The following is a 54,726-nucleotide window of genomic DNA, read 5'->3' on the forward strand; positions in this document are numbered from 1 at the left end:
CTGGACGACCGGGAGCTCGCCGTGATGGGCATGCTGCTGCTGGTCACCGGTCATGACACCACCACCTATGAGATCTGCAACATCGTCTACACCCTGCTCACCCACCCCGTCCACCTGGCCCAACTGCGCTCCCGGCCCGAGCTGTTGCCGCAGGCCATCGAGGAGCTGCTGCGCTACATCCCGTTCCGGCAGGGTGTGGGCATCCCCCGAGTCGCCCTGGAGGACGTCCAGTTCGACGGTGTCACCATCAAGGCGGGGGATGTGGTCCATGTCTCCTATCTGTGCGCCAACCGTGACGACGACGCCTATGAACGCCCGAACGAGCTGGACTTCGAGCGCCAGGAACCCGCGCCGCACATGACCTTCGGGCATGGCTCACACCACTGTCTGGGCGCCCATCTGGCCCGGATGGAGCTGCAGATCGCCATCGGCACCCTGCTCAGCCGGTTCCCCGAACTGCGCCTGGCCGTACCGGCGGAGGAGGTGGAGTGGAACACCGTCTCGATCTGGCGCTACCCGCTCACCCTGCCGGTCGCCTGGTGAAGGAGGCGTCGTCATGGCAACGCTCTGCAGACCGGCGATCGCCGTCCCCGAGCACATCATCACCAGGGAGCAGACCCTGGAGCTCGCCCGGACCCTGCATGCCGACCATCCCCAACTGGAGCTGGCCCTCCGGCTGATCGGCAACACCGGTGTGCAGAAGCGGCATCTGCTGCAGCCGATCGAGGACACCCTCAAGCACCCCGGCTTCACCGCGCGCAACGACATGTACGAGGTGGAGGCCAAGCGCCGGGTGCCCGATGTGGTCAGCCGGGCGCTGGCGCAGGCCGAGCTGACCCCGCGCGAGATCGACATGATCGTCTATGTCTCGTGCACCGGCTTTATGATGCCCTCGATGACCGCCTGGCTGATCAACACCATGGGATTCCGCAGTGAGACCAGGCAGTTGCCCATCGCCCAGCTCGGCTGTGCGGCGGGCGGGGCCGCCATCAACCGGGCCCATGACTTCTGCAGCGCCTACCCCGAGGCCAATGTGCTCATCGTGGCCTGTGAGTTCTGCTCCCTGCTCTACCAGCCGACCGACCTGGGCGTGGGCAACCTGCTGTCCAACGGCCTGTTCGGGGACGCGCTGGCCTCGGCCGTGGTGCGGGGCCAGGGCGGCAGCGGGGTGCGGCTGGAGCGCAACGGCTCCCATCTGGTGCCGGACACCGAGGACTGGATCTCCTATGGCGTCCGGGACACCGGCTTCCACTTCATCCTGGACAAGCGGGTGCCGGGCACCATGGCGATGCTCGCCCCGGCCATGCGCGAGATGGCCGAGCCCCATGACTGGGACGTCTCCGGGCTGGACTTCTACATCGTGCATGCCGGCGGCCCGCGGATCCTGGACGACCTCTGCCACTACCTCGACCTGGAGCCGGAGACCTTCCGCTACAGCCGTGCCACGCTCACCGAGCGCGGCAATATCGCCAGCGCGGTGATCTTCGATGCCCTGGAGCGGCTCTGGCAGGACGGCGGGGCCGGCCATGCCGCCCGCGGGGTGATCGCCGGCTTCGGCCCCGGCATCACCGCCGAGATCGCCCTGGGCACCTGGGTGGAGCAGGGCCGGGCCGACGGCGCCACCAGGGCGCGCCGGCAGGCCAGGGCCAAGGCGGGGCACAACGGCGGTGAGAAGCGGGCCGCCACCGCGGTCTGAGCCCCGGAGGGGAGCGCAGGTCACCTCGGTGACCTGCGCCAACTCGGGTCACCTTCCTGGTCGGCCGACGTCCCGCCGAGCCAGCAGATACCCGCGCCGGGTTTCGGCCTCCGGTGGATAGTGCGTCCGCTCCAGGCGCGCCTCGATGAGCGCCGTGAGGAGCGCCCGGTCCAGCGGCTTGTGGGTCAGCTCGCCGCTGATGCGCTCCCGGTACTCCTCGGCGACGGTGTCATAGCTCCGGCGGACCCGGTCGTGATCCATCGCTTCGGTCATGGCCTGGCCTCGGCCGCGAGTTCGGTCACCAGCCGGGTCGTGAGCGGCACAGGGATGCCGTGCCGCTCCGCCGCGCGCAGCAGGGCTCCGCCGATGGCGTCGAGTTCCAGCGGGCGGCCTGCCTCCGCGTCGCGCTGCATGGACGACTTGCTGTCGGCGAGGAAGGCGTCGTAGCGCTTCAGCACCTCATCGACCGCCGACCGTCCGCCGCAGGCCCGGCTGACCGCGACGGTCTCCTGGACCAGGGCCGTCAGTTCGTCCCGCCGCTCGGACCGGATACCGCCGATGGGCAGCCGATGGCGGGTGGTGAGCAGGGCGAAGGGAGCGAGGAAGGCCAGCTTCCCCCAGAGGACCGCGTTCTCGTCCGCCATGACCTGGGTGGTCACTCCGGCACCCGTGAGCAGCGGGACGAACGGGGCGAGCCGCTCCCGCTGCCCGGCCAGGTCGATCTCGGTAAACGGGCTGCCGTGCTCGATGACGCCCGGCGCGGTGCGGGTGGACTCGACACGGATCACGGCCGGTACCACGCGCTCCTGCCCATAGCGTGCTCGCAGGACGTCGGGGTGCTCGACGCCGTTGAGCAGCGGCAGCAGCACACCGCTCGCGAGCGACTGCGGCGGGATGCGGTCGAGCGCGGCGTCGAGGGCGGTGCTCTTGACCGCCACCAGGCACAGGTCGACGGGCTCACGCAGCACGGTTGCCGCCTCGACGGCTGCGGTGAAGTCGCCGAACTGCCTGCTGTGGACGCGGATTCCGTGCTGACGCAGCGGCCCGGCGGTCTCGTCCCGGGCGATGCAGATCACGCGGTGTCCGGCACGGGAGAGCAGCGCGGTGAGCAGGCCGCCGACTCCTCCGGGGCCGAGCACGGCGACGGTCGAACGGGGCGGGATCGGGAGCGAATCGACGGCGAGCGGTCCGGAGTTGGACATGGCTGGGTTCCTCTCGGCTTGTAGGTCGGCACCCGGAATGGGTTGCCGCCCTGGGCACGGCGTGATCATCTACTCAGGCCATGACCGGGTCAATCCTTGCGAGGGCGTCGATCTCGACGCGGAAGGACGGGCGGACGAGCCCGGCGACCTGCACCAGGGAACAGGCCGGTAGGCAGGCCGGGTTCAGATGCTCGTCGCGGATCCGGCGGAAGGCGTCCAGGTCGGCCAGATCGGTCAGGTAAACGGTCAGCTTGACCACGTCGTGCAGCCGGGCACCCACTGCCTGAAGCGCGATGGCCAGGTTGGTGAAGACCTGTTGGATCTGGGCGGCGGCATCCGATTCGCCCACGACCCGGCCCTCGGTGTCCAGGGGAACCTGGCCGGAGACCGCGACCATCGGTCCGGTGAACGCCACCGCGTGGCTGTAACCGTTGACGGGCGGGCTGCCATGGGGCCGGACGAAGTGCTGCATGTGATCTCCTTCTTCTTGGTTGCGGGCGCGTTTACGCGTGGTCGAGGTTGTCGCGGAGCGGCAGCGGTGCGCATGCTGATTCGGGCGCGTGCGCCTCGCTGTCCTTGGCCCGGGCGGCCGCCCGGCGGTCGAGCCAGGCCGGGACGACGGCGGTCAGCATCGCGGTGCCGGTCAGGGCGAAGGCCCAGGGATAACCGGTCCCCGCCGCGAGCCAGCCGAACGCGACCGCGCCGGCGCCCATGCCCGCGTCATAGGCGAAATTCCACAGCGCGCTGACGGTGCCGTAGCCGGCGGCGGGGACACGCGCGTACATCAGCGTCAGGGTGGCGTTCTGGGCCACGCCGAAGCCGATCCCGAACACGCCGACCGCGACGACGACCACCACCGGGGTGCTGGTCAGCACCATCAGCAGCGTGCCGGCGGCCGACAGCAGCAGGCCGGGCAGCACCAGAGCGTCCGGGCCGTGCCGGTCACCACGCCGGCCGGCGAGCCAGCGGGCCACCGTGGCCGTCGCGGGCTGGACGAACAGCGCCGCGGTGACCAGGCCCGTGGCCGAGGCGGGAACGGCCAGCGGCAGGAAGGTGACGACGATCCCGGCGGCGACGGCGGTGGCCGCGAACACCACGGCTGGGCGCCGGAGTCCGGCCGTCCGCAGCCCTTCGGCGATACCGACCGGCCGCCCCGACGCGCGGATCCGGTCGGGCAGGCCGGGCACCGAGAGGATCGCGGCGAGCGCGGCCACAGCCCCGGCCGTGAAGACCACCCCATAACCCCCGTGCGCGGCCAGCCACACACCCAGCGGCAGCGCCACCAGCGAGGGCACCCCGCCGACGATACCGACCAACGCCAGCCCTTCGCCGCGCCGTTCGGCCGGAATGAGCGACGCCGTCAGCGCGCCGCCCGCGACCACGGTGAACGCAAAGCCCAGTCCGCGCAGCAGGCAGACCGCGACGATCCACCACAGGTTCCGGGACAGCGACAGTGCCAGCGCCGGCGCGCCCAGCAGACCCAGACCAGCGGCCAGCACGACGCGGTAGCCGTAGCGGTTGACCAGGGCCGGCGTCGCAAGCTCGCCCGCCGCCGTCGCCAGCATCAGCGTGCCCGTGGCCAGCCCGGCACTCCCGCCACCCCCGTTGCCCGCCGTCGCATAGTCGGGGACGACCGACAGCAGTAGGTAGAAGCTGGTCGAAGCACCCAGCATGGATATGAAGCGCAGCAGCAACGACCGCGTCACCAGCGGCGAGCGTGTCGCGGGCGTGGGGGAAGCCGAGTTGAGCGATTCGGTCATGGGCAGGACGCTAAGCGCCCGACCGGATCGCCAGTAAGCTCCAGTTCCATGCCGCCGGAGTGGTCCAGTTCCCCGCCCGATCTGCTGCTGCCCGTCGACCGGACCAGCGGTCGGCCGCTGCGCGCGCAACTGGAGCATGGGCTGCGGGACGCGATACGCACCGGCCGCCTGCACATCGGTGAACGGCTGCCGTCCTCCCGGGAACTCTCCCGCACGCTTGGCCTCTCGCGCGGTCTGGTGCAGGAGTGCTACGCCCAACTCCTGGCCGAGGGCTACCTGGTGACCCGCCCCGGCTCCGCCACCCGGGTGGCGGCGGGCACCGCGGCATCGCCCGGTGCCGCCCGGCCAAGCACCAAGGCCCCGCGCCTGGTGGCCGACTTCCGGTGGGGCGTACCGGACTTGGGCGCCTTTCCGGTCCAGGACTGGCTCTGGGCCACCCGTGAGGCAGCACGTGCCATGTCGACGGCGGAGTTCGACTACGGCGACCCGCGTGGCAGCGCGGTCCTGCGCGAGGTGCTGGCCGGTTACCTGCGCCGGGTGCGAGCCGCCGCGGCCGACCCGGAACACATCGTCGTCTGCAACGGCTACGCCCAGGGCCTCGGTCTCGCCCTCCGTGTCCTCGTGGACGGCGGCGTGCGGAGCGTGGCCTTCGAGGACCCCGGCTCACCCGCCACCGTCCGTGCGGCCGCCACCGAGGCGGGCCTGCGGGCGGTTCCCGTACCCGTCGACGAACAGGGCATCGATGTAAGGGCGTTGGCCCTGACCGACGCCCGCGCCGTCGTGGTCACCCCCGCCCACCAGTGGCCGACCGGCGTCGCCCTCGCCCCGGAGCGCCGGCTGGCCTTGACCGAGTGGGCCAGAGACCGCGACGCGGTCATCATCGAGGACGACTACGATGCCGAATTCCGGTACGACCGCGAACCCGTCGGCGCCCTCCAGGGACTGGCGCCCGACCGGGTCATCTCCCTCGGTACCGTCAGCAAGTCCCTGGTCCCCGCCCTGCGCATCGGCTGGATGGTCTGCCCGCCCGAGCTGGCCGGATCGCTCGCCGACCAGAAGCACCGCAGCGACCGCGGCACACCCACCCTCGACCAACTCGCCCTGGCCAGGCTGATCGAATCCGGACGCTTCGACCGCCACCTGCGCCGCATGCGCGCCATCTACGCGGCCCGCCGCACCGCCCTGCTCACCGCGCTCGCCGAGCACGCCCCCGGCCTGCCGGTCACCGGCCTCGCCGCCGGCTTCCACGCCATCGCCCACCTGCCCGCCGGCGCCGACGAACACCACATCGTCACCGCCGCCCGCGAACGGTCCGTCGGCCTCTATGGCATCAGCAGCTGCCGTGCCTCGCGCGCCACCGCGCCCGCGCAACTCATCCTCGGCTTCGGCGATGTCGGCGAACGGGCCATCACCCGTGGAATCGCAGCGGTCGGCAACCTGCTCACCAGGCCGGCGTCCTTGTGATGTTCTGGCTGCGGGCCGTTTGTGGCTGGTCGCGCCCACGCGGCGGAGCCGCATGAGCGCAGCCGTCCCGCGCCCCTTACGGGCGCTGGACGTCGAACTCGGCCGGGTCGATGCCCACCGCGAAGCACGCCTCGCGCACCACGGCCCGCTCGTCCTTGTCGAAGTCCCCGTCGGCGCCGCCGATGACAATGCCTATCTGGATGACCGCCCGCGCCTCGGTGGGCTTCTTGTGCACCTTGCCGATGGTCTGCAGCAGGCTGACCTTGCCGAAGGCGTAATCCACGGTCAGCTTGTGGCAGTAGCCGGTGAAGCGGGCGTGCAGATCGTCCGCCGGGAAGTTCTGCAGCACCTCATTGGTGGCGATCAGCGAGGCCACCCGCTGCCGCTCGGCCGCGTCCACCGAACCGTCCGCGGCCGCCACCAGGGCGCACATCGCCATGCTCGCATCGCGGAACGCCCCGCTCTTGAGGTCGTTCTTCTTCGCGATCAGCTGGCCCTGCATCGTCGTGGCCGATTCCTTGAGCCGGTCCCAGAGCGCCATGTGCCTGTCTTCTCCTTGAGAAACCTGGAAGAGTCGTGCACAGGGTGAACCGACCGGACCGTAAAGAAGTTCCCAAGGGAGCGTCAGTAAATGGTCTGCCGGCCGCTCAGCCGGTCTCCACCGGGTTCAGGGCCCATGGCCGCACCCGGCCCTCCATCATGGCGCCCAGCCCCAGCACCGAGCAGTGCTCCGGGTTGTCCGCGATGCGCACCACCATCCCGGTGGCGGTCTCGATCAGCGTGTCCAGCCCCGGCATCAGCGCACTGCCGCCGGCCAGCGTCACGCCCCGTACCCCCAGGTCGGCCACCAGGTCCGGCGGACAGTCACGCAGCACCCGGCCCATGGCGTCCAGCACCGCGGTCAGCGGGGTGCGGATGGCGTCCCGGACATGGGCGGTGCTCACCAGCACGGTGCGGGACAGCCCGGTGGCGATGTCCCGGCCGCGCACCTCGGTCTCCGCGCCGGCGCCCGAGCGGTCCGCCCGCAGCGCCATATGCAGCGGATAGAGCCCCTGGGTGGGCAGCATCAGCTCATGCTCGCTGCGCAGGTGCTGGATCACCGCGTAGTCCACCGCGTCCCCGCCCACCTGCACCTTCTCCGCGGCCACGATGGAGCCCAGGGAGAGCACGGCCACCTGGGTGGAGGCCGCGCCGCACACCACGATCATGGTCGCCTCGGGCTGCTCCACCGGCAGGTCACAGCCCACCGCGGCCGCCACCAGGGTGTCCACCAGCTCCACCCGGCGGGCGCCCAGCCCGGTCAGGGTCTCCACCGAGGCGCGCTGGGCGATCGGCTCGGCGTCATGCGGTACGCACACCGCGGCCCGCAGCAGCGGCCGGCGCCGCCAGGCGCGGCGGATCTTGTCGCTGATCAGGAAGCGGAGCATCCGCTGGGCCATGTCGATGTCCACCACCGTGCCGCCGGAGATCGGCCGCGCCACCCGGATGTGCGCGGGCGTGCGCCCGGCCATGGCGGCGGCCGGATGGCCGACCGCGATCAGCGAGCCGGTCCTGGTGTTGACCGCCGCGATGCTCGGCTCATCCACGATCAGCCCGGTGTCCCGCAGGTAGATACGGGTCCGGGACGCCCCGAGGTCGAAGGCGACGGTGCAGCGGCTCAGCTGTTGGAGGCTGAGGGACATCGAAGATCCTTCCCTGGGGCCGGCGGATGGCAGGGTGAGGCTGCCGTCCGGCGGCCCTTGCCGCCATCGTGCGCGGACCGGGACGCCACCGCGCGCCGGGCTGCGCCGCCCGGGGGAGCGTGGACGGGGACCGGCACCCCCGTAGCCGGTCTCCGTCCACGCCCAGGAGTCTGCCAGGAGGGTCTGACAACGCCCGCCGCCCAGGGCGTGCGGCGTCCACTACGGTGTATAGGCGTCCGGGTATAGCTGTCCGGAGCGGAAGCGGGGAAGCGAATCCGCGGCCAGGGCGGCCGGTATTCCCGGAAAACGGTCTTGGGGCCGCCCCGGGTGACATTCCGGCCCGTTTTCGAGAATGCCGGGTGACGGCACCCGAGGCCCGTTCCGTCACCCGGTTCCATGCCGTGCATCGCGCCGCAGGGACAACGCCGTTGTAGCGGTGGGAACACCGAACGTGCACGTGCATCCGGTCATGCAGGAGCACATGAAGCAGCGTTATGATCCGGGGAAACGAAGGAAGTTGGCATCCCTGGATACGTGATCGGGGATGCGCCCTGCGACGATCCGGGAGAGTCCAGTGTCCCAGGTGTACAACGGCATGGTCGCATCGGGCATCCCGGATGCCGTCTGGCGCAAGAGCCGCCACTCCAACTCCCAGGGCGCTTGCGTGGAGTTCGCGAAGTTGCCGGGTGGCGGGGTTGCCGTACGCAACTCCCGCCACCCGGATGGCCCCGCTCTCATCTACACCCCCGCGGAGATCGAGGCCATGTTGTCGGGGATCAAAGACGGCGAATTCGACTATCTGATAGCCGAATAGCCGTGATCCCCCAGCTGTTCCGTTCCGCCACTATTCGCGTGGCAGCCGGAACAGCGCCCAGACGACTTTGCCATGCAGTGCTCCCGCCAGTGGATGCCAGCCCCAGGCGTCGCTGAAGGATTCCACCAGCATCAGCCCCCGGCCGCGCTCGTCGTCGGCGCCCGCCGCCCCCGTGGCCGGGCTGTCCTCGCTGGGGTCGCGTACCGCGCACACCAGCCGGGAGGACCAGCGCATCAGATGCAGACGTATCGGCGACTCATGCCCCTCGTCGAGGGGGCCGGACGGCAGCGCGTAGCGCATGGAGTTGGTCACCAACTCCGAGACCACCAGCGACACATCGTCGAAGAGATGCTGAACTCCCCACTGTTGCAAGGTGGTTCTGGTGAACGAACGCGCCGTTCGCACCGCTTCGAACCGGGGTGGCAGGGCGCAGAAGGCGGAGTCGGACACCGCGGATGCGTCGCTCCCGGGCAGCCCTCGCCAGACCGGGGAGAGCACAGTCGATCCTTCGGTACCCATCCGAGGCACTCCTGCAATCGTGGACGTGACAGTGCACGTGTGCGAGCCCCATGGTTCCCAATGCCTACGCCGGATGCAAGGGCAGATGCACGTGCACGAGAGGGATTTGGGGGCGCACAGGGGGGTTGGCGGCAATTCTTCCTACGTCCTGTGCGGTAGTGCTCCCCCGGCGCTACCGTCCATGGCCGGTATCGGTAACCGCATGTGCACTCAACGACGCGGAAAGATGGCAGACTTCGGCGCCAGAGGCTGCGGGGGTCGCCTCCGGAAGGGTCGGCACGGTCTACACCGGGAACAGGACCGGAAGGAAGGGTCGCAGAGATGACCACGAGCGAGTCGAGCGGTTCCGTGGTTCGCCGCATACTTCTTGGCTCACAGCTCAGGAGGCTGCGCGAGTCGCGGGGCATCACACGGGAAGCGGCCGGCTACTCGATCCGTGCGTCCGAATCGAAGATCAGCCGCATGGAACTGGGGCGGGTGAGCTTCAAGACGCGTGATGTGGAGGATCTGCTGACCCTCTACGGAATCACCGTCGAGTCCGAGCGCGAGGCGCTGCTGGGTCTGGCCCGGGAGGCCAACATCGCGGGCTGGTGGCACAGTTATGGCGACGTCCTGCCCAGCTGGTTCCAGACCTATGTCGGCCTGGAGGGCGCCGCCTCCCATATCGGCATCTATGAGGTGCAGTTCGTCCATGGGCTGCTGCAGACCGAGAACTACGCCCATGCGGTGGTGGTGCGCGGCCAGCCCGGGGCGGAGCGGGCGGAGATCGAGCGCCGGGTCTCGCTGCGCATGGAGCGGCAGAAGCTGCTGTTCTCCGAGCGGGCGCCGGCCTTCCACGCGGTGCTGGACGAGGCCGCGCTGCACCGCCCCTATGGCGGACCGGCCGTGATGCGCGGCCAGTTGCAGCACCTGGTCGACCTGTCCGAACAGCCCAATGTGACGCTCCAGGTGATGCCCTTCGAGCATGGCGGCCACTCGGGCGAGAGCGGCGCCTTCACGGTGCTGCGCTTCCCGGAGTCGGACCTGCCCGATGTGGTCTATGTGGAGCAGCTCACCGGGGCCCTCTATCTGGACAAGGCCGAGGAAGTCGCGCAGTACGAACGGGCGATGGACCGGCTGCGCACCGACAGCCTCAGCCCCCGGCGCACCCGGGATCTCATCAACTGCTTGCTTCAACAAGCCTGATACATAAGTACGATGACGCCCAATCAGGAAGTCTGGAACCGTGCGGACCGATGAGGCCCCGCACTCTCCGACAGGGATGGTGCATGTCGTACTCCTCCTACTTCAGCGATCTGGCCTGCCAGTACATCGACGGTGAGTGGCGTGCCGGGACCGGCTCTTGGGACATCGTCGACTTCAACCCCTATGACGGGGAGAAGCTCACCTCCATCACCGTGGCCGGCGCCGACGAGGTCGACCAGGCCTACCGCGCCGCCGAGCGGGCCCAGCGGGTGTGGGGAGGCACCAACCCGTACACCCGGCGGCTGGTCTTCGAGCGGGCGATACGCGTCATCGAGGAGCGGGAGAAGGAGCTGGCCGAGGCCATCATCGCCGAGTGCGGCGGCACCGCCGTCAAGGCCGCCTTCGAACTCCACCTGTCCCGCGAGTTCCTGCGCGAGGCCATCCACCTGGCGCTGCGCGCCGAGGGGCGAATCCTGCCCTCGCCGGACGACACCAAGGAGAACCGGCTCTACCGGGTGCCGGTGGGTGTGGTCGGGGTGGTCAGCCCGTTCAACTTCCCGTTCCTGCTGTCGCTGAAGCCGGTGGCCGCGGCACTGGCGCTGGGCAACGCGGTGGTGCTCAAGCCGCACCAGAACACGCCGGTCTGCGGCGGCACCCTGGTGGCCAAGGTGCTGGAGGAGGCGGGGCTGCCGGGCGGGGTGCTCAATGTGGTGGTGACCGATATCGCGGAGATCGGCGACGCGCTGATCGAGCACCCGGTGCCCAAGGTCATCTCCTTCACCGGCTCCGACAAGACCGGCCGCCATGTGGCCACCGTGGCCGCCCGGCACTTCAAGCGGACGGTGCTGGAACTGGGCGGCAACAGCGCGCTGGTGGTGCTGGACGACGCGGACGTGGACTACGCGGTGGACGCGGCGGTTTTCAGCCGGTTCATCCACCAGGGGCAGGCGTGTATGGCGGCCAACCGGCTGCTGGTGCACCGGTCGCTGGTGGCGGAGTTCACCGAGAAGTTCGTCGCCCGGGTCAAGGCGCTGCGGGTGGGTGACCCCGCCGACCCGGCCACCGAGGTCGGCCCGCTGATCAACGGCAGCCAGGCGGAGTCCATCACCGCCATCGTGGACCAGGCCGTCGCCGAGGGCGCCACCGCGCTGCTGCGCGGCCGGACCATGGGCACCCTGGTGGAGCCGTCCGTGCTCACCGACCTCCCCGCCAACGCCACCGCGCTCCGCCAGGAGATCTTCGGCCCGGTCGCCCTGATCATCCCCTTCGACGAGGAGGACGAGGCGGTACGCATCGCCAATGACACCCCCTTCGGGCTGAGCGGCTCGGTGCACACCGCCGACACCGAGCGCGGCGTGCGGTTCGCCAAGCGGGTGGACGCCGGGATGTTCCATGTCAACGACGGCACCATCCACGACGAACCGATCGTGCCCTTCGGCGGGGAGAAGCACTCGGGGGTGGGGCGGCTGAACGGGGACGCGATGGTGGAGGCGTTCACCAGCTGCAAGTGGATCTCGATCCAGCACGGGCGGAGCAGATTCCCGTTCTGAGCGGATTCCGGGCGGACGCGTTCACGAGGGGCGGCCCCCGGGAGGGGGCCGCCCCCGCGTTCGGTGTCAGTGGTGGAAGGCGGTGTCCATCGCCTCCGGACGGTCCAACGGGGCCTGCTGGCGCCGTAGTTCGGGCAGCAGCGAGGTCAGGTCGTCCATGAAGAGGTCGGCCAGGTCGAGGGTGAAGCCGTTGCGGCAGACGATCCGCAGCACCGAGAGGTCCTCGCGGTTGGGCGGGAAGGTGTAGGCGGGCACCAGCCAGCCGCGTTCCCGCAGCCGCCGGGAGACATCGAAGACGGTGTAGTTCTCGATGCCCCCGGCCGTGGTGAAGGCGAACACCGGCAGCTGGTCGCCATGGGTCAGCAGCCTGAAGTCGCCCAGTTCACCGATGCGTTGGGCCAGGGTGACGGCCACATCGCGGGAGGTCTGCTGGACGGCGCGGAAGCCCTCCCGGCCCAGCCGGACAAAGGTGTAGTACTGGGCGGCCACCTGGGCACCCGGCCGGGAGAAGTTGAGGGCGAAGGTGGGCATGTCCCCGCCCAAGTAGTTGACGCGGAAGACCAGTTCCTCGGGGAGCGCCGCCCGGTCCCGCCACAGCGCCCAGCCGACGCCGGGGTAGACCAGGCCGTACTTGTGCCCGGAGGTGTTGATGGAGGCGACCCGGGGGAGCCGGAAGTCCCACCGCAGGTCCTCGTCCAGGAAAGGCGCGATCATCGCGCCGGAGGCGCCGTCCACATGGACCGGGATGTTCAGACCGGTGCGCTCCTGGAGCTCGTCCAGGGCGGTGCACACCTCGGCCACCGGCTCATAGGACCCGTCGAAGGTGGAGCCCAGCACCGTCACCACGCCAATGGTGTTCTCGTCGCAGAGCGCGGCGGCCGCGCCGGGATCCAGGTGGTAGCGCTCGCCCTCCATGGGCACCTGGCGCGCCTCCACCTCCCAGAAGTTGCAGAACTTCTCCCAGCAGACCTGGACATTGGCGCCCATCACCAGGTTGGGGCGGGCGGTGGCGGAGGGGTAGCGGTCGGCGTTGGCCCGGGCCCAGCGCCGTTTGAGCGCCATGCCGGCCAGCATGCAGGCCTCGCTGGAGCCGGTGGTGGAACAGCCGATGGCGGCGGCCGGGTCGGGGGCGTTCCACAGGTCGGCGAGCATGCTGACACAGCGCTGCTCCAGCTCGGCGGTGCGCGGGTACTCGTCCTTGTCGACGATGTTCTTGTCCTGGCACTCGGACATCAGCACCCCGGCCTGCGGCTCCATCCAGGTACTGACGAACGTGGCCAGGTTGAGCCGGGAGTTGCCGTCCAGCATCAGCTCGTCGTGCACGAACTGGTAGGCGGCGTGCGGAGTTATGGGCTTCTCGGGGAGGCAGTGGCGCGGCGGTGAGACGACCAGGTCGGCGACGGGGTCGGCTTCGCCGTAGAAGGGATTGAGGGAGTAGCCGCGTTTGGCGGACTGGTCGTGCATGCCCTTGTGCAATGCCATGAGGGGTTGCCTACCACGCGGCGGGACCTGGCATGCGGAACTCGCACCGGACGGGCTGTTCCTGGTACCGGCGGTACCAGGACACCCTGGCGTTCCGGGCAGTGCGGCGTTCCGGCCTACTGCACCGGGGAGATCACCACGGCCGTGCCATAGGCGCAGACCTCGGTGCCGGTGTCCGCGGCCTCGGTGACATCGAAGCGGAACGCCAGCACGGCGTTGGCGCCGCGCGCCCGCGCCTGCTCCACCAGGCGCTCCATGGCCTGGTTGCGGGTCTGCACCAGGGTCTTGGTCAGACCCTTGAGCTCGCCGCCGATCATGGACTTCAGGCCGGCGCCGATCTGGCTGCCGATGTTCCGGGAACGCACGGTGAGGCCGAACACCTCGCCGATCACCCGGTCCACCCGGTAGCCCGGAACGTCATTGGTGGTGACCACCAGCACATCGCTCTGTGCCTGGCCGCCGCCGAAATCATCCATGCTCATCACAGCCACCTCCGTCGTGCGGTACGTCGTTCGAGGGTCCTGACGCGTGCCGGGCCGGCTTGGTTGCGCGGCCCGGTCGCGGCGGCCGCCCGGCCGCCGGGAACGCGGCCCCGATGGAGGGCGTTATACCTTGGGGATGACTTGGGGCCGCACACCCGCCCCCAGCCTGTGCCCCGGGCCTCGCACGAGCCGGTGCCCCTGACCCAGGAGCCCTTTCCTTGATGACGACCCTCGCGGCCGGCCCTACGCAGTGGCTGGACTCGGACTACCTGATCAGCCAGTTCGGTCTGTTCGGCGTGCTGGCCATCGTCTTCGCCGAGTCCGGCCTGCTGATCGGCTTCTTCCTGCCGGGTGACTCCCTGCTGTTCACCACCGGCCTGCTGGTGACCACGGGCAAGCTGCACGGCTACCCGCTGTGGGCGGTGTGCGCCCTGGTGGCGCTGGCGGCGGTGCTGGGCGACCAGGCGGGCTATCTGTTCGGCCGCAAGGTCGGCCCGTCGCTGTTCCGGCGCCCGGACTCCAAGCTGTTCAAGCAGGAGAACGTCGAAAAAGCCCATGAGTTCTTCGAGAAGTACGGGCCCAAGTCCCTGGTGCTGGCCCGCTTTGTGCCGGTGATCCGGACCTTCACCCCGATCATCGCCGGCGTGAGCCGGATGAACTACCGCTCCTTCCTGATCTTCAACGTCATCGGCGGCACCCTGTGGGGCGCCGGGGTGACCCTGCTCGGGGCCGGCCTGGGCAATGTGGCCTTTGTGCGCAAGAACATCGAGCTGATGCTGGTGGCGATCGTGCTGGTCTCGGTGGTCCCGATCGGCATCGAGTTCCTGCGGGCCCGGTCCAAGGCGAAGAAGGCCGGGCCGGCCGCCGGTGGCGGTGCCGGCGGTGCTCCGGGGCAGCTGCCGCAGCAGCGGATGCCGCGCGGCCGGCACGCCCGTCGCTGAGCGTCTCCGGGTAGGTCTCCTGGCACGTCCCAGGAGTTGACCTATTTGTCACCCGCCCCCGCTGGGCAGTCGAACTCCTGATCAGGCATGGTTGTCGTGGCAGGAGCACGGTCAGGGAGCGGCACGGTGGCGGAAGGGCAGCGGGGCCAGGGGCCCGGTCAGGCCGGGGACGGCGGCGAGGACCGCAAGCCCCACTCGGACGAGGCACACAGCGCGTTCACCCCGCCGCTGGGCGTACCGCTGCCGCCCACGCCCTCGCCCGAGGACGAGCACCCCACCTCCGAGTTCGCCCTTCCGGAGGGCGTCGCGGCGGAGCCGCCGGAGAAGCGCGAGGGCTCGGCCTTCAGCACCCCGGCCGGGGTGCAGCCGCCCGCCTACACCCCGCCCTCCGGCATACCCCAGGTCAGCCTGGCCAAGGAGGCGCCCTGGCAGGACCGGATGCGCACCATGCTGCGGATGCCGGTGGGCGAGCGGCCGGCGCCGGAACGGGTGGAGAAGGAGGGCGAGCCCGGGCCCGCCGTACCGCGCGTGCTGGACCTGACCCTGCGCATCGGCGAACTGCTGCTGGCCGGCGGCGAGGGCGCCGAGGATGTGGAAGCGGCCATGTTCGGCGTGGCCCACGCCTATGGCCTGGGCCGTTGCGAGCCCACGGTCACCTTCACCCTGCTGAGCGTCAGCCACCAGCCCTCCGTGGTGGACCCCCCGGTCACCGCCAGCCGCACGGTGCGCCGGCGCGGCACCGACTACACCCGGCTGTCGGCGGTCTTCCGGCTGGTCCATGACATCACCACCCAGGGAGTGACCCTGGAGGAGGCCTACCGCCGGCTCGCCGAGATCCGCCGCAACCGGCACCCCTACCCGGGCTGGGGGCTGACCCTGGCCGCCGGACTGCTGGCCGGCGCGGCCAGCATGCTGGTCGGCGGCGGGGCGGTGGTCTTCGCGGCGGCGGCCGTGGGCGCGGTGCTGGGCGACCGGCTGGCCTGGCTGGCCTCCGGGCGCGGGCTGCCGGAGTTCTACCAGTTCGTGGTGGCGGCGATGCCGCCCGCGGCGATGGGTGTGGCGCTCAGCGCCACCCACGCGGGCGTCCAGGCCTCCGCGGTGATCACCGGTGGCCTGTTCGCGCTGATCCCCGGGCGGGCGCTGGTGGCGGGCGTCCAGGACGGTCTCACCGGCTTCTACATCACCGCCGCCGCCCGGCTGCTGGAGGTCGGCTATCTGATCGTCGGCATCGTCTGCGGGGTGCTGATGATGCTCTATGGCGGTGTGCACATCGGTGGCAAGGCGCTCAACCCGGAGGCGGCGCTGCAGCACCGGGAACGGCCGGTGATCCAGATCGTCGCGGCCGTCCTGCTGTGCCTGGCCTTCGCCGTGCTGCTCCAGCAGGAACGTCACACCCTGCTGGTGGCCGCGCTCAACGGCGGGGTGGCCTGGGTGGTCTACGGGGCGCTGGCGGACACCGCCCGGCTGGACCCGGTGCCCTCCACGGCCATCGCCGCCGGACTGGTCGGCCTGTTCGGGCAGCTGCTCTCGCGCTATCAGCACAGTTCGGCGCTGCCGTATGTCACGGCGGCCATCGGCCCGCTGCTGCCCGGCAGCGCGGTCTACTTCGCGCTGCTCAACTTCGCCCAGAACAACCTGGACGTCGGCATGGCCAGCCTGACCAAGGCGGCCGCCCTGGCCCTGGCCATCGCCATCGGCGTCAACCTGGGCGCGGAGACCGCCCGGATGTTCCTGCGGGCGCCGGGCACCGCCCGGCGCGCCGCCAAACGGACGCGCGGCTTCTGAGCCGTTCAGAGCTCAGAAGCCGCGCTTGAAGGGCACTCAGTGGTGCGCGCCGCCCGCGGCCTCAAGGCGCTTGTACGAGGCCTCGATCTCGGCCTCGGCCTCGGCGCGGCCGACCCACTCGGCACCCTCGACGGACTTGCCGGGCTCCAGGTCCTTGTAGACCTCGAAGAAGTGCTGGATCTCCAGGCGGTCGAACTCGGAGACGTGGTGGATGTCGCGCAGGTGCTCCACCCGCGGGTCGCTGGCGGGGACGCACAGCAGCTTGTCGTCGCCGCCGGCCTCGTCCGTCATCCGGAACATACCCACCGCGCGGCACTTGATCAGGCAGCCGGGGAAGGTGGGCTCATCCAGGATGACCAGGGCGTCCAGCGGGTCGCCGTCCTCGCCGAGGGTGTTCTCGACGAAGCCGTAGTCGGCCGGGTAGCTGGTCGAGGTGAAGAGACGACGGTCCAGACGGATGCGACCGGTCTCGTGGTCCACCTCGTACTTGTTCCGCGAACCCTTCGGGATCTCGATGGTGACGTCGAACTCCACGGGTGGCTCCTCCATGATCAACACATACGTCTGGTGATGCAGTGATTAAGTGTCTCCCACGCGGCGGCGTGGTGGCGAAAGGGGCTGGTCTCATGGTGCCCGAGGTTCTGCGGAGGCCGGTCCTCCGGTGGCGTGGCGCATCTCTGGCGCGGCGCCGGACCGTACGGTTCGTCGCCGTCTCCACGCTGGCCGGCGCGGTGGCGGCGGCCGGCGCGGTAGCGGCCGCCGGGCCGTGGGAGGCGGGCCAGCGCCGGGCCGAGCGCATCCGGTCCGCGGCCCCGCGCCCGGCCGGCGAGCGCCCCGAGGAAGCGCCCGCCGCCGAGCCGGTGCTGGGCGCTCCCGCCGGGCCGCAGGCCACCGCGGCCGGGGTGGCGGCCGTACTCCAGCCGCTGCTGGCGGATCCCGCGCTGGGGCAGCGGCACTCCGCCGTCGTGGTCGACGTGGCCAGCGGCCGGCAGCTGTTCGCCCAGGACGCGGACGGCGCCTACACCCCGGCCTCCACGGTCAAGCTGGCCACCGCCGCCGCCGCGCTGGCCGCGCTGGGCCCGGACCACCGGATCGACACCACGGTGGTGGAGTCGCCCGAGGGCATCGTGCTGGTGGGCGGCGGTGACCCCACGCTCACCGCGCACTCCGGCGGCCCATGGGCCGGCCTGCCCGCGCTGGCCGAGGCCACCGCCCGCGAGCTGAAGGCCCGCGGCGTGGACCACATCAGGCTGGCCTACGACCTCTCGCGCTACACCGGTCCGGTGCTGCACGAGATCGGCCCCAATGACAACCTCGCCCCGGTCACCCCGCTGATGACCGACGAGGGACGGCAGGACGACTCCGACCACGGGCCCGCCGAGCGCGCCGGCGACCCCGCCGCCGAGACGGCCCGCAAGTTCGCCGCCCTGCTGACCGAGCGGGGGGTACGGGTGGACGGCGAGGTCACCGAGGGCCGAGCGGCCGGCGGGGCACGGCGGCTGGCCGCCGTCTCCTCACCGCCGCTGTCCGCGCTGGTCGAGCGGGCGCTGACCAACAGCGACAACGACATCGCCGAGGCGCTGGCCCGGCAGACCGCGCTGGCCGGCGGCCGCCCGGCCGGCTTCGAGGGCGCCGGCCAGGCGGTCACCGCCCGCCTGAGCGCGCTCGGCCTGCCCACCGGGGCCCTGCACCTGGCCGACGGCAGCGGCCTGGACCGCGCCGACCGGGTCTCGGCCGGCTTCCTCGCCCAGCTGCTCGCCCTGGCCGCCGCCCCCGGCCACCCCGAGCTGCGCCCGCTGCTCACCGGCCTGCCGGTGGCGGGCTTCAGCGGCACGCTGCGCGACCGGTACCCGGGAGCGGCGGCCCGCGGCCTGGTCCGCGCCAAGACCGGCACCCTGACCGGCGTCAACACCCTGGCCGGCACCGTGGTCGCGGCGGACGGCCGGCTGCTGGCCTTCGCTTTCCTCGCCGACGGCACCCGGGACGCGGACGCGGCGCAGCGGGCGCTGGACGCGCTGGCCTCCGCGGTCGCCGGATGCGGCTGCTCCAGGGCGGGCTGACGACCCCTCTCCCTCGGGCCGCACAGCACGTACCGTGAAGCCATGACGAGCATCGGTGGTGCGGAGATGGTCGACTGGAAGCTCGCGGTGGCGACCGCGGCCCGGCTGATGCGGCCCGGCCCGGAGGTCACCCGGGACGAGGCCCGGGAGGTCGTCGCGGAGCTCCGGCGGCACGCCAGGTCGTCCGAGGCGCACGTACGGGAGTTCACGCTGATGCGGCCGGCCGCGGCGGCGGGGGAGACGCCGATCCTGGTGGTGGACCGGGTGGGCTGGGTCAAGGCGAACGTGGCGGGGTTCCGGGCCGTGCTCGGGCCGCTGCTGGAGAAGATGCAGAGCCGCCGGGCCGGGGTGCCCGGCGGGGCCGTGCTGGGCGCGGTGGGCGGCAAGGTGACCGGCGTCGAGCTCGGCATGCTGCTGTCCTTCCTGGCCTCCCGGGTGCTCGGCCAGTACGAGACCTTCGCCCCGGCCACCCGCGAGCTGCCCGGCGGCGCGGACGGCGGCGGGCGGCTGCTGCTGGTCGCGCCGAACATCGTGCATGTGGAGCGGGAGCTGGAGGTCGACCCGCACCACTTCCGACTGTGGGTCTGCCTGCACGAGGAGGCCCACCGCACCCAGTTCGCCGCGGTGCCCTGGCTGCGCGACCACCTGGAGGGGGAGATCCAGACCTTCCTGGCCGAGACCGAGGTGGACCCGGCCACCCTGCTGGAGCGCTTCCGGGAGGCGCTCCAGTCGCTGGCGGGCGGGCGGCCGCCGGAGGACGAGCAGGAGCGCGGCGGCCGCAGCATCGTGGAGCTGGTCCAGACGCCCGTCCAGCGCGAGGTGCTGGGGCGGCTGACCGCGGTGATGTCCCTGCTGGAGGGGCACGCGGACTATGTGATGGACGGGGTGGGCCCCCATGTGGTGCCCTCGGTGGCCGAGATCCGGGAGAAGTTCCAGCAGCGCCGGGCCACCGGTGCCGGGCGGCTGGACGCGGCCCTGCGCAAGCTGCTGGGCCTGGACGCCAAGCTGCGGCAGTACCGTGATGGCGAGCGGTTCGTACGGGCCGTGGTCGACGAGGTCGGCATGGCGGGCTTCAACCGGGTCTGGACCTCGCCGAACACGCTGCCGACCAAGGCGGAGATCGCCAAACCCTCGGACTGGGTCGCGCGGGTGCACGGGAAGACGGAGGGGTGAGCGGGTCACGCCCCGAGAAGGAAGAACGCTCCGGTAATCACCCTTCCGAGGGACCGTGTGCCAGGGGTGGGCGTGCGATGCTCGGGTAAAGGCTCGTCTCTGTCACCATCTACGCACACAGAGTGACCGATGATGGTGGCACATCCGGCTCCCCCGATCCTCTGCTCACCCCCTGCCAGCTGGAACGATTGGACACACGGACATGGGTCCACACCCCGCGGTCGCGGCGATACGCCTGGCGGTCCGCCGCGTACTCCACGACGTCCTCACCCTTGCTCCCGACGATCCGGCGACTCCGCTCCCCCCGGCGGCCGCCGCCATCGCTCCCGCGGCCTCCTCGCGGGGAGGCCGCCCCCCGCTTGTGCTGGTCGCCTGTTCCGGCGGCGCCGACTCCATGGCACTGGCCTCCGCCCTCGCCTTCGAGGCCCCCCGGCTCGGCATCCGGGCCGGTGGCATCACCGTCGACCACGGTCTGCAGCAGGGCTCGGACCTGCGGGCCGCCGACGTGGTCAGCCGTCTGACCGCCCTGCACCTCGACCCGGTCGAGGCCGTCACGGTGACCGTGGGCAAGGAGGGCGGCCCGGAAGCCGCCGCCCGTGACGCCCGCTACGCCGCCCTGGACGCCGCCGCCGAGCGGCATGGCGCCGCGGCGATCCTGCTCGGCCACACCCGCGACGACCAGGCGGAGACCGTCCTCCTCGGCCTCGCCCGGGGCTCCGGCACCCGCTCCCTGTCCGGCATGGCGGTGGCCTCCGGCGCCGGCGGCCGCTACCGCCGGCCCTTCCTGGAGCTGGACCGGCAGACGGCCCGTAAGGCGTGCCTGGTCCAGGCGCTGCCGGTGTGGGAGGACCCGCACAACTCCGACCCCGCCTACACCCGCTCCCGGGTCCGCCACGAGGCGCTGCCGGTGCTGGAGAAGGCGCTGGGCAAGGGGGTGGTCGAGGCGCTGGCCCGGACCGCCCAGCTCTCCCGGGACGACGCCGACGCGCTGGACGCCTGGGCGGTGGCCGTGGAGCCCTCGGTGCGCGATGACACCGGAGCCCTGGAGGTCGCCAAGCTCTACGCCCTGCCGCCCGCGGTGCGCCGCCGGGTGCTGCGCCGCGCGGCCATCGAGGCGGGTTCCCCGGCCGGCTCGCTGTTCGCCCGGCACATCGAGGAAGTGGACCGGCTGATCACCGGCTGGCGCGGCCAGCGGGCCATCAACCTGCCCGGGCGGGTCGCGGTCCGGCGGCATGGTGGCAGACTGGTCCTCCGGCAGGGCTGATTCGAACGGGATGTCAACGAGCTCGGCCTGCCTCGTACCGGGCGGATGAGCCTCGGGCGGCCGGATGAGCCTGAATCAAGCGAGAGTGGCGCGGGTGGACGACAAGGACATGGGCACCGACCTGAAGTCGGTGCTCGTCACCAAGGAAGAGATCGACGCGAAGCTGGCCGAGCTGGCCGCGAAGATCGACGCGGAGTACGCGGGCAAGGACCTGCTCATCGTCGGTGTCCTCAAGGGCGCCGTGATGGTGATGGCGGACCTGGCGCGCGCCCTGTCCACCCCCGTCACCATGGACTGGATGGCGGTGTCCTCCTATGGCGCGGGCACCCAGTCCTCCGGTGTGGTCCGGATCCTCAAGGACCTGGACACCGACATCAAGGGCAAGCACGTCCTGATCGTCGAGGACATCATCGACTCCGGCCTGACCCTGTCCTGGCTGCTGTCGAACCTCGGTTCCCGGGAGCCCGCCTCGCTCAACGTGGTGACGCTGCTGCGCAAGCCGGAGGCGGCCAAGGTGGCCATCGACGTCAAGTGGGTCGGCTTCGACATCCCGAATGAGTTCGTGGTGGGCTACGGTCTCGACTTCGCGGAGAAGTACCGCAACCTGCCCTTCGTGGGCACGCTCGCGCCGCACGTCTACGGCGGCTGAGCGGCCGCCCGGGACGGAGCCCGGCCGGGTCACCGGGAACGCTTCCTCGTTTTCCGCCGTTGGAGGAAGGGAAGACGGATTTGTTGACCGTCTGCGGCGTCGTCGGGTGACAATGCTGGGGTACCGTCCGAAGGTCAGTCTTTTCAAGTAATTTCCAAGGTCGAGCAGACCACCGTACGCACAGGCGGCCCGAACCGTGGCAGCCGTGCCTCACTGTGGCAGGAGGGACGGGGCGCCCGCGCCCCGTATGGATGGACGTGAAGCGCTACTTCCGTGGGCCGGTCATGTGGATCGTGCTGGCCGTCCTCGCCGTGGTCGTGTTGATGCAGGTCGTCGGCTCGTCCGGCGGCTACAAGTCGGTGGACACCGGGCAGGTCGTGCAGGCGATCAAGGCCCAGAAGGTGAAGTCGGCCGAGCTGACGACGGGCGACGAGAACAAGATCAAGATCGAGCTGAAGCCCGGCCAGAAGATCAAGGGCAGCAGCAAGGTCCAGGCGAACTACATCGGTGACCAGGGCGTCACCCTGTCCACGCTGCTGCAGAACCAGGTCGACCAGAACAGCAAGGACGTCCTGCCGGACGGCTACAACGTGGCGACCTCGAAGCAGAACCCGTTCGTCGGGGTGCTGCTCTCCCTGCTGCCGTTTGTACTGATCGTCGTGGTCTTCCTGTTCCTGATGAATCAGATGCAGGGCGGCGGCTCCCGGGTGATGAACTTCGGGAAGTCCAAGGCCAAGCTGATCACCAAGGACACCCCCAAGACCACCTTCGCCGATGTGGCCGGCTCCGACGAGGCGGTCGAGGAACTCCACGAGATCAAGGAATTCCTCCAGGAACCCGCCAAGTTCCAGGCCGTCGGCGCCAAGATTCCCAAGGGTGTGCTGCTCTACGGCCCGCCCGGTACGGGCAAGACGCTGCTGGCGCGCGCCGTCGCCGGCGAGGCGGGCGTCCCGTTCTACTCGATCTCCGGCTCCGACTTCGTCGAGATGTTCGTCGGTGTCGGTGCCTCCCGGGTCCGGGATCTGTTCGAGCAGGCCAAGGCCAACGCCCCGGCCATCGTCTTCGTCGACGAGATCGACGCCGTCGGCCGGCACCGCGGTGCGGGCCTCGGCGGCGGTCATGACGAGCGTGAGCAGACCCTCAACCAGCTGCTGGTCGAGATGGACGGCTTCGATGTCAAGGGCGGCGTGATCCTGATCGCCGCCACCAACCGGCCCGACATCCTGGACCCGGCGCTGCTGCGTCCCGGCCGCTTCGACCGGCAGATCGCCGTCGACCGGCCGGACATGCAGGGCCGGCTGGAGATCCTCAAGGTCCACCAGAAGGGCAAGCCGGTCGCCCCGGATGTCGACCTGGCGGCCGTCGCCCGGCGCACCCCCGGCTTCACCGGTGCCGATCTGTCGAACGTGCTGAACGAGGCAGCCCTGCTGACGGCCCGCAGCGACCGGAAGCTGATCGACAACCACATGCTGGACGAGGCGATCGACCGCGTGGTGGCCGGTCCGCAGAAGCGGACCCGGATCATGTCCGACAAGGAGAAGAAGATCACCGCGTACCACGAGGGCGGTCACGCCCTGGTCGCGGCGGCTTCCCCCAACTCCGACCCGGTGCACAAGATCACCATCCTGTCCCGGGGCCGGGCGCTCGGCTACACCATGGTGCTGCCGGACGAGGACAAGTACTCCACCACCCGCAACGAGATGCTCGACCAGCTGGCCTACATGCTGGGCGGCCGGGCGGCCGAGGAACTGGTCTTCCACGACCCGACCACCGGCGCGGCCAACGACATCGAGAAGGCCACCGCCACCGCCCGGGCGATGGTCACCCAGTACGGCATGACCGAGCGCCTCGGCGCGATCAAGTTCGGCTCCGACAACTCCGAGCCCTTCCTGGGCCGTGAGATGTCGCACCAGCGCGACTACTCGGAAGAGGTCGCCGCGCTGGTCGACGAAGAGGTCAAGAAGCTGATCGAGACCGCGCACAACGAGGCCTGGGAGATCCTGGTCGAGAACCGCGACATCCTCGACAACATGGTTCTGGCCCTCCTGGAGAAGGAGACGCTGAACAAGGAGGAGATCGCGGAGATCTTCAAGCACGTGGTCAAGCGCCCGGCCCGTCCGGCGTGGACCGGCTCCTCGCGCCGTACGCCCTCCAGCCGCCCGCCGGTGCTCTCGCCCAAGGAGCTGGCTCCCAGCAGCAACGGTGTGGCCGCCGCCGAGTCGGTGGACCTGCCGGAGGACTCCCGCCCGGAGAGCTGACCGGGCCGGTCGACCTCACAGATGGCGGAATGGATGCCGCGTCACCCAGGTTTTAGCCTTGGGGGCGCGGCATTCGCGCATATGCGCGGGTAAGGCGGCGCCGGACCGGCGCCTGAACGCACGAGAGAACGAGGGAACTTCATGACCGACCCGGTGGCCCTGGAAGCCGAGCACTCCATCGGTGTTTTCGATGAGAAGCGGGCCGAGAACGCGGTCCGCGAACTGCTCATCGCGGTCGGTGAGGACCCTGACCGGGAGGGGCTGCGGGAGACCCCGGCCCGGGTGGCCCGGGCGTACAAGGAGATATTCGCCGGCCTCTGGCAGGAGCCGGAGGACGTGCTGACCACGACCTTCGACCTGGGCCATGACGAGATGGTGCTGGTGCGCGACATCGAGGTGTACAGCACCTGTGAGCACCATCTGGTGCCCTTCCACGGCGTGGCGCACGTGGGCTACATCCCGGCGAGCAATGGGAAGATCACCGGGCTGTCGAAGCTGGCCCGGCTGGTGGACGTCTACGCCCGCCGCCCCCAGGTGCAGGAGCGGCTGACGACGCAGATCGCGGACTCGCTGATGGAGATCCTGGAAGCGCGCGGGGTGGTCGTGGTCGTGGAGTGCGAGCACATGTGCATGTCAATGCGGGGGATCCGGAAGCCCGGTGCCAAAACGCTGACCTCGGCGGTCCGCGGCCAGCTGCGTGACCCCGCCACCCGCGCCGAGGCGATGAGCCTGATCATGGCGCGATAGCGCCCGGAGAAGCGAATGGCCCGCTGTATCAGCGGGCCGTGTGCGTGGGCGTTACGCGCTGAGGCGGCCGCCGATCCACTGGAGGGCGCCGGGGATCTCACGGCGCCAGGTGTTGAAGTTGTGGCCGCCGCTCGGCAGGATCATCGAGGACACCCGGGTGGGGTGCTTGGCGGCCAGCTCCACGAACTTCATCGTGTCCTTGTAGTTGTGCTCGCCCTGCTTGCTGCTGGTCACCAGCACCGAGATCTTGGGCAGCGGCTTGTGCTTCAGCCGCCACAGCAGGTCGTTCTCCTGCTGGAGCTTCTTCTTGTTGGGACCCTCGCCGAAGAGCGCACCGGTGGTGGGGTCGATCGGGGCCTTGTAGTAGCCGGAGAGCGCGACCGCGGCGCCATAGGCGTTGGGGTGGCGCATGGCCAGCTTCAGCGCGCAGTAGCCGCCGGTGGAGTCGCCGATCATGCCCCAGTTCGCGGCCTTGGTGCCGATCCGGTACTGGCTGGAGAGCGCCTTGCGCAGGTCCTTGGTGAAGAAGGTCTCGGTCTGCGGACCACCGGGTATGTCCATGCACTCGGTGTCACGCGGCGGGGACACGGTGGGACGCATCATCACCAGGATGGTGGGCTGCATCTTCTTCTCTTTGGCCAGCTTGTGCGCCGTCGTCGGGTAGTGCAGACCCTTGATCAGCGCCTCCGCGGTGCCCGGGTAGCCGGTCAGGACGACCGAGGCCGGAAACTTCTTGGTGGCGTACTGCGGCTGAAAGTACTCCGGGGGCAGGTAGACATAGGCCGGGCTGGCGATCTTCGACTCCGGGCCCTGGATGTTGACCTTCTCGATCCGGCCCGCCACCCGCGGCACCGTGGCGCGCGGCACATTCACCTGCTCGTAGCCCACGACCTGGACCCGGTGGTCGGCCGCGCTGTGGTCCACCACCACGCCCTGCTCCTGCTCCTGGCCGAAGAGGTCGGCCCAGGAGGCGTAGAAGCCGAAGGAGTCGTTCGCATACAGGCCGATGGCGGCGAACAGGCTCAGCTGGGTGACAAGGAGCATGCCGACCCGGCTCAGTACGGAGCCGATGCTCCGCTTGCCCAGGCGCGGCCACAGCCAGATCGTGAGCGCGAAGAGCGCCACCGCCAACACTGTGGCCAGCGCAAGGACCGTCTTGCTGGTGAGACCCATGAGGTGCTTTCTGCCGAGCGACTCGGCGCCCGAGTCGCGGAATGGTTAACTTTTCCGGGCTCGGCCCCGGCGGAACCTCAGCCCCGAAACCGTCGTCCTACAGGGCGCACATTGTCCGGGCGCTGCCGACCAGATGCCGCAGGCCCACTCGACATGGACGACGGGAAGAGATGTCTGTCAGGGTAGATGGCAAAAAGTCCGACGAGGTTCCTCCGGGACCGAAGAGGCTGTCGGGGCTTGCGAGGTTCCTCAAGGGACCCAAGCCCGAGACGGTCCCCACAGTCGTCGGTACGGTCGCGGCCATCATCGGGCTCATGGACATCGTGGCCGGGGTGATGCCGCGGTGGCGCTGGAGCCGGGTGCACTACTGGGCCGAGGTACTGCCCGGTTCGGTGACCCAGCTGGCCGCGGCGGGTTCGATCATCGTCGGCATCCTGCTGCTGATGCTGGCCCATGGCCTCAAGCGGGCCAAGCAGCACGCCTGGCTGGCCGGTGTGCTGCTGCTGCCGGTGGGTGCCGCCGCCCAGCTGATCTACCGACACTCCTACATCGGCACCGCCTTCTCGCTGCTGCTCTTCGCCTACCTGCTGTGGCACAAGAGCTCCTTCACCGCGCTGCCCGACCGGCGCAGCCGCTGGAAGGCGCTGGCCAACCTGGTGTTCATGGGCGGGGCCAGCTTTGGCCTCGGCTGGGTGATCGTCGGTTCGCACGCGAACCAGATGATCGGCGACCCGCCGGTGCATGAGCAGATAGAACACGTTCTCTGGGGCCTCTTCGGCTTCGAGGGTTCTGTCCGCTACACCGGCGGCACCGACTATGTGGTCGCCTACTCGCTGGGCGCCCTGGGTCTGCTGACCGTGCTCAGCACCGCCTACCTGGCCTTCCGCCCCGAGTACCCGGCCGCGGTGCTCACCGAGGAGGACGAGGACAAGCTGCGCGAGCTGCTCGCCAAGCACGGGCACCGCGACTCCCTGGGCCACTTCGCGCTGCGCCGCGACAAGAGCGTGGTCTTCTCGCCCAGCGGCAAGGCCGCCGTCTCCTACCGCGTGGTCTCCGGCGTGATGCTGGCCAGCGGTGACCCCATCGGCGACGTGGAGGCCTGGCCGGGCGCCATCGAGCAGTTCATGGAGCTGGCCAAGCGGCACTCCTGGACGCCCGCGGTGGCCGGCTGCAGCGAGACCGGCGGCGAGGTGTGGACCCGCGAGACCGGCCTGGACGCCCTGGAGATGGGCGACGAGGCCATCGTCGACGTGGCCGACTTCAGCCTGACCGGCCGTTCCATGCGCAATGTCCGCCAGATGGTCAAGCGCATCGAGCGCAATGGCTACTCCACCAAGGTGCGCCGGGTCGGGGACCTGGACGCCGAGGAGCTGGCGGCCGTCCAGAAGGCGGCCAACGCCTGGCGTGACACCGAGGAGGAGCGCGGCTTCTCCATGGCCCTGGGCCGTATCGGTGACCCCAAGGACCTGGACGCCATCATCGCCACCGCTCACAAGGACCCGGAGGAGGGCGAGGACTGCCCCTTCGGCGACCTGCGGGCCATGCAGCACTATGTGCCCTGGGGCAAGGACGGCTCCTCGCTGGAGCTGATGCGCCGCGACCGCAGCGCCGACCCGGGCATGAACGAGCTGCTGATCGTGGCCTTCCTGCAGGCCGCGCCCGAGCTCAAGATCGCCAAGCTGTCGCTCAACTTCGCCTTCTTCCGCTCCGCCCTGGAGCGCGGCGGCAAGCTGGGCGCCGGGCCGGTGGTCCGGATTCAGCGCGGGGTGCTGATCTTCCTCTCTCGCTGGTTCCAGATCGAGTCGCTCTACAAGTTCAACGAGAAGTTCCGGCCCCGCTGGGAGCCCCGGTTCATCGTCTTCCCCAACAGCCGTGACCTGCCCCGCATCGGCTTCGCCATGATGCAGGCGGAGGGCTTCCTGGAGCTGCCGCGTCTGCTGCGCCGCCGCCCCACCCCGCCCAAGCCGGGCGTTCACGACCATGAGGACGTGGAGCAGGCGGAGGTCACCCGCGCCGCCTGATCCCGGCTTCCGCCAGGCCCTCCCCGGATGTGTTCCGGGGAGGGCCTGCTGCGTTGTGGCCGCCCGGCGCCGGGCGGGGGCCACACCCTAGGCTGGTTGGCATGGATAGCTTGCGCGGTCGTATCGGGCCGGTCGGTCTGCCGGAGTGGGACCGGTGCGCGGTGATGGGGGTGGTGAACGTCACGCCCGACTCCTTCTCGGACGGCGGCCGCTGGTTCGACTCCACCGCGGCGGTCAAGCGGGGCCTGGACCTGGCCGCCGCCGGCGCCGACCTGGTGGACGTGGGCGGCGAGTCCACCCGGCCGGGCGCGGTGCGGGTGGATGAGGAGGAGGAGCTGCGCCGGGTGGTGCCGGTGGTGCGCCAGCTGGCCGCCGAGGGGCTGCTGGTCTCGGTGGACACCATGCGTGCCTCGGTGGCCTCCGCCGCCGTGGAGGCCGGCGCGGTGCTGGTCAACGATGTCAGCGGCGGACTGGCGGACCCGGCGATGGTGCCGGTGGTGGCCGCCGCCGAGGTGCCCTTTGTGGTGATGCACTGGCGCGGCTTCAGCGAGGACATGAACGCCCGGGCCGTCTACCGGGACGTGGCCGGCGAGGTGCTCACCGAACTGCGGCAGCGGCTGGCAGCGGTGGTCGAGGGCGGGGTGCGTCCGGAGCGGATCGTGGTGGATCCCGGCCTGGGCTTCGCCAAGAACGCCGAACACGACCTGGCGCTGGTCGCCGGGCTGGGCCGGCTGCGCCGGGAGCTGGGCCGGCCGATGCTGGTCGCGGCCTCCCGCAAGCGCTTCCTGGGCCGGGTGCTGGCCGGTCCGGAAGGCAGTCCGCCACCGGCCCGGGAGCGGGACGCGGCCACCGCCGCGGTCACCGCGCTGGCCGCCCGGGAGGGCGCCTGGGCGGTACGGGTGCATGAGGTGCGGGCCAGCGCGGACGCGGTGCGCGTGGTGCGCGCGGTGGCCGGCGCGGCCGACGGGGAGGCGATGTGAGCACCGCGCGTACCGATCATGAGTCGGTCGAGCTGGCCAACACCGCCCTGTACGAGGCCATGGAACGCGGCGACACGGCGACCATGGACCGGCTCTGGCTGGACGACCCGGACACCGAGGTCTCCTGTGTGCATCCCGGCTGGCCGGTGCTGCGCGGCCGCGGCGAGGTGCTGCGCTCCTATGCGCTGATCATGGCGAGCACCGACTACATCCAGTTCTTCCTCACCGATGTGGAGGTGTCGGTCAATGGCGACACCGCCCTGGTGACCTGCACCGAGAACATCCTCAGCGGTGCTCCGGCCGAGGCGGAGGGCGAGCTGGGGCCGCTGGTGGGGCAGCTGGTGGTGGCGACCAATGTGTTCCGGCGGGTGGGCTCGGAGTGGAAGGTCTGGTCGCACCATGGCTCGCCGGTGCTGGCGGGGATGGGCGAGGAGGACGGCGAGAACGGGGAGAACGGCGAGGACGACCCGGGACAGCCGGGGCCGCCGGTGCTCTGAGGGGTGTTGCGGCGTCAGTGTGAGGAGACTGTGATCACTCGTTCGAGTGTGGTCGGGGCCGGGTAGGGGAGGGCTACCGGCCGCTCGGGCGCGGGCGGTGCCCGGTGAGCCGTGTCACAGCCGTCCCGCGTTCCCGGCACCCGTGCCCGGACGCTGTCAGTGCTCGCAGGTAGATTCGATGTTGGGTATCCCGGTCGAAGGCCGGGACGGCGACGCCCGTCACCGACGACCAGCAGGAGTGATTCGTGTGGATCGTGTCGCGCTGCGCGGCCTGAAGGCTCGCGGGCATCACGGGGTGTTCCCGCGGGAGCGCGAGGAGGGCCAGACCTTCATCGTGGACCTGGTGCTGGGCCTGGACACCCGGCCGGCCGCGGCCGACGACGACCTCACCAAGACCGTGCACTACGGCATCGTGGCCGAGGAGGTGGTCGGCATTGTGCAGGGCGAGCCGGTCGACCTGATCGAGACCCTGGCCGAGCGGATCGCCCAGCAGTGCCTCAAGCATGACGCGGTGCGGGAGGTGGAGGTCGTGGTGCACAAGCCCGACGCTCCGATCACCGTGCCCTTCGACGATGTGACCGTCACGATCACCCGGAGCCGAGTATGAGCAGCAGCGACCCGACCGTGCAGCCGGTGCCCGCCTCCGTGGTGGAACAGGTGGACGCCGCCGATGTGACCCTGTCCAACCCCAAGTGGGCCGTGCTGTCCCTGGGCAGCAACCTGGGCAACCGCCTGGAGACCCTGCAGGGGGCCATCGACGCCCTGGAGGACACCCCCGGAGTCCGGGTCAAAAGGGTCTCCCCGGTGTACGAGACCGAGCCCTGGGGCGTGGAGCCCGGTTCCCAGCCCGCGTACTACAACGCCGTGGTGATGGTGAAGACCACCCTGCCGCCGGGTTCGCTGCTGGAGCGCGGGCACGCCATCGAGGAGGCCTTCGAGCGGGTGCGGGACGAGCGCTGGGGCCCGCGCACCATCGATGTGGACATCGTCACCTACCAGGATGTGGTCTCCGACGATCCGGTGCTGACGCTGCCCCATCCGCGGGCCCATGAGCGCGCCTTCGTCCTGGTTCCGTGGTACGACGTGGACCCGGAGGCCGTGGTCCCGGGCCACGGCCGGGTCGCCGAGCTGCTGACCGCCGTGGGCCGCGAGGGCGTACGGGCCCGGGTCGACCTGGAACTCCGGCTGCCCGAGTAGCCGTTGACCGTGCGCGGTGGCGCGCGCAACCGCAGAACAACCAATGATGACGAGGGGCGACGGCTCGGTGAAGCAACTTCGGATCGGGGTGCTGCTCGGCCTGTTCGCCGCGGCCGGGGTGCTCTCCTGGTCGGGCGCCCGGCTGTGGGACTCCTTCGGCACCCTGCCCCGGGTGCCGGTGGCGGCTCCGATCGTGCTGGCGGTGATCGCCGCGGTGCTGGCCGCGACCGCGTTCTCGCTGCGGGCGCGGCTGCGCGCCCAGCGGGAGCGGCGGCCCGGCGCCAAGGGCGTCGATCCGCTGCTGGCCGCCCGCGCGGTGGTCTTCGCGCAGGCCAGCGCCCTGGTGGCGGCCCTGGTGGCCGGGGCGTACGGCGGGGTGGGGGTCTTCCTGCTCACTCTCGGCCTGGATGACCCGGCCCGCCGCGACCAGGCCATCTACGCCGGATCCTCGGTGGTGGCGGGGGCCTGTGTGGTGGCCGCCGCGTTCTTTATGGAGCGCGTCTGCCGGCTGCCGGAGGACGACGACGAGAGCGGCGGCGCGACACGGGCCTAGGGCCCGGGGGCTCAGGCCCCCGAGACCGTCCGCAGGTCGACGTCCGCGCGCTCGGCGCCCACCGCGTCCGCGCCGATGGACCGGCGCAGCGCCTCATGCAGCCGGGCCGGGGTCAGCACGCCCAGGAAGCGGTCGGAGTGCTCCCCGTCCAGCACCGCGATCCAGCCCGCGTCGTGCTGGAGCATGGTGCTGAACGCCTGCTTGAGCGAGGCACCGAGCGGCAGCCAGGCGTCCATGTGCCGGGCGTGGTCGCGCACCGTGCCCCGGCCGCCGGCCGAGTCCAGCGCCTCCGCCGACACCCAGCCGTGCAGGTTCTCCCGGTCGTCCAGGACGACGGCCCAGCGGGCCTGCCCGGACTCCAGCCGCCGCAGGGCGCCCGGCAGCGGGTCGTCCAGGTGCAACACCGGCGGCTGCTCCAGGTCGCTCGCCTCGATCGAGGTGACGGAGAGCCGCTTCAGGCCCCGGTCGGCGCCGACGAAGTCCGCCACATAGGGCGTGGCGGGCGCGCCCAGCACCGCGGCCGGGGCGTCCAGCTGCTCGATACGGCCATGGCCGTAGACGGCGATGCGGTCCCCCAGGCGAACCGCCTCCTCTATGTCGTGGGTGACGAACAGCACCGTCTTGCGCACCTGGGACTGCAGCCGCAGGAACTCGTTCTGCAGCCGCTCCCGCACCACCGGGTCGACGGCGCCAAAGGGCTCGTCCATCAGCAGCACCGGCGGGTCCGCGGCCAGCGCCCGGGCCACCCCCACCCGCTGCCGCTGGCCGCCGGAGAGCTGGTCGGGGTAGCGGTCGCCGTAGACGGCCGGGTCCAGGCCCACCAGATCCAGCAGCTCGGCGGCGCGCTCCCGGGCCTTCTTGCGCGGCCAGCCCAGCAGGTGCGGGACGGTCGCGGTGTTCTCCAGCACCGTCCGGTGCGGGAACAGGCCGACCTGCTGGATCACATAGCCGATGCGGCGGCGCAGCTCGACCGGGTCGCTCTGGGCGATGTCCGCCCCGTCCAGCAGGATGCGGCCGCCGGTCGGCTCGATCAGCCGGTTGACCATCTTCATGGTGGTGGTCTTGCCGCAGCCGGACGGCCCGACCAGCGTGATCAGCTCGCCTTCGGCCACTTCGAAGGAGAGGTCGTCCACGGCGGTGGTGCCATCGGCGTAGCGCTTGGTCACGTGCTCGAAACGGATCACGCCCCAATTGTGCAGGCGGGGTCGGACATTGCGCCCGGGCTGACGTGACGGTTGTGTTTCCGTCCGGAGGCGATTGTCAGTGGCGGGGGTTAGGGTCGCCAGTGACCGTCGGTGAAGGCCAAGGGGGAGGTGAGCACGGATGCCGGATCGGGGCGCCAACTGCCTGGTCCGCAACGACTGGTTCTGCGGCGAGTATGTGCGCACGCGGGGCCAGGAGTTGACGGATGCCACCGTGCAGCACATCGGCATCACCGTGGCCTCGGTGGCCATAGGGCTGCTGATCGCCTTTCCGCTGGCGCTGCTGGCCCGCCGCTGGCGGGCCGCGGCCGGCCCGGTGCTGGGCCTGACCACGGTGCTCTACACGGTGCCCTCGCTGGCGATGTTCTCGCTGCTGGTGCCGGTCTTCGGGCTCTCGGCCTCGGTGGTGGTCACCGGCCTGGTGCTCTATTCGCTGACCATCCTGGTACGCAACATCCTGGCCGGACTGGCCGCGGTTCCCGAGGAGGCCCGGGAGGCGGCGCGCGGCATGGGCTACGGGCCGCTGCGGCTGCTGTTCGGGGTGGAGCTGCCGCTGGCGCTGCCCGCGGTGATGGCCGGGGTGCGGATCGCCACGGTCTCCACGGTCTCGCTGACCACGGTCGGTGCCCTGGTCGGCTACGGCGGCCTGGGCAATCTCATCTACGAGGGCCTGCACAGTGTGTTCAAGGCCCAGGTGCTCACCGCCTCGGTGCTCTGTGTGCTGCTGGCGGTGGTGGCCGATCTGGCGTTGCTGCTGGTGCAGCGGCTGCTCACCCCCTGGACCAGGGGCGGACGGCGCGGCGGCCCCCGGTGGGCCCGGCGGAAGGCGGTGGCCTGATGGGAGTGGCTGGGGAGACCTGGAACTGGCTGACCACCGGCTCGCACTGGTCCGGTGGAGACGGGGTCTGGCACCGGCTGGCCGAACACCTCCAGCTGACCGTGGCCTGTCTGTTCATCTCCTGTGCGCTGGCGCTGCCGCCGGCGGTGCTGCTGGGGCACACCGGCCGGGGCGGTGCCCTGGCGGTGAACATCTCCAACGCGGGCCGGGCGGTGCCCACTTTCGCGGTGCTGGTGCTGCTGACGCTCAGTCCGCTGGGGGAGTACGGCCCCTGGCCGACGGTGCTGGCGCTGGTGCTGTTCGCGATACCCCCGCTGCTGACCAACGCCTATGTGGGCATGCGCGAGGTGGACCGCGATGTGGTCGAGGCCGCCCGTGGCATGGGGATGTCGGGCCGTCAGGTGATGGGGCGGGTGGAGCTGCCGCTGGCGCTGCCGATGATCATGACGGGGGTGCGCTCGGCTGCCGTGCAGGTGGTGGCCACGGTGTCCATTGCCGCCATGGTCGGGGGCGGCGGCCTGGGCCGGATCATCACCGCGGGCTTCCGGCTGACCTATACCGCCCAGGTGGTCGCCGGGGCGGTGCTGGTGGCCGCGCTGGCGCTGCTGGTCGAGGGTCTGTTCGCGGCCCTGGAGCGGCTGTTGGCCCGCTCCCGCCGGCGTGGCGGCGCCCGGACGGCGGTTCCCCGGGAATCCGCGGATGTCCAGCCCGTGGCGGGGTAGCGCTGCTTGACGACTGCCATGACTCCCGGAGGCACGGGAGTTTTTCACTGAGGATGGAGTTGCCGCATGACCAGGACCACCCCGCGCCGCACGCGGACCCTGCGGGCGCTGCTGGCGATGGCCGGCGCCACCGCGCTGACGGCCGGGCTCACCGCCTGTGGCGGCCATAGCCTGGAGAAGTCCGGCAGCGGAGGCGGAGGGTCCGGATCCGGCCAGGGTTCGCTGGTGATCGGCTCGGCCTCGTTCACCGAGTCGAAAGTGCTTGCGGAAATATATGCGGCGCTGCTCAGGGACGCCGGATACAGCACGTCGATCAAGACCGTGGATGCTCGTGAGCTCTATGAACCGGCGCTGGAGAAGGGGCAGATCGATGTGGTCCCGGAGTATGCCGCCACCCTCGCCGAATTCTTGAACAAGAAACAGAACGGCAAGGACGCCCATGAGGTGGCCTCCTCCGATACCGGCGCCACGGTGAAGGCACTGCGCGAACTGGCCGGCCCCCGGGGGCTGAAGGTGCTGGACGCCGGCCGTGCGGTGGATCAGAACGCCTTCGCGGTCACCGCCGAGTTCGCCGCGAAACACCAGCTCAAGACGCTTTCCGACCTGGGCCGGTCAAAGGAGCGGGTCAAGCTGGCGGCGGGCGACGAATGCGCCCAGCGGCCCTTCTGCAAGCCGGGGTTGGAGAAGACCTATGGCATCGACATCACCGGTATAGACCCGCTGGAGGTCGGCAGCACCCAGGCCAAGCAGGCGGTCAAGAGCGGCCGGGACGAGATGGTCCTGACCACCACCACGGACGCCACGCTGGAGCAGTTCGGGCTGGTGGCCCTGCAGGACGACAAGAAGCTGCAGAACTCCGACAACGTGCTGCCGGTGGTGAATGCGGGCAAGGCGGGTTCGCAGCGGGTCGCGGACGCGCTGAACAAACTCAACAAGGTGCTGACCACGGCCGATCTCTCCGAGCTCAACAAGAAGGTGGACACCGAGCGGCTGAAGCCGGCCGATGTGGCCGCGCAGTATGTGAAGGACAAGGGGCTGTTGAGCGGCAAGGAGAAGAAGTAGGGAAGACGTAAGATCAAGAGAACGGTTTGGTGGTGGAGTCACACTTTCGCAGCAACGCACGGTAAGTTTCAGGCCATGCCACGAGGACGCCACCGCCATTCGACCTCCCTGCACCGGCTTCTTCCCTCCGCGCTGGTCGCCGCGACGTCCGTCGCCTGCGCGGCCAGTGCGTGGACCGTGGACGAACCGGTTGTCATCCGCGGCCTCGCGGCCGCCGCGGCCGCGGCGGCGGTGGTCGGCTCGGTGCTGATGCGCCGCTGGGACCGGGCCGCCGGAAAGCGGGTCGCCCAGCTCACCGCCGCCCGGGTACGGGACGAGTGGAAGACCGACGAGCGGATCGCCGAGCTGGAGACGGACCTGGAGGAGACCCGCCAGGCCCGCACCCGGCTGGAGGGCAAGCTGCGCGGCAAGCGCGCGGAGCTGGCCCGGCTGCGCACCGAGCACGCCGACCTGCTGCGCCGCTATGCCACCGCCGAGACCGGGCGGGCCAGCGCGCTGGAAGGGCGGCGCCTGCTGGAGAACGGCCGGGAGAAGGCGGGCGTGCCCCGGGTGGCACTGGCCCTGGAGTCCGCGATCCAGGCCCGCGCGAGTGCCCTGCCGGCGGCTCGCGGCGCGGCCGGGGCCGCCGGGGCCGCGGCGGCCTACCAGGCGGCGGCGGACGCGTTGCGCGACCTCGCCGTGAATGGCGAGCGCCAGCGGGTGGCGGTGGAACGGACGCGGGATTCCGTCGCGTCCACGGTCGCGCCCACGGATGTGCCGGATGCCTCCACTGACGTGCCCGCGGACGTACCCACGGACCTACCCACGGACGTACCTACGGACCTGCCCGCGGGCCTGCCCGTGGAAGGCGAGACGGTCCTGGGCGGCGCCCCGGTGAAGCCCTCGGCCCCGGTGAAGGCCCCGGTGGCCCCGGTGAAGGCCCCGGTGGCCCCGGCGAAGTCCACGGCGGCTCCGGCGGGCAAGGCGCCACTGGGCGCGGCCGCTTCGGCAGAGCGGCCGGCCGGCGAGGCCGGCGTCCCGGCGGCGACCGACGTCCCGGCCGCCCCGGCGGCGACCGGAGGCCAGGCGGTCAAGTCCCCGGAGACGGCCGTCCCTTCGGCCCGGGCGGCAGCGGCCGCGGTGACCTCCAGCGGGCTGGTGCGGCGGGTGCCGGCCGTGCCGGTGGCGCGCACCCAGGGCGGGTTCGACTTCTTCGGCAACAACCGGAAGCCGGCGGTGCCCGCCGCCCGCCCGGTGGAGGAGCAGGACCTGGCGGACGTCGTCGGCGCGGAGGCCGAGGAGGCCCTGGCCCAGGACGGTGCGGATGCCGCCGAGGGCGAGGTCATCGACCTGACCGCGCACGATGACACCGAGCAGATCGACGTGGTGGAGCTGCGCAGCGCCATCTGACGCGGCCGCCCGGCCGGCAACGGCCGGGCCGGGCGGGCTACTTGTCGATGTCGCCGACGACGAAGAACAGCGATCCCAGGATCGCCACCATGTCGGCGACCAGCGTGCCCGGCAGCAGTTCCACCAGGGCCTGGATGTTGTTGAAGGACGCCGAGCGCAGCTTCAGCCGGTAGGGCGTCTTGTCGCCCTTGGACACCAGGTAGTAGCCGTTGAGGCCGAGCGGGTTCTCGGTCCAGGCGTAGGTGGCCCCCTCGGGGGCCTTCAGCACCTTGGGCAGCCGCTGGTTGACCGGGCCGGGCGGGAGTTCGGCCAGCCGGTCCAGACAGGCGTCGGCCAGCGCCAGCGCGTTGTGCGTCTGCTCCAGCAGGCACTCGAAGCGGGCCAGGCAGTCGCCCTCCTCGCGGGTGACCACCTTGAGTACGTCGGCCAGCTCGGCATAGGCCAGGTACGGCTCGTCCCGGCGCAGGTCGAAGTCGACGCCGGAGGCACGGGCGATCGGCCCGCTGACCCCATAGGCGTGCACCGTCCCGGGGGTGAGCACGCCCACGCCCCGGGTACGGCCCCGGAAGATCTCGTTGCCGAGCACCAGGCGGTCGTAGACGTCCATCCGGGAACGCACCTCGGCCACCGCGTGCCGGGCGCGGTCCGTCCAGCCGGACGGCAGGTCCTCTTTGAGGCCGCCGACCCGGTTGAACATGTAGTGGATCCGGCCCCCGGAGACCTCCTCCAGCACCGCCTGGAGCTCCTCGCGTTCACGGAAGGCGTGGAAGACCGGGGTGATGCCGCCGAGCTCCAGCGGATAGGAGCCCAGGAACATCAGGTGGTTGAGGACCCGGTTGAGCTCGGCCAGCAGGGTGCGGAGCCAGACCGCGCGCTCGGGGACCTCCATGCCCAGCATGCGTTCCACGGCCATGACCACGCCCAGCTCGTTGGAGAAGGCGGAGAGCCAGTCGTGCCGGTTGGCGAGCATGATGATCTGGCGGTAGTCGCGGGCCTCGAAGAGCTTCTCCGCGCCGCGGTGCATATAGCCGATGACGGGTTCGGCGGTGCGGACGCGCTCTCCGTCCAGGGTGAGGCGGAGGCGGAGCACGCCGTGGGTGGAGGGGTGCTGGGGGCCGATGTTCAGCACCATGTCAGTGCTTTCGGCTGCGCCGCCGATGCCGAACGTTGTTTCCGTCATGGGTCCAGTTTCCCAGGGCGGGGGCCGGGGTTCGTTCCCCACCCGCGGAACCGGGTCAGCTCTCCCGTGGTGCGGCCGCGCCGTCGGCGGCCGTGAGTACGTCCGTGCAGGCGTCACCCACCGGCTGTACCAGCCAGGTGAAGGCGCCCAGCCCGGTGGGCGAGGTCAGTTCGGCGGCTTCGCCGGCCGAGGCCAGGGCGCGGACATAGGCCGCCGGGTCGGCGGAGGCCAGGGAGAGCGGCGGGCGCCGGCCGTCCAGGCCCAGCGCGGACAGCGCCGCCCGCTGGCTCAGCAGCACCGCGCCGGGTCCCGCGCAGGAGTCCAGGGCGACATGGGCGGTGATGTCGCAGGAACCGTCCGGCACCGGCCGTACCTCGCGGCCGTCCCGGAACCCGGTCAGGGTGCCGAACGGCGGCCGGGACATCAGGCGGTGCGCGTAGTCCACGGCCACCGCCAGCCCGGCCCGCAGGCCGGACACCGCCCGGGCCCAGGCCGCGTCCCGGGGGTGCCCGATCTCGGCCCGGCTGCCGGGCGGCGCGCCCTGGAGCGGCCACCAGCGGGCCAGCCACTCGGCATCGGCGCCCCGCACCGCCTCGCCGGGCAGCTCCTCGCCGTCCTCCTGGACCAGCAGCAGGCGGGGGATGCCCCGGCCGTCCGTCTCGGCCACATCCAGCGGGACGTTGTCCAGCCACTCATTGGCCAGCAGCAGCCCGGTCACCTCGCGCGGCGGGGCGTCCTGCCAGGTGATGCGGGGGTCCAGCCCGTCCGGCCGGTCCGCCAGGTCCACCGCGTACGGGCGCAGCCGCCCGGCCAGCTCCGGCGGGCAGCGGTCCAGCACCGCGGTCACCAGCTCGCCTCGCCCGGCACCCATATCGGTGAAGGTGAGTTCGGCGGGGTGACCCAGGGCAGCGTCAACCCGGCCCAGCAGTTCCAGCACCGCCTCGGCGAACAGCGGGGAGGCATGGACCGAGGTGCGGAAGTGCCCGGCCGGTCCCTCCGGGCGGCGGTAGAAGCCACCGGGGCCGTACAGGGCGGCCTGGGCCGCCTCCCGCCAGGGACGCGCTACGGATGTCATATACACACGTTAGGACGGCCCCATGGTCCCGGGCCCTCCACCTTGGGGAGTAGATGCGAGGGGACGGTATCGATCGCCGGGCTGACCCACGCGCCTGGGCGGCGTGCCTACGCTGGGTGACGTGCAGCGCCTCTACGACTTCCTCCGCAGACACCCCACCTGGGTGGACAGCTCCTGGGCCCTGTTGCTGCTCGGGCTCGGCGCGATGAGCACGGCGGGGACGGCCGGGGGCCACCGGCTGGCCGTCGCCGGGGTGACCTGCGCCATGTCCGTGGTGGTGGCGCTGCGGCGGCGGTTCCCGGTGTGCATGCTGCTGCTGGCCACGCTGACCGGAGTGGCCCAGCTGCTGCTGGACATCCCGGCGAACATCTTTGACTTCGCCATGCTGGTGATCGTCTACACGGTGGCCTCCGGCAGCAAGCGCTGGGCCTCGCGGTTCGCGCTGATCGGCGGGGTGCTGGCGGCGGTGCTCTACTTCCTGCGCTGGCCCGAACCCTCGCCCGGCACCGCGCACAACCTGTTCTCCATGGGCTTCGCCAGCGTCCCCTTCCTGCTGGCCTGGGTGCTGGGCGACTCCATGCGCACCCGCCGCGCTTACTGGGCCCAGCTGGAGGAGCGGGCGGCCCGGCTGGAGAAGGAGCGCGAGCAGCAGGCGAAGATGGCGGTCACCGCCGAGCGCGCCCGGATCGCCCGGGAACTGCACGATGTGGTCGCGCACAATGTCTCGGTGATGGTGGTGCAGGCGGACGGCGCCGCCTATGTCCTGGACTCCTCGCCGGAGCAGGCCAAGCAGGCCCTGGAGACCATCTCCGGCACCGGCCGGCAGGCGCTGGCCGAGATGCGCCGGCTGCTGGGCGTGCTGCGCAGCGAGGAGAACGGCGGCGGCGGGGGCGGCGAATACGTCCCGCAGCCCGATGTGGGGCAGATCGAGGACCTGGTGGCGCAGGTGCGCGGCGCCGGGCTGCCGGTCGACTACCAGGTGGAGGGCGCCGCCCGGCCGCTGCCCAGCAGCGTGGAGCTGACCGCCTACCGCATCGTCCAGGAGGCGCTGACCAACACCCGTAAGCACGGCGGGCCGGATGTGGGCGCCAGCGTCCGGCTGACCTACTTCGACGACGGCCTGGGGCTGCTGGTCGAGGACGACGGCCGGGGCGCCCAGCACGAGCTCTATGACTCCGGCGGCGCGGACGGCATGGGCCATGGACTGATCGGCATGCGCGAGCGGGTCGGTATGGTCGGCGGCACCCTGGACGCGGGGCCCCGCCCGGGCGGCGGATTCCGGATCAGTGTGCTGCTGCCCGCCAAGGCCGGCCGCTGAGCCGGGACAGCGCCGCTGAGCCCTGACAACCATGAATGAGCACAGATGAGAGGGAACCCCGCATGCCGATCCGCGTGATGCTCGTCGACGACCAGGTGCTGCTGCGCACCGGCTTCCGCATGGTGCTGGCCGCCCAGCCGGACATGGAGGTCGTCGCCGAAGCGGGCGACGGTGTGGAGGCGCTGGAGGTGCTGCGCGGCACCGCGGTGGATGTGGTGCTGATGGACGTCCGGATGCCCAGGCTGGACGGGGTGGAGGCGACCAGCCGGATCTGCGCCCAGACCGACCCGCCCAAGGTGCTCATCCTGACCACCTTCGACCTGGACGAATACGCCTTCTCCGCGCTCAAGGCCGGGGCCAGCGGCTTTATGCTCAAGGACGTTCCGCCGGCCGAACTGCTGGGCGCCATCCGGGCCGTGCACAGCGGGGACGCGGTGGTCGCGCCCAGCACCACCCGGCGGCTGCTGGACCGCTTCACCCCCATGCTGCCCAGCTCCGGCCGGGAGCAGGCCAGCCCGCAGCTGAGCCGGCTCACCGACCGCGAGCGGGAGGTCATGCTGCTGGTGGCGCAGGGCCTGTCCAACGGTGAGATCGCGGCCCGGCTGGTGCTCTCCGAGGCCACCGTGAAGACCCATGTGGGCCGCATCCTCACCAAGCTGGGGCTGCGGGACCGGGTTCAGGTGGTGGTCATGGCCTATGAGAGCGGCCTGGTACGGGCCGGCGGCCAGTCCGCGCCGTGAGCCGCCGGGCCACCGTGTGGCTCACCACGGCGGCCGCCCCGGCCAGCGCCAGCCCATAGGCGGCGTCCCGCGCCCGGGGCGGCGGCAGCGCTCCGGCCCGCCGCAGCCGGGTACGGGCCCACAGGGTGAAGGGGACGACCACGGTGGGGGAGGTGAGCACCCCCGGGGTGTAGCCCCGGGAGGCGGCCGCCTGGGCCAGGTGCACCAGCCCGTGCAGCCCAAAGCCGTCCAGGGTGGCGCGGTAGAAGGGGGAACGTCCGCCGGTGCGGTGGCCGTCGGCCGCGGCGGCGGCCACGATGGCGCCCATCACGCCGACGGCCACGGCGAACCGGCGCCCGTCCACCTCGGCCATGGAGCCCCAGATCCGCTCCGGCACCCTGGGGAAGCGTGCCCGCAGCACCGGCAGCCGCTCGCGGGTGAAGCGGTCCATGGTGGCCAGTTCCTCGATGTCGTTCAGCGCCCATGCGGCCAGCAGGCCGAAGGTGACGGCGGGGCCCACGCGTTGATCCATGACCGGCAGTCTGGCAACGGCGGCCCGTACGGCGGTGCCCGGCCGGGAAACCGTGGCCGGGATCACGCGGGGTGCCGCTACCGCAGCACGCCCTCCAGGAAGTCGCTGCCCAGCCGGGCGACCACCGTCAGGTCCAGCTGGTAGAGGACATAGCGGCCGCGCCGCCGGGTGGTGAGCAGCCCGGCCTTCTTCAGCACCGCCAGATGACGGGACACCTCCGGGGCGCTGATGCCGTGCTGGGCGGCCAGCTCTCCGGTGGTGAACGCGGTCCGCGCCAGGAACCGGCAGATCCGGATCCGCAGCGGGTGGGCCAGCGCCTCCAGGCGCAGCTGGAGCAGGTCCAGCGAGGCGGGGGTGGGCACTTCGGGCGCGTCCACCGGGTAGTGGATGACCGGCCGCCAGCCCGGGGCGTGCAGCACCATCAGATGCGGCCAGCCGAAGCAGGACGGCACCAGGGTCAGCCCCGGTCCGGTCGCCGGGTCGACGGCGGTGGTCCGGCCGCTGGTCAGCTTGTCCACGGTGATCCGGCCGGCGGCCTCGTCCAGATGCACCGCGGGCCCCACCTCGGCCAGTGCCTCGCGCAGCCCCCTGCGCCGGAACACCTCCGTCTTGTGCCGTACATCCGCGGCCAGTTGCACGCTCACCCGCTGCCAGACGTCCGCGAAGAACGCCTCCTCACAGTCCTCCAACAGGCGGCGCAGCCAGGTGCGTACGGCCGGCGGGTCGGTCAGCAGCCGCTTGGCGAACTCCAGTTGGCGGGGACCACGGGCGGCGGCCCGGTCCAGGGCCTCGGCGCGGGACCGTTCGTCCCACAGCGGGGAGGGGCCGTTGGTGCGGTAGTGGCTGGAACAGTTGATCTCCAGCGCCGAGTTGACAAATTGTTCGTCATTCAGCCGGTCGACCAGGTCCAGTTCCTCCCGGAGGGTGGCGCCGGGCACCCCGCCCGTCTCCGGCAGCGCGGCGAAGGGCAGCAGAAGGTCCGAGATCAGCGGGCCCCACAGGAAGTCCGCCTCGCACAGCCGGTCCGCCAGGTCCGGCTTGAGCGCGGCCGTGGTCGAGGTCGTCCAGCCCTGCAGCCCGGGGTGGTGGCCCGGGGCGGCCAGTACATGCAGGGCGTTGGAGAGCTCGGCCAGCGGCGAGGCCCGGAACAGGATCCGCTCCGGCGGCAGCCCCGTGATGTCGATCGTCACGCTCATGGGCCCATTCTCCGGGCGGAATCCCCCCTGCGGCCGTCGATTGACCATCCCTGTCAATCGGCGGGCCAACCCGGGCCGGCGGCCCGCACGGTGAGCGCATGGACGCATCCCAGCAGCACCTCCTCGACCTCTACCGCGCCGCTCAGCACCGGGCCCCGGCCCCGCCCGCCCCCGGCACCGGCGAGCGGCAGGCGATACGCGAGTTCCGCACCTGGCGGCAATTCCTGGCCGTGGTGGACGAGCGGGCGGCCCGCCGGCAGGCCGCCTTCCGGAGATTCCTGCCGTGGCCCCGCCCGGCCTCACCCGTGCCCGGGCACCCGCTCCAGCAGCGCGCCGACCGCCTCGCCGACGGCCGCGGCCGTCCAGTCCAGTGCTGAGGCGCCGACCGTGACCTCGGTGAAGGACAGGCCGGGCACCGGGCCCGGCTGCCAGGCGTTGAACAGCCAGGTGCGCTCCTCCTCCGCCAGCAGCACCCCGGCCCGCTCCAGCACCGGCGCCGGACAGGGCAGCCACAGCTGGAACTGGTGGGTGTGCGGCTCCCCGGGATGCACCCGGGACCAGCTCGCCCCGGCCGCGGCGAGCCCCTCCCGCAGCGCCCGCGCCACCACCTTGGCGTGTGCCACATAGGACGGCAGCCGGGGCAGCTCCCGCTCCAGCCCGGCCAGCCCGCTCAGCGCCGCCGGCCACTGCTGGAACAGCTTGCCGCCGTACCGGTGCCGCCAGGCCACCGCCTCCGCCACCAGCTCGGCCGGGCCCGCCAGCAGCGCACCCGACAGGCCGCCCAGCGACTTGTAGAGCGAGACATAGACCGAGTCGGCCAGCGCGGCGATCTCCGGCAGGCCGACCCCGAAGTGGGAGGCGCACTCCCACAGCCGGGCCCCGTCGTGGGGGTCCCCCCATGCCCTTAAGGCAATGGGGGAGCACCACCGCGTCCCGCTCCCGGGCGGCCTCGGCCACCTCGGTCAGTTCGGTCCAGGAGGGCAGGACGAATCCGGCGTCCCGCAGCGGCAGCTCCAGTGACAGCGTGCCGAAAGGCTCCTCGAACTCCCGGATCTCGGCCGCCGTCGGCAGCCGGGGCGCATCGGTGGGATGCACCGCGCGCAAGCCGCTGACCTGGGCATACGCGTCCCGCTCATGCACCTCCAGATGGGACAGCGGATGCAGGGCCACCACCGGGGAGCCGGTGCGCCCGGCCCAGCAGCGCAGCGCCACCTGCTGCGCCATGGTGCCGCTGGGGAAGAAGGCCGCGGCCTCCATGCCCAGCAGCCCGGCCCCGCGCCGCTCCAGCTCGGCGACCAGGCCGTCGCCGTACACATCCACGCCCTGGTCCAGGTCGTACCCGTCGGCCTCGGCGGCCAGCCGGGCCAGCCGCTCGCCGACCGTCTCGGCCAGCGGGGTGCCGCAGAGCACCCGCTCGCTGCCGCGCAGCGCGGCCAGCTTCCGGGCCCGGTCCACCGGCAGAGCGTCAGCAGGCAGGGAATCATCGGTCATGGGGGGATCATGACGGCCGGGCCGGACAGCCGCCAGGAGTTATCCACAGGGCTGGGGACGCCCGGCGCCCGGGGGTACCCCCTCGCGTAGCATGACAACGGAATCGTCCGGTACCCCCGCGGACTGGAACGGAAGGCAGCGCGCCGCGTGAACGCACATCCCACCTCCGAGCCGCTGAGCGCGCAGGACCGTCCCGCGCGGCTCACCGTCGGCGTCGTCGGCGCGGGCCGTGTCGGCCCCGCCCTCGCCGCCTCGCTCAAGCTGGCCGGCCACCGCCCGGTGGCCGTCTCCGGCGTCTCCGACACCTCCCGCCGCCGGGCCGCCGAACTGCTGCCCGGCGTGCCGCTGGTCAGCCCCGCCGAGGTGCTGGCCGCCGCCGACCTGGTGCTGCTCACCGTCCCCGACGATGTGCTGCCCGGCCTGGTGTCCGGCCTGGCCGAGACCGGCGCGGTGCGCCCCGGCCAGCTGCTGGTGCACACCTCCGGCCGGTTCGGCGCGGCCGTGCTGGACCCGGCGCGCCGCGCGGGCGGACTGCCGCTGGCCCTGCACCCGGCGATGACCTTCACCGGCACCGCGGTGGACGTCCAGCGGCTGGCCGGCTGCTCATTCGGCGTCACCGCGCCCGAGGAGCTGCGGCTGGCCGCCGAGGCGCTGGTCATCGAGATGGGCGGCGAGCCGGAGTGGATCGAGGAGGCCGCCCGGCCGCTCTACCACGCGGCCCTGGCCATCGGCGCCAACTATCTGACCACCCTGGTCGCCCAGTCCATGGAGCTGCTGAGCACCGCCGGGGTGAGCGCCCCGGCCCGGATGCTCGGCCCGCTGCTGGGCGCCGCCCTGGACAACGCGTTGCGCAGCGGCGACGCGGCTCTCACCGGCCCGGTGGCCCGCGGCGACGCGGGCACCGTGGCCGCGCACATCGCCGAGCTGCGGGCACACGCGCCGCAGGCCGTCGCCGGATATCTGGCGATGGCCCGTACCACCGCGGACCGGGCACTCGCGCACGGCCTGCTCAAGCCGGAACTGGCGGAGGACCTGCTCGGCGTCCTCTCGGACGGAGGAAACCAGTGACCATCCAACTCGCCCGGGACGCAGCCGAGTTGCGCTCCCTGCCGCGCGGCGCGGGCCGCCGTGCGGTGGTGATGACCATGGGCGCCCTGCACGAGGGCCACGCCACCCTGATCCGCGAGGCCCGCCGGCTGGCCGGGCCCGACGGACAGGTGGTGGTCACCGTGTTCGTCAACCCGCTGCAGTTCGGCCCCGGCGAGGACCTGGAGCGCTACCCGCGCACCCTGGACGAGGACATCCTGGTGGCCGAGAAGGCGGGCGCCGATGTGGTCTTCGCCCCCTCGGTGGACGAGGTCTACCCGGGCGGGGAGCCCGAGGTGCGGATCACCGCCGGGCCGATGGGGGAGCGGCTGGAGGGCGCCCACCGCCCCGGCCACTTCGACGGCATGCTCACCGTGGTCGCCAAGCTGCTGCACCTGACCGCCCCCGAGGCGGCGCTCTACGGGCAGAAGGACGCCCAGCAGCTGGCGCTGATCCGGCGGATGGCGCGCGACCTGAACTTCCCGGTGGAGATCGTCGGCGTGCCGACCGTCCGGGAGGGCGACAACCTGGCCCTCTCCAGCCGCAACCGCTATCTCGCGCCCGCCGACCGGGCCTCCGCGCTGGAGCTCTCCCGCGCCCTGCTGACCGCCCGGGCCGCCGAGGGCGAGGGTCCGGCGGCGGTCCGCCGCTCCGCCCGGGCGGTGCTGGACCACGCGGCCGCCATGGAACCCCCCGTGGTCCTGGACTACCTGGCCCTCGTCGACCCGGCCGACTTCACCGAGGTCGCCGACGACCACACCGGCGAGGCGATCCTGGCGGTGGCCGCCAAGGTGGGCACCACCCGCCTGATCGACAACATCCCCCTGGACTTCTCGGACTTCGGAGCACACCGATGAGCGGTATACGGCTGCACGCCCCCCGCCCCGGCTGGACGGACACCGCCAATGTGGTGGTCATCGGCTCCGGCGTGGCCGGACTCACCGTGGCGCTGCGCTGCGCGGCGGCCGGCGCCCAGGTCACCGTGGTCACCAAGGCCCGGCTGGACGACGGCTCCACCCGCTGGGCCCAGGGCGGCGTGGCGGCCGCTCTGGGCGAGGGCGACACCCCGGCCCAGCACCTGGACGACACCCTGGTGGCCGGCGCCGGTCTGTGCGACGAGCAGGCGGTGCGCACCCTGGTCACCGAGGGGCCGGCGGCGGTCCGCCGCCTGATCGGGACCGGCGCCCGCTTCGACACCGACGCCGAGACCGGCGAGATCCTGCTCGGCCGCGAGGGCGGCCACCACCGCCGCCGTATCGTCCACGCCGGCGGCGACGCCACCGGCGCCGAGATCTCCCGGGCCCTGGTGGCGGCGGTGCGCGCGGCCGGGATCCACACCATCGAGCACGCCCTGGTGCTGGACCTGCTCAAGGACGCCGAGGGCCGGGCGGCCGGGGTATCGCTGCATGTCATGGGCGAGGGCCAGCACGACGGGGTGGGCGCGGTACGGGCCCCGGCGGTGGTGCTGGCCACCGGCGGCATGGGCCAGGTGTTCTCCGCCACCACCAACCCGGCGGTCTCCACCGGCGACGGTGTGGCGCTCGCCCTGCGCGCCGGGGCCGAGGTCTCCGACCTGGAGTTCGTCCAGTTCCACCCGACCGTGCTCTGGGTGGGCCCGGGCGCCGAGGGCCAGCTGCCGCTGGTCTCCGAGGCGGTGCGCGGCGAGGGCGCCCACCTGGTGGACGCGGACGGCCACCGCTTTATGGTCGGGCAGCACGAACTGGCCGAACTGGCCCCCCGCGACATCGTGGCCAAGGGCATCACGCGCCGGATGCAGGAGACCGGCACCGAGCATATGTACCTGGACGCCCGGCACTTCGGCGCCGAGATGTGGGCCAAGCGCTTCCCCACCATCCTGGCCGCCTGCCGGGCCCATGGCATCGACCCGGTGACCGAGCCGATTCCGGTGGCGCCCGCCGCGCACCACGCCTCCGGCGGGGTGCGCACCGACCTGGCCGGCCGCTCCACCGTCCCCGGCCTGTACGCCTGTGGCGAGGTCGCCTGCACCGGGGTGCACGGCGCCAACCGGCTGGCCTCCAACTCGCTGCTGGAGGGCCTGGTCTTCGCCGAGCGCATCGCCGAGGACATCACCGCGGGTCTCGCCGCCGGGGACCTCGCCCCGGGCGAGCCGGTGCCGGCCGGTGCGGAGCCGGGCGAACCGCTGCCCGCCCCCGAGGTCCGCCACACGATCCAGCGCATCATGACCGAGGGCGCCGGAGTCCTCCGTTCTGCGGAAAGCCTGGCCACCGCCGCCGAGCGGCTGGCGGCGATCTCCCGGGCCCCGGAGAAGCCGGCCGAGCCCGGCACCGAGAGCTGGGAGGCGGCCAACCTGCTTCTGGTCGCCCGGGTGCTGGTCGCCGCGGCCCGGCTGCGCGAGGAGACCCGTGGCAGCCACTGGCGCGAGGACCGCCCCGAGCGGGACGAGGAGTCCTGGAGCCGTCACCTCCTGGTCACCCTGCGCCCGGACCGTACCCTGGCCATCACCGGCACCGACACCCCCGCCTTCCCGCCCGTCACCCCTTCTTCTTCCCCTTCTTCCATCGCAAGGAGCAGCGAGTGAGCACCCCCGAGAACGTCCAGTACCGGCTCACCACCCTGGAGGAACCCGGCTGCGGTGCCGACTGCGCCTGTGGCGACGGGGCCTATGAGCAGGAGTGCGGGCTGGACGAGGCGCTGGCCGGGCTGCTGGCCCAGGCCGGCCTGGACCCCCTGCTGGTGGAGGACCTGGCCCATGCGGCCCTGGAGGAGGACCTGGACGGCGGGGTGGATGTCACCACCGTGGCCACCATCCCCGAGGACGCGGTGTGCACCGGTGACTTCACCGCCCGCGAGGCCGGCACGGTGGCCGGGCTGCGGGTTGCCGAGGCGATCGTCTCGGTGGTCTGCACCGAGGACTTCGAGGTCGAGCGGCATGCCGAGGACGGCGACCGGGTCGAGCCCGGCCAGAAGCTGCTGACCGTACGCACCCGCACCCGCGACCTGCTCACCGCCGAGCGCAGCGCCCTCAACCTGCTCTGCCGCCTCTCCGGCATCGCCACCGCCACCCGCGCCTGGGCGGATGTGCTGGAGGGCACCGGCGCCGTGGTCCGCGACACCCGCAAGACCACGCCCCTGCTGCGCTCCCTGGAGAAGTACGCGGTGCGCTGCGGCGGCGGCGTCAACCACCGGATGTCGCTGTCCGACGCGGCCCTGATCAAGGACAACCATGTGGTGGCCGCGGGCGGCGTCGCCGAGGCGTTCCGGGCGGTGCGCGAGCGCTTCCCGGAGCTGCCCATCGAGGTGGAGGTGGACCGGCTGGACCAGATCCCGCCGGTGCTGGCGGAGGGCGCCGAGCTGATCCTGCTGGACAACTTCACCCCCGAGCAGACCCGCGAGGCGGTCGCCCTGGTGGCCGGCCGGGCCCGGCTGGAGTCCTCGGGCCGGCTCACCCTGGACAACGCCCGCGTCTACGCCGGGACCGGCGTCGACTACCTGGCGGTGGGCGCCCTCACCCACTCCGCGCCGATCCTGGACATCGGCCTGGACCTGCGGGACGAGCCCGGTGGGGACGCCGCCTGATGCTGCTCACCATCGATGTCGGCAACACCCAGACCGTGCTCGGTCTGTTCGACGGCGAGGACATCGTCGAGCACTGGCGGATCTCCACGGACGCCCGTCGCACTGCCGATGAACTGGCCGTGCTCTTCCAGGGGCTGATGGGCCGGCACCCGCTGCTGGGCGAGGACCTGGGCGAGGGCATCGAGGGCATCGCCATCTGCTCCACCGTCCCCTCGGTGCTGCACGAGCTGCGTGAGATGACCCGCCGCTACTACGGCGACGTACCGGCCGTGCTGGTGGAGCCCGGGGTCAAGACCGGAGTGCCGATCCTGATGGACAACCCCAAGGAGGTCGGCGCGGACCGGATCGTCAACGCGGTCGCCGCCGTCGAGCTCTACGGCGGGCCGTGTGTGGTGGTGGACTTCGGCACCGCCACCACCTTTGACGCGGTCAGCGCGCGGGGCGAGTACACGGGCGGGGTGATCGCGCCCGGCATTGAGATCTCGGTGGAGGCCCTGGGCGTCAAGGGCGCTCAGCTCCGCAAGATCGAACTGGCCCGGCCGCGCAGCGTGATCGGCAAGAACACGGTCGAGGCCATGCAGTCCGGCATCATCCACGGCTTCGCCGGCCAGGTCGACGGCGTGGTCAACCGGATGGCCCGGGAGCTGGCCGACGACCCGGACGAGGTCACCGTGATCGCCACCGGCGGCCTGGCCCCGCTGGTCCTCGGCGAGGCCACGGTGATCGACGAGCATGAGCCCTGGCTGACCCTGATCGGCCTGCGGCTGGTGTACGAGCGCAACGCCGGGCGGGCCTGAGCCCCGCCCGGAGGCCGGACGGACCGATTACGGCCGTCCGGCCTTTGCCGTCTTTGCGGGCCGCCGGTTTGCGGGGCCACCGGCATTACGGCTTTCCGGCCGCTTACGGCCGGAATTCGGGACGCGAGCCACGCCAAGAACTCCGCGATAAGCGAATTTTGTCCGTTTAGCACTTAAAGTCGGCGCATGCCCACGCCTTATGGATCCCGCGGCGGCATGGCCTTCAGCGCGAACGAACTGCGCGTCCTGCGCCGTGCCCTCGCCATCGCCCTTCAGCCCGACCACCCCATCCGCCGCCCCGGCCCCGAGCGCGACGCGGACCGGCGTGACTGCCTCCGCCTGGTGACGGCCGTGGACGAGGCCGCCCGTGAGGGCGGCAGGCTGCGCGCCTTCCTCCGCGCCGACCTCGCCCGCTACCGCGCCGCCCTGCCCGGCACCGCCCCCGGCTATCTGGAGCGCCTCCAGGACGCCCTCACGGCCGGCCATCGGCCGGACGACGAGGACCTGGCCGCCCTGCGCACCCTGTGCGCCGCCCCGGCCGGCGCCGCCGAGACCCTCCGCCGCCGCGTCCTGCTGCGGCGCTGCGAGAGCCTGGCCGGGTCCGCCGTGGACTGGGGCCGGGCGGCCGTACCCCCGGCCCGGCCCGCCTACGCCGGCGCCGGCGCCGGGGAGCAGCCCAAACCCGAGCCCAAGCCCGGCGCCAAGCCCGGGGCCCGCAAGCCCGGCAGCCAGCCGGAGAAACCGGCGCCCAGGCCCGCCGCGCCCCGGCCGGACCGTCCCATTCCCACCCCGGGCGAGGTCTTCCCGCCCCGCCGCAAGCCCGCCCCGCCCGCCGAGACCCGGCTGACACCGGCGTAATCTGGACGGGTCGCTCAGCCCCACCCAATCCCGACCCAGAAGGAGCCGACGGCCATGGACTATGTCTCCGCCCTGGTCCCGCCCGTGGTGATGGCGGTCGCGTTCACCGCGCTGGTGGTGACGATCATCCGCAGTCAGGGTGGCGCGAACAAGGCCAAGGAGGACGCCATCGTCGACGCCGCGCTGGCCCGCGCCGAAGCGGCCGCCCGGGAAGCCAACGGCTCCGGCGCCTGATCAACGGCCCGCGGAAATCCGCGGCCCGCGCCCCCGGGGCGTACGATCCGAGACCGCTTTACCGCTTTCTCTCGGGTCGTACGCCCTTTTTGGCGCCGCTTTGCTGCCGCGATAAACCGGCATTCGAGACATGTCCCACTATTATTCCCGTGTGGTTCGACGCCTGGGTGATCTGGAAGACGCCGTCATGACGCGCGTGTGGGAGTGGAACCGGCCGGTCACTGTTCGAGAAGTGCTGGAAGACCTTCAGCAGGAACGGTCCATCGCCTACACGACCGTGATGACCGTAATGGACAACCTGTATCAGAAGGGCTGGCTGCGCCGGGAAGCCGAAGGCCGTGCCTATCGATATGAGGCGGTCTCGAACCGGGCCGCCTACTCAGCCGCACTGATGAACGAAGCGTGGTCCGTGAGTGACAACCCCGCGGCCGCTCTCGTCGCGTTCTTCGGCATGATGTCGGCCGAACAACGCGAAGCCCTGCGCGACGCCATCCGCATCGTGCAACTCGACGGTCCCGCCGAGGGACCCGGAGAGCCAGGGCGATAGCGTCCGCTTATGCCAGACGCAACTGCCGACCGCGCCCGCGCAAAAATCGTCACCGTCCGCCGCGCCCGGACCTCCGATGTCCCGGCCGTCCGCCGGCTCATCAACACCTACGCGCGCGAGCGCATCCTGCTCGACAAAGCCACGGTGACTCTTTACGAGGACATCCAGGAGTTCTGGGTCGCCGAGCGGGACGACGACGGTACGGTCATCGGATGCGGCGCACTGCACGTCATGTGGGAAGACCTGGCGGAGGTGCGCACTCTCGCGGTCGACCCGGCGGCCAAGGGCTGGGGCGTCGGGCACGCTCTCCTCGACAAGCTGGTGCAGACCGCACGCTGGCTCGGGGTGCGCCGTATTTTCTGTCTCACCTTCGAAGTCGACTTCTTCGTGAAGCACGGCTTCGTCGAGATCGGAGAGACCCCGGTGGACGGTGATGTCTACAGCGAGCTGCTGCGCTCCTATGACGAGGGTGTTGCCGAGTTCCTGGGTCTCGAACGAGTGAAGCCGAACACCCTTGGCAACAGCCGGATGCTTCTGCATCTGTGATCGCGAACCCTATGTCCGAATCGCGCCCCTATCGTGCCGCTCCGGAAGGCATGCTTCCCGTCCGCAAGGGCAGCTGAACCTTCCCCAGGGGTTTGTGTTTTTCCGGGAAAGGCGGTTTGCTATTCCTCCGTAATCCCTTTTCTGCTGATGAAAGGAAACCCCGTGGCGCAGAAGGTTCAGGTCCTTCTTGTCGACGACCTCGACGGCGGCGAGGCGGACGAGACGGTGACGTTCGCTCTGGACGGCAAGACCTACGAGATCGACCTCACCACGGCCAACGCGGACAAGCTGCGCGAGTCGCTCGCGGACTTTGTGAAGGCGGGGCGCCGCACCGGCAGTGCGCGCAGTGCCGGCGGCCGGGCCCGGGCCCGTACCGCACCGGCCGCGGTGGGTGGCCAGGACACCGCGAAGATCCGCGCCTGGGCCAAGGACAACGGCTACAACGTCAACGACCGCGGCCGGGTGCCCGCCGACATTCGCGAGGCGTACGAGAAGGCCAACGGCTGATCTCCGGCCGGATTTCCGGCCGGCGGGCCCGTAAGTGCCCGCCCGGCGCGCGACAGCCGGGCCCGGTGGCATTCGGTGGCCGCCGCGCTCACCAGCCGCACGAGATCGGGGGCGCCCGGTACGCCCCCGAGGCCGCACACCGGCAGGGTCGGCTCCACCTCGCATCCCGGCCGGGGAGGCCGCAGCCAGACGGCCTCCCGCGGGACGCAGGACGGCCCGCCCGCACGCCCGGACGGCGCGGGTGAAGGCTCCCCGCCGACCGGCGCCGGAGCGGCGATCCGGCCGCCCGCCCCGCGCGCGGTGAGCTCCAGGGCGATCCCGCCCCACTCCAGCCAGTCCAGCAGCCCCGGCAGCTCCTCGGCGCTGCCCGCCGCGGTCAGGAACCACAGCGTCCGGGCCCGGGTGTCCAGGGCCACCGGCCCCGTGCTCAGTCTGCGCCCGAGCACCGCCAGGCCGGCCGGCACCGGCAGCCCCAGGGCGTCGAACCGGACCCCGGTCGGCAGCTGGAGCGGCTCCTCGTCGCACACCGGCCAGCCGAGCTCCCGCTCGTACCAGCGGCGCCGTGCGCCGGGCTCGCCGGACGGCGGGGCGGCGGAATCCAGCGGTGTCCGGGGGCCGGTCAGGGCGGCAGTCATAGACGGTGCAACTGAGTCAAGCCCGCCGGGTTACGCAGCGTCGGTAACCGGGCACGCTGCGTATAGGGCTTGAGGGGCGCACAGAGGCTCCCGGCGGTGCGACGGTGTTCGCCCGTAGCGGAGCCGACCGGCCCGCGCCGCATGGAGTGTCAGTGGGCGGGGGTAAGACTTTCCCCATGGGGAGAGGCGGTACAGCGCGGCACGGCAGGGGCGTGGAGCGCCGGCCGGGGGCGGAGAGCGGACCCGCTGGAGCGGGCGGGCGTTCGCCATCGGCGTAGTGGTGGTGGGCGTATATGCCTGGCCTGCGGGAACATCGTCTCCCACCATCGGGTTGGAGGAGATGTCGGCTGTTCGGCAGCAGGTTCCCCGTCGACGCGGGGGTGATCCGGACGGATGTCGGCAGTTGGAATGAGCTGTCCCGTCCTGCGGGACTAGCATGCGGAAGGACAGGGAGGGGACCGACCCCTAACTGCCTGACCGCTCTGAGGAGCGATTAACGATGTTCGAGAGGTTCACCGACCGCGCGCGGCGGGTTGTCGTCCTGGCTCAGGAAGAAGCCCGGATGCTCAACCACAACTACATCGGCACCGAGCACATCCTCCTGGGCCTGATCCACGAGGGTGAGGGTGTCGCCGCTAAGGCCCTGGAGAGCCTCGGGATTTCGCTCGAGGCGGTCCGCCAGCAGGTGGAGGAGATCATCGGCCAGGGCCAGCAGGCCCCGTCCGGCCACATTCCCTTCACCCCCCGTGCCAAGAAGGTCCTGGAGCTGTCGCTCCGGGAGGCGCTGCAGCTCGGCCACAACTACATCGGCACCGAGCACATCCTGCTCGGCCTGATCCGCGAGGGCGAGGGCGTCGCCGCCCAGGTCCTGGTGAAGCTGGGTGCCGATCTCAACCGGGTGCGGCAGCAGGTCATCCAGCTGCTCTCCGGCTACCAGGGCAAGGAGGCCGCCACGGCCGGCGGCCCGGCCGAGGGCACACCCTCGACCTCCCTGGTCCTGGACCAGTTCGGGCGCAACCTCACCCAGGCCGCCCGGGAGTCCAAGCTCGACCCGGTCATCGGGCGCGAGAAGGAGATCGAGCGGGTCATGCAGGTGCTGTCCCGCCGCACCAAGAACAACCCCGTGCTCATCGGCGAGCCCGGCGTCGGCAAGACCGCCGTCGTCGAGGGCCTGGCCCAGGCCATCGTCAAGGGCGAGGTGCCCGAGACCCTCAAGGACAAGCACCTCTACACCCTCGACCTGGGCGCGCTGGTGGCCGGTTCCCGCTACCGCGGTGACTTCGAGGAGCGCCTGAAGAAGGTGCTCAAGGAGATCCGCACCCGCGGCGACATCATCCTGTTCATCGACGAGCTGCACACCCTGGTCGGCGCGGGCGCCGCCGAGGGTGCCATCGACGCCGCCAGCATCCTCAAGCCGATGCTGGCCCGTGGCGAGCTGCAGACCATCGGTGCCACCACGCTCGACGAGTACCGCAAGTACCTGGAGAAGGACGCCGCCCTGGAGCGCCGCTTCCAGCCCATCCAGGTCGCCGAGCCGTCGCTGCCGCACACCATCGAGATCCTCAAGGGGCTGCGCGACCGTTACGAGGCGCACCACCGGGTCTCCATCACGGACGAGGCGCTGGTCCAGGCCGCCACCCTGGCCGACCGCTATATCTCCGACCGCTTCCTGCCGGACAAGGCGATCGACCTGATCGACGAGGCCGGCTCCCGGATGCGCATCCGCCGGATGACCGCGCCGCCGGACCTCCGCGAGTTCGACGAGAAGATCGCCGAGGTGCGCCGGGAGAAGGAGTCCGCGATCGACTCGCAGGACTTCGAGAAGGCCGCTTCCCTGCGGGACAAGGAGAAGCAGCTGCTGGCCGCCAAGGCCAAGCGGGAGAAGGAGTGGAAGGCCGGCGACATGGATGTCGTCGCCGAGGTCGACGGCGACCTGATCGCCGAGGTCCTGGCCACGGCCACCGGCATCCCGGTCTTCAAGCTGACCGAGGAGGAGTCCTCCCGGCTGCTGCGCATGGAGGACGAGCTGCACAAGCGCGTCATTGGCCAGAAGGACGCCATCAAGGCGCTCTCCCAGGCCATCCGGCGTACCCGTGCGGG

Annotated in this window: 55 protein-coding genes and 1 pseudogene (2 of these 56 only partly in view); 38 read left to right on the forward strand and 18 right to left on the reverse strand. The window is 71.5% G+C overall.

What is annotated here, in order from left to right; genetic code table 11:
• Both ACIHFE_RS29260 and ACIHFE_RS29265 read left to right on the forward strand, forming a co-directional pair.
• A protein-coding gene (locus ACIHFE_RS29260; RefSeq protein ID WP_400111275.1) for a cytochrome P450 crosses the window boundary here: on the forward strand, positions 1-543 show its 3' portion. 666 nt of this gene lie to the left of the window's left edge; the window shows 543 of its 1,209 coding nt (coding positions 667-1,209); its start codon lies beyond the left edge, outside the window; the stop codon is at positions 541-543.
• Between the two features lie 13 nt (positions 544-556).
• Positions 557-1,696, forward strand: a complete 1,140-nt coding sequence (locus ACIHFE_RS29265; protein WP_400111277.1) for a type III polyketide synthase — start codon at positions 557-559, stop codon at positions 1,694-1,696.
• 48 nt (positions 1,697-1,744) lie between these two features.
• Here the strand turns inward: ACIHFE_RS29265 and ACIHFE_RS29270 are convergent, their stop codons facing one another.
• The 4 genes from ACIHFE_RS29270 to ACIHFE_RS29285 all read right to left on the reverse strand — a co-directional run bounded on the left by ACIHFE_RS29270 (position 1,745) and on the right by ACIHFE_RS29285 (position 4,658).
• Complete coding sequence (locus ACIHFE_RS29270) at positions 1,745-1,969, reverse strand: hypothetical protein (RefSeq protein ID WP_400111279.1); 225 nt, start codon at positions 1,967-1,969, stop codon at positions 1,745-1,747.
• The gene (locus ACIHFE_RS29275) at positions 1,966-2,898 is read right to left on the reverse strand and encodes a ketopantoate reductase family protein (RefSeq protein ID WP_400111281.1); all 933 of its coding nucleotides are present in this window, start codon (positions 2,896-2,898) and stop codon (positions 1,966-1,968) included. The genes ACIHFE_RS29270 and ACIHFE_RS29275 overlap by 4 nt, the downstream gene beginning before the upstream one ends.
• A 73-nt stretch (positions 2,899-2,971) precedes the next feature.
• Positions 2,972-3,370 carry a RidA family protein gene (locus ACIHFE_RS29280; protein WP_400111283.1) on the reverse strand — a complete coding sequence of 133 codons (399 nt, stop codon included), beginning with the start codon at positions 3,368-3,370 and terminating at the stop codon, positions 2,972-2,974.
• 31 nt (positions 3,371-3,401) lie between these two features.
• Complete coding sequence (locus ACIHFE_RS29285) at positions 3,402-4,658, reverse strand: MFS transporter (protein WP_400111285.1); 1,257 nt, start codon at positions 4,656-4,658, stop codon at positions 3,402-3,404.
• Positions 4,659-4,706: 48 nt separating this feature from the next.
• On the opposite strand from ACIHFE_RS29285, the gene ACIHFE_RS29290 reads away from it, so the two are divergent.
• On the forward strand, positions 4,707-6,122 hold the full coding sequence (locus ACIHFE_RS29290) for a PLP-dependent aminotransferase family protein (protein ID WP_400111287.1): 1,416 nt from the start codon (positions 4,707-4,709) through the stop codon (positions 6,120-6,122).
• Positions 6,123-6,198: 76 nt separating this feature from the next.
• Here the strand turns inward: ACIHFE_RS29290 and ACIHFE_RS29295 are convergent, their stop codons facing one another.
• Together ACIHFE_RS29295 and ACIHFE_RS29300 are read right to left on the reverse strand one after the other, a co-directional pair.
• On the reverse strand, positions 6,199-6,663 hold the full coding sequence (locus ACIHFE_RS29295) for a tellurite resistance TerB family protein (protein WP_400111289.1): 465 nt from the start codon (positions 6,661-6,663) through the stop codon (positions 6,199-6,201).
• 106 nt (positions 6,664-6,769) lie between these two features.
• Entirely contained in the window at positions 6,770-7,804 is a 1,035-nt protein-coding gene (locus tag ACIHFE_RS29300) for a rod shape-determining protein (RefSeq protein WP_400111291.1), read from the reverse strand.
• Positions 7,805-8,378: 574 nt separating this feature from the next.
• On the opposite strand from ACIHFE_RS29300, the gene ACIHFE_RS29305 reads away from it, so the two are divergent.
• Positions 8,379-8,618 (forward strand): DUF397 domain-containing protein, encoded by a 240-nt coding sequence (locus ACIHFE_RS29305; protein WP_400111293.1) that lies wholly within the window; start codon positions 8,379-8,381, stop codon positions 8,616-8,618.
• A 30-nt stretch (positions 8,619-8,648) separates the two neighbouring features.
• Here ACIHFE_RS29305 and ACIHFE_RS29310 read toward each other — a convergent pair whose 3' ends face one another.
• The gene (locus ACIHFE_RS29310) at positions 8,649-9,137 is read right to left on the reverse strand and encodes an ATP-binding protein (RefSeq protein WP_400111295.1); all 489 of its coding nucleotides are present in this window, start codon (positions 9,135-9,137) and stop codon (positions 8,649-8,651) included.
• Between the two features lie 321 nt (positions 9,138-9,458).
• On the opposite strand from ACIHFE_RS29310, the gene ACIHFE_RS29315 reads away from it, so the two are divergent.
• Together ACIHFE_RS29315 and ACIHFE_RS29320 are read left to right on the forward strand one after the other, a co-directional pair.
• Positions 9,459-10,322, forward strand: coding sequence for a helix-turn-helix domain-containing protein (locus ACIHFE_RS29315; RefSeq protein ID WP_400111297.1), 864 nt, complete (start codon positions 9,459-9,461; stop codon positions 10,320-10,322).
• Between the two features lie 83 nt (positions 10,323-10,405).
• Positions 10,406-11,872 (forward strand): aldehyde dehydrogenase family protein, encoded by a 1,467-nt coding sequence (locus ACIHFE_RS29320; RefSeq protein ID WP_400111298.1) that lies wholly within the window; start codon positions 10,406-10,408, stop codon positions 11,870-11,872.
• Between the two features lie 66 nt (positions 11,873-11,938).
• Here the strand turns inward: ACIHFE_RS29320 and ACIHFE_RS29325 are convergent, their stop codons facing one another.
• Together ACIHFE_RS29325 and ACIHFE_RS29330 are read right to left on the reverse strand one after the other, a co-directional pair.
• On the reverse strand, positions 11,939-13,354 hold the full coding sequence (locus ACIHFE_RS29325; protein WP_400111300.1) for a glutamate decarboxylase: 1,416 nt from the start codon (positions 13,352-13,354) through the stop codon (positions 11,939-11,941).
• Between the two features lie 116 nt (positions 13,355-13,470).
• Positions 13,471-13,836: a YbjQ family protein gene (locus ACIHFE_RS29330; protein ID WP_400111302.1), complete on the reverse strand. Its 366-nt coding sequence runs from the start codon at positions 13,834-13,836 to the stop codon at positions 13,471-13,473.
• A 221-nt stretch (positions 13,837-14,057) separates the two neighbouring features.
• Here ACIHFE_RS29330 and ACIHFE_RS29335 point away from each other — a divergent pair, with 221 nt between their 5' ends.
• Complete coding sequence (locus ACIHFE_RS29335) at positions 14,058-14,777, forward strand: DedA family protein (RefSeq protein ID WP_400111304.1); 720 nt, start codon at positions 14,058-14,060, stop codon at positions 14,775-14,777.
• An 87-nt stretch (positions 14,778-14,864) separates the two neighbouring features.
• Complete coding sequence (locus tag ACIHFE_RS29340; RefSeq protein ID WP_400111306.1) at positions 14,865-16,562, forward strand: threonine/serine exporter family protein; 1,698 nt, start codon at positions 14,865-14,867, stop codon at positions 16,560-16,562.
• Between the two features lie 36 nt (positions 16,563-16,598).
• Here ACIHFE_RS29340 and ACIHFE_RS29345 read toward each other — a convergent pair whose 3' ends face one another.
• Positions 16,599-17,096, reverse strand: coding sequence for an inorganic diphosphatase (locus ACIHFE_RS29345; RefSeq protein WP_400111308.1), 498 nt, complete (start codon positions 17,094-17,096; stop codon positions 16,599-16,601).
• 92 nt (positions 17,097-17,188) lie between these two features.
• On the opposite strand from ACIHFE_RS29345, the gene dacB reads away from it, so the two are divergent.
• From dacB to folE, 6 genes are all read left to right on the forward strand, one after another.
• Complete coding sequence (dacB, locus tag ACIHFE_RS29350; protein WP_400111310.1) at positions 17,189-18,622, forward strand: D-alanyl-D-alanine carboxypeptidase/D-alanyl-D-alanine-endopeptidase; 1,434 nt, start codon at positions 17,189-17,191, stop codon at positions 18,620-18,622.
• A gap of 42 nt (positions 18,623-18,664) precedes the next feature.
• Complete coding sequence (locus ACIHFE_RS29355) at positions 18,665-19,795, forward strand: zinc-dependent metalloprotease (protein ID WP_400111311.1); 1,131 nt, start codon at positions 18,665-18,667, stop codon at positions 19,793-19,795.
• A gap of 202 nt (positions 19,796-19,997) precedes the next feature.
• Positions 19,998-21,059, forward strand: a complete 1,062-nt coding sequence (tilS, locus tag ACIHFE_RS29360; RefSeq protein ID WP_400111312.1) for a tRNA lysidine(34) synthetase TilS — start codon at positions 19,998-20,000, stop codon at positions 21,057-21,059.
• Between the two features lie 109 nt (positions 21,060-21,168).
• Positions 21,169-21,708 (forward strand): hypoxanthine phosphoribosyltransferase, encoded by a 540-nt coding sequence (gene hpt / locus ACIHFE_RS29365; RefSeq protein ID WP_109283502.1) that lies wholly within the window; start codon positions 21,169-21,171, stop codon positions 21,706-21,708.
• A 251-nt stretch (positions 21,709-21,959) separates the two neighbouring features.
• Entirely contained in the window at positions 21,960-23,966 is a 2,007-nt protein-coding gene (gene ftsH / locus ACIHFE_RS29370) for an ATP-dependent zinc metalloprotease FtsH (protein ID WP_400111314.1), read from the forward strand.
• A 141-nt stretch (positions 23,967-24,107) separates the two neighbouring features.
• Complete coding sequence (folE, locus tag ACIHFE_RS29375; RefSeq protein ID WP_400111316.1) at positions 24,108-24,713, forward strand: GTP cyclohydrolase I FolE; 606 nt, start codon at positions 24,108-24,110, stop codon at positions 24,711-24,713.
• Positions 24,714-24,764: 51 nt separating this feature from the next.
• On the opposite strand, the gene ACIHFE_RS29380 is transcribed toward folE, so the two are convergent.
• Positions 24,765-25,886 carry an alpha/beta hydrolase gene (locus ACIHFE_RS29380; RefSeq protein ID WP_400111318.1) on the reverse strand — a complete coding sequence of 374 codons (1,122 nt, stop codon included), beginning with the start codon at positions 25,884-25,886 and terminating at the stop codon, positions 24,765-24,767.
• A gap of 170 nt (positions 25,887-26,056) precedes the next feature.
• On the opposite strand from ACIHFE_RS29380, the gene ACIHFE_RS29385 reads away from it, so the two are divergent.
• The 6 genes from ACIHFE_RS29385 to ACIHFE_RS29410 all read left to right on the forward strand — a co-directional run bounded on the left by ACIHFE_RS29385 (position 26,057) and on the right by ACIHFE_RS29410 (position 31,134).
• On the forward strand, positions 26,057-27,907 hold the full coding sequence (locus ACIHFE_RS29385; RefSeq protein WP_400111320.1) for a phosphatidylglycerol lysyltransferase domain-containing protein: 1,851 nt from the start codon (positions 26,057-26,059) through the stop codon (positions 27,905-27,907).
• Positions 27,908-28,008: 101 nt separating this feature from the next.
• The gene (gene folP, locus ACIHFE_RS29390; RefSeq protein ID WP_400111322.1) at positions 28,009-28,887 is read left to right on the forward strand and encodes a dihydropteroate synthase; all 879 of its coding nucleotides are present in this window, start codon (positions 28,009-28,011) and stop codon (positions 28,885-28,887) included.
• Positions 28,884-29,384 (forward strand): nuclear transport factor 2 family protein, encoded by a 501-nt coding sequence (locus ACIHFE_RS29395; protein ID WP_400111324.1) that lies wholly within the window; start codon positions 28,884-28,886, stop codon positions 29,382-29,384. The genes folP and ACIHFE_RS29395 overlap by 4 nt, the downstream gene beginning before the upstream one ends.
• Before the next feature lie 247 nt (positions 29,385-29,631).
• Complete coding sequence (folB, locus tag ACIHFE_RS29400) at positions 29,632-29,991, forward strand: dihydroneopterin aldolase (RefSeq protein WP_109282573.1); 360 nt, start codon at positions 29,632-29,634, stop codon at positions 29,989-29,991.
• A complete protein-coding gene (gene folK, locus ACIHFE_RS29405; RefSeq protein ID WP_400111326.1) occupies positions 29,988-30,581 on the forward strand; it encodes a 2-amino-4-hydroxy-6-hydroxymethyldihydropteridine diphosphokinase in 594 nt (197 codons plus the stop codon). Before folB ends, folK begins: the two co-directional genes overlap by 4 nt.
• Before the next feature lie 67 nt (positions 30,582-30,648).
• A complete protein-coding gene (locus tag ACIHFE_RS29410; protein WP_400111328.1) occupies positions 30,649-31,134 on the forward strand; it encodes a DUF3180 domain-containing protein in 486 nt (161 codons plus the stop codon).
• Between the two features lie 11 nt (positions 31,135-31,145).
• Here ACIHFE_RS29410 and ACIHFE_RS29415 read toward each other — a convergent pair whose 3' ends face one another.
• Positions 31,146-32,318, reverse strand: a complete 1,173-nt coding sequence (locus tag ACIHFE_RS29415; RefSeq protein ID WP_400111330.1) for an ABC transporter ATP-binding protein — start codon at positions 32,316-32,318, stop codon at positions 31,146-31,148.
• A gap of 139 nt (positions 32,319-32,457) precedes the next feature.
• Here ACIHFE_RS29415 and ACIHFE_RS29420 point away from each other — a divergent pair, with 139 nt between their 5' ends.
• The 4 genes from ACIHFE_RS29420 (at position 32,458) to ACIHFE_RS29435 (ending at position 36,347) form a co-directional block, all read left to right on the forward strand.
• Positions 32,458-33,174 (forward strand): ABC transporter permease, encoded by a 717-nt coding sequence (locus ACIHFE_RS29420; protein ID WP_400111332.1) that lies wholly within the window; start codon positions 32,458-32,460, stop codon positions 33,172-33,174.
• Positions 33,174-33,896: an ABC transporter permease gene (locus tag ACIHFE_RS29425; RefSeq protein ID WP_400111334.1), complete on the forward strand. Its 723-nt coding sequence runs from the start codon at positions 33,174-33,176 to the stop codon at positions 33,894-33,896. The genes ACIHFE_RS29420 and ACIHFE_RS29425 overlap by 1 nt, the downstream gene beginning before the upstream one ends.
• Before the next feature lie 66 nt (positions 33,897-33,962).
• A complete protein-coding gene (locus ACIHFE_RS29430; protein ID WP_400111335.1) occupies positions 33,963-34,958 on the forward strand; it encodes an ABC transporter substrate-binding protein in 996 nt (331 codons plus the stop codon).
• A 75-nt stretch (positions 34,959-35,033) separates the two neighbouring features.
• Positions 35,034-36,347 carry a hypothetical protein gene (locus tag ACIHFE_RS29435; RefSeq protein ID WP_400111337.1) on the forward strand — a complete coding sequence of 438 codons (1,314 nt, stop codon included), beginning with the start codon at positions 35,034-35,036 and terminating at the stop codon, positions 36,345-36,347.
• 37 nt (positions 36,348-36,384) lie between these two features.
• Here the strand turns inward: ACIHFE_RS29435 and ACIHFE_RS29440 are convergent, their stop codons facing one another.
• On the reverse strand, positions 36,385-37,527 hold the full coding sequence (locus ACIHFE_RS29440; RefSeq protein ID WP_400111339.1) for an NADH-quinone oxidoreductase subunit D: 1,143 nt from the start codon (positions 37,525-37,527) through the stop codon (positions 36,385-36,387).
• Positions 37,528-37,582: 55 nt separating this feature from the next.
• Positions 37,583-38,602 carry an SAM-dependent methyltransferase gene (locus ACIHFE_RS29445; RefSeq protein WP_400111341.1) on the reverse strand — a complete coding sequence of 340 codons (1,020 nt, stop codon included), beginning with the start codon at positions 38,600-38,602 and terminating at the stop codon, positions 37,583-37,585.
• A gap of 121 nt (positions 38,603-38,723) precedes the next feature.
• Here ACIHFE_RS29445 and ACIHFE_RS29450 point away from each other — a divergent pair, with 121 nt between their 5' ends.
• Positions 38,724-39,920 carry a histidine kinase gene (locus ACIHFE_RS29450; protein WP_400111343.1) on the forward strand — a complete coding sequence of 399 codons (1,197 nt, stop codon included), beginning with the start codon at positions 38,724-38,726 and terminating at the stop codon, positions 39,918-39,920.
• Positions 39,921-39,982: 62 nt separating this feature from the next.
• The gene (locus ACIHFE_RS29455; protein WP_400111345.1) at positions 39,983-40,660 is read left to right on the forward strand and encodes a response regulator; all 678 of its coding nucleotides are present in this window, start codon (positions 39,983-39,985) and stop codon (positions 40,658-40,660) included.
• Here the strand turns inward: ACIHFE_RS29455 and ACIHFE_RS29460 are convergent.
• Positions 40,608-41,171: an HXXEE domain-containing protein gene (locus tag ACIHFE_RS29460; protein WP_400111347.1), complete on the reverse strand. Its 564-nt coding sequence runs from the start codon at positions 41,169-41,171 to the stop codon at positions 40,608-40,610. The two genes, ACIHFE_RS29455 and ACIHFE_RS29460, sit on opposite strands and share 53 nt — an antisense overlap.
• 77 nt (positions 41,172-41,248) lie before the next feature.
• The gene (locus tag ACIHFE_RS29465; protein WP_400111349.1) at positions 41,249-42,367 is read right to left on the reverse strand and encodes a DUF5937 family protein; all 1,119 of its coding nucleotides are present in this window, start codon (positions 42,365-42,367) and stop codon (positions 41,249-41,251) included.
• Between the two features lie 98 nt (positions 42,368-42,465).
• On the opposite strand from ACIHFE_RS29465, the gene ACIHFE_RS29470 reads away from it, so the two are divergent.
• A complete protein-coding gene (locus ACIHFE_RS29470; RefSeq protein WP_400111351.1) occupies positions 42,466-42,744 on the forward strand; it encodes a hypothetical protein in 279 nt (92 codons plus the stop codon).
• Here the strand turns inward: ACIHFE_RS29470 and ACIHFE_RS29475 are convergent.
• Positions 42,667-43,858: pseudogene (locus tag ACIHFE_RS29475) on the reverse strand (threonine aldolase family protein). The gene ACIHFE_RS29470 and the pseudogene ACIHFE_RS29475 overlap by 78 nt on opposite strands.
• A 147-nt stretch (positions 43,859-44,005) precedes the next feature.
• Here ACIHFE_RS29475 and ACIHFE_RS29480 point away from each other — a divergent pair.
• The 10 genes from ACIHFE_RS29480 (at position 44,006) to ACIHFE_RS29525 (ending at position 51,991) form a co-directional block, all read left to right on the forward strand.
• Positions 44,006-44,926: a Rossmann-like and DUF2520 domain-containing protein gene (locus ACIHFE_RS29480; RefSeq protein WP_400111352.1), complete on the forward strand. Its 921-nt coding sequence runs from the start codon at positions 44,006-44,008 to the stop codon at positions 44,924-44,926.
• Positions 44,923-45,801 (forward strand): pantoate--beta-alanine ligase, encoded by an 879-nt coding sequence (panC, locus tag ACIHFE_RS29485; RefSeq protein WP_400111354.1) that lies wholly within the window; start codon positions 44,923-44,925, stop codon positions 45,799-45,801. Before ACIHFE_RS29480 ends, panC begins: the two co-directional genes overlap by 4 nt.
• Complete coding sequence (locus ACIHFE_RS29490) at positions 45,798-47,504, forward strand: L-aspartate oxidase (protein ID WP_400111356.1); 1,707 nt, start codon at positions 45,798-45,800, stop codon at positions 47,502-47,504. The genes panC and ACIHFE_RS29490 overlap by 4 nt, the downstream gene beginning before the upstream one ends.
• Positions 47,501-48,502 carry a carboxylating nicotinate-nucleotide diphosphorylase gene (gene nadC / locus ACIHFE_RS29495; RefSeq protein WP_400111358.1) on the forward strand — a complete coding sequence of 334 codons (1,002 nt, stop codon included), beginning with the start codon at positions 47,501-47,503 and terminating at the stop codon, positions 48,500-48,502. The genes ACIHFE_RS29490 and nadC overlap by 4 nt, the downstream gene beginning before the upstream one ends.
• Positions 48,502-49,299: a type III pantothenate kinase gene (locus ACIHFE_RS29500; protein WP_400111359.1), complete on the forward strand. Its 798-nt coding sequence runs from the start codon at positions 48,502-48,504 to the stop codon at positions 49,297-49,299. The genes nadC and ACIHFE_RS29500 overlap by 1 nt, the downstream gene beginning before the upstream one ends.
• Positions 49,300-49,485: 186 nt before the next feature.
• On the forward strand, positions 49,486-50,157 hold the full coding sequence (locus ACIHFE_RS29505; protein WP_400111361.1) for a hypothetical protein: 672 nt from the start codon (positions 49,486-49,488) through the stop codon (positions 50,155-50,157).
• A 54-nt stretch (positions 50,158-50,211) separates the two neighbouring features.
• Entirely contained in the window at positions 50,212-50,391 is a 180-nt protein-coding gene (locus ACIHFE_RS29510) for a hypothetical protein (RefSeq protein WP_400111362.1), read from the forward strand.
• A gap of 151 nt (positions 50,392-50,542) precedes the next feature.
• Positions 50,543-50,938, forward strand: a complete 396-nt coding sequence (locus ACIHFE_RS29515; RefSeq protein WP_400111364.1) for a BlaI/MecI/CopY family transcriptional regulator — start codon at positions 50,543-50,545, stop codon at positions 50,936-50,938.
• Positions 50,939-50,947: 9 nt separating this feature from the next.
• Positions 50,948-51,484, forward strand: coding sequence for an amino-acid N-acetyltransferase (locus ACIHFE_RS29520; protein ID WP_400111366.1), 537 nt, complete (start codon positions 50,948-50,950; stop codon positions 51,482-51,484).
• Positions 51,485-51,646: 162 nt separating this feature from the next.
• Entirely contained in the window at positions 51,647-51,991 is a 345-nt protein-coding gene (locus tag ACIHFE_RS29525) for an Lsr2 family protein (RefSeq protein ID WP_400111368.1), read from the forward strand.
• On the opposite strand, the gene ACIHFE_RS29530 is transcribed toward ACIHFE_RS29525, so the two are convergent.
• Entirely contained in the window at positions 51,922-52,626 is a 705-nt protein-coding gene (locus ACIHFE_RS29530) for an SCO3374 family protein (RefSeq protein ID WP_400111370.1), read from the reverse strand. The genes ACIHFE_RS29525 and ACIHFE_RS29530 overlap by 70 nt on opposite strands.
• 499 nt (positions 52,627-53,125) lie before the next feature.
• On the opposite strand from ACIHFE_RS29530, the gene ACIHFE_RS29535 reads away from it, so the two are divergent.
• On the forward strand, positions 53,126-54,726 hold the 5' portion of the coding sequence (locus tag ACIHFE_RS29535) for an ATP-dependent Clp protease ATP-binding subunit (protein WP_400111372.1). It continues 925 nt past the right edge of the window; only the first 1,601 of its 2,526 coding nucleotides appear in the window; its start codon is at positions 53,126-53,128; the stop codon falls past the right edge of the window.

Origin of the sequence: Streptomyces sp. NPDC052396 (assembly GCF_044593195.1) — a bacterium.
Lineage (GTDB): Bacteria > Actinomycetota > Actinomycetes > Streptomycetales > Streptomycetaceae > Streptomyces.

Excerpts from the sequence above, each read along its gene's own strand:
- ACIHFE_RS29430 (WP_400111335.1), top strand. The coding sequence starts at position 33,963 with ATGACCAGGACCACCCCGCGCCGCACGCGGACCCTGCGGGCGCTGCTG.
- ACIHFE_RS29420 (WP_400111332.1), top strand. The coding sequence starts at position 32,458 with ATGCCGGATCGGGGCGCCAACTGCCTGGTCCGCAACGACTGGTTCTGC.
- ACIHFE_RS29465 (WP_400111349.1), bottom strand. The coding sequence starts at position 42,367 with ATGAGCGTGACGATCGACATCACGGGGCTGCCGCCGGAGCGGATCCTG.
- ACIHFE_RS29275 (WP_400111281.1), bottom strand. The coding sequence starts at position 2,898 with ATGTCCAACTCCGGACCGCTCGCCGTCGATTCGCTCCCGATCCCGCCC.
- ACIHFE_RS29520 (WP_400111366.1), top strand. The coding sequence starts at position 50,948 with ATGCCAGACGCAACTGCCGACCGCGCCCGCGCAAAAATCGTCACCGTC.
- tilS (WP_400111312.1), top strand. The coding sequence starts at position 19,998 with ATGGGTCCACACCCCGCGGTCGCGGCGATACGCCTGGCGGTCCGCCGC.
- ACIHFE_RS29290 (WP_400111287.1), top strand. The coding sequence starts at position 4,707 with ATGCCGCCGGAGTGGTCCAGTTCCCCGCCCGATCTGCTGCTGCCCGTC.
- ACIHFE_RS29295 (WP_400111289.1), bottom strand. The coding sequence starts at position 6,663 with ATGGCGCTCTGGGACCGGCTCAAGGAATCGGCCACGACGATGCAGGGC.
- ACIHFE_RS29300 (WP_400111291.1), bottom strand. The coding sequence starts at position 7,804 with ATGTCCCTCAGCCTCCAACAGCTGAGCCGCTGCACCGTCGCCTTCGAC.
- ACIHFE_RS29385 (WP_400111320.1), top strand. The coding sequence starts at position 26,057 with ATGTCTGTCAGGGTAGATGGCAAAAAGTCCGACGAGGTTCCTCCGGGA.
- ACIHFE_RS29355 (WP_400111311.1), top strand. The coding sequence starts at position 18,665 with ATGACGAGCATCGGTGGTGCGGAGATGGTCGACTGGAAGCTCGCGGTG.
- ACIHFE_RS29270 (WP_400111279.1), bottom strand. The coding sequence starts at position 1,969 with ATGACCGAAGCGATGGATCACGACCGGGTCCGCCGGAGCTATGACACC.
- ACIHFE_RS29315 (WP_400111297.1), top strand. The coding sequence starts at position 9,459 with ATGACCACGAGCGAGTCGAGCGGTTCCGTGGTTCGCCGCATACTTCTT.
- ACIHFE_RS29320 (WP_400111298.1), top strand. The coding sequence starts at position 10,406 with ATGTCGTACTCCTCCTACTTCAGCGATCTGGCCTGCCAGTACATCGAC.
- ACIHFE_RS29470 (WP_400111351.1), top strand. The coding sequence starts at position 42,466 with ATGGACGCATCCCAGCAGCACCTCCTCGACCTCTACCGCGCCGCTCAG.
- ACIHFE_RS29490 (WP_400111356.1), top strand. The coding sequence starts at position 45,798 with ATGAGCGGTATACGGCTGCACGCCCCCCGCCCCGGCTGGACGGACACC.
- hpt (WP_109283502.1), top strand. The coding sequence starts at position 21,169 with ATGGGCACCGACCTGAAGTCGGTGCTCGTCACCAAGGAAGAGATCGAC.
- folP (WP_400111322.1), top strand. The coding sequence starts at position 28,009 with ATGGATAGCTTGCGCGGTCGTATCGGGCCGGTCGGTCTGCCGGAGTGG.
- ACIHFE_RS29265 (WP_400111277.1), top strand. The coding sequence starts at position 557 with ATGGCAACGCTCTGCAGACCGGCGATCGCCGTCCCCGAGCACATCATC.
- ACIHFE_RS29280 (WP_400111283.1), bottom strand. The coding sequence starts at position 3,370 with ATGCAGCACTTCGTCCGGCCCCATGGCAGCCCGCCCGTCAACGGTTAC.
- ACIHFE_RS29435 (WP_400111337.1), top strand. The coding sequence starts at position 35,034 with ATGCCACGAGGACGCCACCGCCATTCGACCTCCCTGCACCGGCTTCTT.
- ACIHFE_RS29455 (WP_400111345.1), top strand. The coding sequence starts at position 39,983 with ATGCCGATCCGCGTGATGCTCGTCGACGACCAGGTGCTGCTGCGCACC.
- ACIHFE_RS29335 (WP_400111304.1), top strand. The coding sequence starts at position 14,058 with ATGACGACCCTCGCGGCCGGCCCTACGCAGTGGCTGGACTCGGACTAC.
- ACIHFE_RS29285 (WP_400111285.1), bottom strand. The coding sequence starts at position 4,658 with ATGACCGAATCGCTCAACTCGGCTTCCCCCACGCCCGCGACACGCTCG.
- ACIHFE_RS29310 (WP_400111295.1), bottom strand. The coding sequence starts at position 9,137 with ATGGGTACCGAAGGATCGACTGTGCTCTCCCCGGTCTGGCGAGGGCTG.
- ACIHFE_RS29440 (WP_400111339.1), bottom strand. The coding sequence starts at position 37,527 with ATGACGGAAACAACGTTCGGCATCGGCGGCGCAGCCGAAAGCACTGAC.
- ACIHFE_RS29340 (WP_400111306.1), top strand. The coding sequence starts at position 14,865 with ATGGTTGTCGTGGCAGGAGCACGGTCAGGGAGCGGCACGGTGGCGGAA.
- ACIHFE_RS29460 (WP_400111347.1), bottom strand. The coding sequence starts at position 41,171 with ATGGATCAACGCGTGGGCCCCGCCGTCACCTTCGGCCTGCTGGCCGCA.
- ACIHFE_RS29505 (WP_400111361.1), top strand. The coding sequence starts at position 49,486 with ATGCCCACGCCTTATGGATCCCGCGGCGGCATGGCCTTCAGCGCGAAC.
- ftsH (WP_400111314.1), top strand. The coding sequence starts at position 21,960 with ATGGACGTGAAGCGCTACTTCCGTGGGCCGGTCATGTGGATCGTGCTG.
- ACIHFE_RS29445 (WP_400111341.1), bottom strand. The coding sequence starts at position 38,602 with ATGACATCCGTAGCGCGTCCCTGGCGGGAGGCGGCCCAGGCCGCCCTG.
- dacB (WP_400111310.1), top strand. The coding sequence starts at position 17,189 with ATGGTGCCCGAGGTTCTGCGGAGGCCGGTCCTCCGGTGGCGTGGCGCA.
- folK (WP_400111326.1), top strand. The coding sequence starts at position 29,988 with ATGAGCAGCAGCGACCCGACCGTGCAGCCGGTGCCCGCCTCCGTGGTG.
- folE (WP_400111316.1), top strand. The coding sequence starts at position 24,108 with ATGACCGACCCGGTGGCCCTGGAAGCCGAGCACTCCATCGGTGTTTTC.
- ACIHFE_RS29530 (WP_400111370.1), bottom strand. The coding sequence starts at position 52,626 with ATGACTGCCGCCCTGACCGGCCCCCGGACACCGCTGGATTCCGCCGCC.
- ACIHFE_RS29500 (WP_400111359.1), top strand. The coding sequence starts at position 48,502 with ATGCTGCTCACCATCGATGTCGGCAACACCCAGACCGTGCTCGGTCTG.
- ACIHFE_RS29510 (WP_400111362.1), top strand. The coding sequence starts at position 50,212 with ATGGACTATGTCTCCGCCCTGGTCCCGCCCGTGGTGATGGCGGTCGCG.
- ACIHFE_RS29330 (WP_400111302.1), bottom strand. The coding sequence starts at position 13,836 with ATGAGCATGGATGATTTCGGCGGCGGCCAGGCACAGAGCGATGTGCTG.
- ACIHFE_RS29325 (WP_400111300.1), bottom strand. The coding sequence starts at position 13,354 with ATGGCATTGCACAAGGGCATGCACGACCAGTCCGCCAAACGCGGCTAC.
- ACIHFE_RS29425 (WP_400111334.1), top strand. The coding sequence starts at position 33,174 with ATGGGAGTGGCTGGGGAGACCTGGAACTGGCTGACCACCGGCTCGCAC.
- ACIHFE_RS29380 (WP_400111318.1), bottom strand. The coding sequence starts at position 25,886 with ATGGGTCTCACCAGCAAGACGGTCCTTGCGCTGGCCACAGTGTTGGCG.